Raw genomic sequence first — 55,219 nt, forward strand, 5'->3', positions numbered from 1 at the left:
TGACAAAAACCTGTCGATCCCGGGCAGGCGGCCCTCACCGGCGAGGTCGCGATCGGCCCTGCTGATGAACCGGCTGGGGCGACAGAAAACGATCCGTTTTCGGCAGTGCTCGCGGCTCATCCGGCACGATCCGGTGATGCACGATCAAGAAATTACGTCGCCGCCGGGCCGCCGAGCTTGGCGCGATACTGTCGCTCGCCCTGGTGTCGGCGCCGGCTACGGTGGGCGTCGTGGCGCGGATCGATCAGGGGCAGCAGCGAATGCGCGTCTTCGTCGATGGCGCGCCGGCCTATTCCTGGCCGGTCTCCACGGCGCGGAAGGGCTTCGTGACGCCCAGGGGCCGGTTCCGGGTCGGCCGGATGGCCCCCTCCCGGCGCTCGCGGAAGTATCAGGGCAGCCCGATGCCCCACGCGATGTTCTCCCGGGGCAGCTACGCGATCCCCGGCACCACCGCGACCCGCTCGCTCGGGCGGCGGACCAGCCACGGCTGCATGCGCCTCGCCACCGGCCATGCCGCCACGCTGTTCCGCCTCACCCTACTGGGGCGCCCCGGTGGTGATCGGAGACTGAAACGGAACGGCCCGGCGCCATTTCGGGCGCCGGGCCGTTTCCTGCGGGTTTCGACTGTGGCGTGACGGGGGCCTCAGCCCTGGTTCTGGGTCCGCCGGGGCCGGACGGTCCAGCGCTCGAAGACCGTGCCCGGATCCTGCTTCTCGGTCGGCTGGGCCGGGTTCTGATGGATCGCCGCGCCGAGGGCCGCGGACAGGCTCTCGATCACGTCGTCGATCCGGGCGTCGCCGTGCACCGCCTCGGCCGGGCTGCTGCCGGCGGGCTGCTCGGGTTCGGCAGCCTCGGCATGCCGGGTCTCGCCCTCGTGCTCGTGGTGGAACGCCTCGCTGTGCTCGGCCTCGGCCGGGGCCGGCTCGTCGAAGGTGATGGGAGCGGCGGCGGTGGCCATGGCCGCCGCGATCGGGGCGGGCTCGGAGGCCGGCTTCGGCGCTTCCGGCGCCGGGACGGACGGCGGCGCGGACAGCGCGGCGGCCAAGGGTGAGGTGGCGGGCGCTGCGGCCGGAGACGGGAGCGGCGGAGACGGGCGGCGCATGGCGCCGACGGAGCCCTCGCCGGCCTCGTTGGAGCGGCTGCCGGAGCCGTAGCGGCCGAAGCCGAAGCGCGGCTCGATCAGGTCGAGGAGGGATTCCAGGGCGGCGTTGCCGACGCTCATCTCTTCCGTGGCCGGCACGCCCTGGATGGCCAGCGCCGGGCGCTCGTAGATCGCCTCCCCGGTCACCTCCCGGCCGAACCACGACGGCGGCGCGAAGGCGCGGGCTTGGTCCTCGCCGTCGAAGGCGACGGTGACGAGGTCGAGCCCGCCGGGGGTCACGTACCGGTCGATGACGATCTCCCGGCCGGCGGCGGACAGGGTCGTGCGGTCGTAGGCAGCCTTGCCGGGGCAGACGTCGAGCAGCGCGTCGCCATGGGCGCGGGGAACATCCGTCCGCTCCTCGACGCCGTCGTTCACGAGGACGAGATGGCAGGTCTGGCCGTCCACGCGGACGTAGGAGGCGCGGCCTCCCTGCGGCGCGAAGTGGCCCTCGGTGATCCGGCTGCCGCCCCGCTCCTTTCGGATGAGGCGAACGAGGGCGGGGGCGATCAGGAACCTGCGACTGGTGCTCATGGGACCTTCTCACTCCTCCCGCCCGGCACGGTCAAAGGGCCGGGTGATCCGCCCAATGGCGAGCACTGTACCGAGTGGAGCACAAGTCGAGGAGGCGGCGGACGCTCGGGAGAAACTGTCACGCTGCCGGAAAGACCCTGACCTGATTACCTCCAATCGGCCGCTCACGATTGACGACGGCCTAAAGATAATACAGCGACTACGCATAATGACGACGAAATCAAGGCGGTAGCCGGATCGGCGGGGGTCGGGCACGCCGCCTTTCCCCAACATCCCCGCTGCTCGGCCCCTTCCCGTCCGTCGTCCGCGCGGTCAGGCCGGCTCGAAGGCGAGCGCCGCCCCGTTCATGCAGTAGCGCAGGCCGGTGGGCGCCGGGCCGTCCTCGAAGACGTGCCCGAGATGGCCCTTGCAACGGGAGCAATGAACCTCCGTGCGGACCATGCCGAAGCTGCGGTCCCGCGTGGTCTCCACCGCGCCCTCCAGCGGAGCGAAGAAGCTTGGCCAGCCGGTGCCGGATTCGTACTTGGTGCCCTGCTCGAAGAGGGGCTGGCCGCAGCCGGCGCAGGCGAATGTGCCGGCCCGCTTCTCCCCGAGGTGGCAGGAGGTGCCGGGGCGCTCGGTGCCGTGCTCGCGCAGCACCCGGTATTGCTCGGGGCTCAGGCGGGAGCGCCACTCGGCGTCGCTCGTGGCGTCCGGGGCGCTGCTGGTTTCGGTCGGGGTCGCGGACATGGGTCTCTCCTTGCGACCCCGTATATAGGGGCGATCCCCGCCGGATTCAGGCGGCCGCGCCCACGGTGTCGGCCATCCGCGCCTTCCGTGCGCCCATCGGACGCGGACGGCCCGTGGTGGTGTCGCGCCCGGTCTGGTGCTCGATCTCGGCGTTGATCTCGCCGCCGAGCAGGATGATCGTCGAGGTGATCCAGATCCAGGTCATGAAGCCGATCACGGCGCCGAGGGACCCGTAGGTCTCGTTGTAGGTGCCGAAGTTGGACACGTACCAGGAGAAGAGCAGCGAGGCCACGAGCCAGAGCAGGCCCGCGACGAGGCTCCCGGTTCCGACCCAGCGCCAGCGGGCGTGCTCGCGGCTCGGGCCGAACCGGTAGAGCACCGAGAGGGCGCCCAGGATCACGACGAGCAGGGCCGGCCAGCGCAGGGCCGCAATCAGCCACGCCCCGGAGCCGAGCCCGAGGAAGTTGAGCATCACCGGCACGACGACGATGGCGTTGAGGGCGATGACGATGAAGATCAGCGCGCCGACGGTGAAGGTGAGGGAGCGGAGGTTCAGCCAGAAGAAATTCCGCTTCTCCTCCTCCTCGTAGACCACGTTCAGCGCATCGAACATCGCCTTCATGGCGGCGTTCGCGCTCCAGATCGAGACGAGGAGGGTGGTGAAGAATGTCAGGCTCAGGGTCCCGCTCGGCTTGGCGGCGATGCGCTTCACCTGATCGCCGATGATCTCGACTGCGCCGGAGGGCAGCACGGAGTGGAGCTGGGCGAGGTGATCGTTGATGGCGGTCGCGTCGGCGAACAGGCCGTAGAGCGTCACCAGCGCGGCGATTCCGGGGAACAGGGCGAGCAGGGTGTAGAAGGTCACGCCCGCCGCGACGGCCAGCACCCGGTCCTTCAGGAATTCGAGGTAGACGCGGACGAGGATGTCCTTCCAGCCCGCCGCCGGGATCTGGGTCGGGTGCTGGGCGTCCCGCCCACGCTCGGGCTGCGTGGCGGCGATGAGGTGCGCGGCGCGGCCCTCGATCGAGCGCGCGCCGATCTCCGTGGTCTTCCTGGCCGACGTAGCCTCGGGCTCCGGCACGGCCGGCGCCGGCGCCGTTGCCGCCACGGCGCCGCGGGGGCGCGCCATGGTGAGCGCGACCAGGGCCGTGCCGAGCATCAGCACCCACAGGTGCGACGAGGTCTCGGAGGGGCCGCTCGGGCGCTGGGAAGGGGCAGACATCGGGGGGCAGGCCGGACCTGGGCGGGCGCCATTGCCACGCTCTCCTGCCGCAAACGCCGACTCCCGCCGGCTGTTCCGCCGGATCCCGGTCACGGGTCGGTGCGTGTGCGGGATGGCCCGCGGACCGCGTGGCGCGAAGCCCCGTGACGGAACGGCCTCTGGCGCGTTGTGCCGGAATGCCGAGCGCCGCCCTCCCCGTGTCGTCCCCTCCCCGCCTGGGTTTCTGCTGCACCTTCATCCTGGACGAGCCCCCCGGGACACATGCCACCCTCAAGGCGGCGAAGGAGGCGACGCGCGCCATGAACCTGACCACCGTGACCATGGCGCATCTGGCCAAGCTCGATCCGGCGGCCCGCCGGGCGAAGCTCGGCGATGTGGTGCGCCACAACCTCACGGTCCTCTCCCGGCAGATCGCCTGGGTCGGGGCGCGCCCCCCGCTGGAGCGCCTGCTGCGCATGGGCAGCAACATCCTGCCGGGCTACACCCACCTCGCCGTGCGTGCGCTCTACGCCGAGCCGGACCTGCGGGCGGAGGTGGATCGGGGCCTCGCCGAGGCCGGGGCGCTGGCGCGGTCGCTCGGCGTGCGGCTGAGCTTCCATCCGGGCCCCTTCTGCCTGCTCGCGAGCCGCAACCCGGCGGCCATCGAGAACGGTCTCTCCGAACTCGACTACCACGCGGAGGTCTTCGGCCTGATGGGCTACGGCGGCGGATGGCACCCGCACGGCGCCCACATCAACATCCATGTCGGGGCGGGCGACCCCGGCGTCGCGGGGTTCCGCGAGACCCTGCCGCGGGCGAGCCGCCTCGCCCGGGACCTCGTGACGGTGGAGAACGACGAGAACCTGTTCGGCCTCGACGAGGTGCTGCGTTTGGCCGACCTCGTGCCGGTGGTCCTCGACCTGCACCACCACTGGGTCGAGAGCGGCGGCGCCTACCTCGAACCCGACGATCCGCGGATCGCCAGGGTGATCGACTCGTGGCGCGGCGTGCGGCCGGTCGCCCATATCAGCGTCTCGCGGGAGATCGCCACGGCCGGGTGCGACCCCGCCCTCCTGCCGGATTTCGGCGCGCTGCGCGATGCCGGCCACTCAGTCCGTGACCTCGCGGCCCATTCGGACCTGATGTGGAACGCCGCCGTCAACGACCTCGTGGCGCGCCATCTCTCGTGGGCGGATTTCGAGATCGAGGCCAAGTCGAAGAACCTCGCCTCGATGCAGATCGCCGGCCACATCCTGGCCCGCCGGAAGGCGGCCGCCGCGTGAGGCGTCACGGGGCCGCCGCCTCGACGGCGGAGGCGTGGCGCGCTAGTCCTGATGGCGATGAAGACCGCCGATTGCGACATCCTGATCGTGCCCGGGCTCGGGGGCTCGGGCGAGGAACACTGGCAGACCCGATGGGCCGGGCGTCTCTCCACCGCCCGGGTGGTGACGCAGGACGCATGGCACGATCCCGAGCCGGAGGCGTGGTGCGGGCGCATCGCCGAGGCCGTGGCGCAGGCCACGCGCCCGGTGATCCTCATCGCCCACAGCCTCGGCGTCGTGGCCTGCGTGGAGGCGGTGCCGCGGTTTCCCGAAGGCGTGGTCCGCGGCGCGCTGTTCGTGGCCCTGCCCGACGTCGAGGATGCGCCGAACCTGCCGGATTCCGTGCGCGCCTTCGCCCCCGTGCCCCGCGACCCCCTGCCCTTCCCCTCCCTCGTGGTGGCGAGCCGCACCGATCCCCACTGTGCCTACGAGCGCGCGGACGATTTCGCCCATGCCTGGGGCGCGCTCACCGTGGATGCCGGCGAATCGGGCCATATCAACGTCGCGAGCGGGCACGGCCCCTGGCCGGAGGGCTTGATGCGGCTGGCGGGATTCATGAAGGGGTTGTGAGCGCAAGGCGCGGCACCGACGCGCCGTAACGGGCCGCCCCACGGAAAGTGAGCGGTCCCTCCTTGCGCTTTGCCGAGTGATTGCACATTTTGCTATCATGAACAGCCGTCACGCGAAGACGTTGCGCGCCGTCTTCGCCGATCCTGTCTCGCCGCAACTCGAGTGGCAGGCGATCGAAGCCCTTTTCATCGCCGTGGGATGCCGCGTGATCGAAGGATCAGGCTCTCGCGTGCGGTTCGAGCGCGACGGCGTCGTCGCTTCGTTCCATCGACCTCACCCCACGAAGGAGGCGAAGCGATATCAGGTGCGGGATGCGCGCGATTTCCTCAGCAAGATCGGGGTCGCCCCATGACGACGTTGAACCATAAAAACTTTCATGCCCGGGTCGAATTCGATCCGGAAGACGGGCTGTTTGTCGGCCGAATTGCCGGGATCAACGACGTCGTTGGATTTCACGGCGAAAGCGTCACCGAGCTCACGGCGGCGTTTCGTGAGGCCGTGGACGACTACATCGAAACCTGTCGCCACGTAGGAAAGGAGCCCGAGCGCACCTATTCCGGGAAGCTGATGCTGCGCGTTCCGCCTGACCTTCACGCCCAGGCTGCCCGCGCTGCCGAACTCTCGGGCAAGAGCCTCAATCAATGGGGTGAGGACGTGCTGCGGGCGGCGGTGCGCGCGTGATGCGGCGGTGATCGTCCCGTGAATTAACCACCCGTTAACTCACGGAGCGTCGAGTGGCGCCACGGGTCCCATGCTGTGGCTCCCGCCCCCGGAGAACCCCGTGACGCGCAAAGATCTCCTCGCCCGCCTCGATGCGGTCCAGGTCGCCCTCGGCGACCGGGCGCACAAGACCTTCAACTCGTCGCTGTTCAGCGACGCGGCCCTGCTCAAGCGGATCGAGGCGTTCGAGGCCCAGGTCGGCCAGCCGGAGAAGCCCAAGCCCGCCGAGTACACCGGCAACATGTTCTCGCGCATCGCCAACAAGCGCGCCGTCGCCGGCCGGTAAGGTACGGATTCCGAAGGACGAGTCCTTGGGCGGGAGCAGGGCTCGAGCCCTGCCATTCCAGGGGCTTCGCCCCCGGACCCTGAACCAAAGGGCGTGACGCCCTTTGGAAACCCCAGGTCTAGACTGCCTCGGTCTCGCCGCCGAGATCGCCCTCGCCGCCTTCGTCCTCTCCCTCGATGTGCTCCACCGAGACGACCTTCTCGGTCTTGTCGGTGTTGAACACCGTCACGCCCTGGGAGGCGCGGCCGACGATGCGGATATCGTCCACCGGCACCCGGATGAGCTGACCGCCGTTCGTGACCAGCATGATCTGGTCCGACGCTTCCACCGGAAAGGACGCCACGAGGTGGCCGTTGCGGGCGTTGACCCGCATGGCCGTGATGCCCTTCCCGCCCCGGCCCGAGGTCCGGTACTCGTAGGACGAGGATCGCTTGCCGAAGCCGCGCTCGGAGATGGTGAGCACGTATTGCTCGGCCGCACCCATCTCGGTGTAGCGCTCGGTCGAGATCGCCGCCGCCTCGGCGCCCTCCTCCGGCTCCTCGGCAGCCTCCTCGGTCTCGCCGGTCACGGCCCGTCGCATCTTGAGATAGCCCGCCCGCTCCTCGGCGGTGGCATCGAAGGCGTTCAGGATCGTCATCGAGATCACCCGGTCGCCTTGGGCGAGGTTGATCCCGCGCACGCCCGTCGAATCCCGGCCCTTGAACACGCGCACGTCCTCGACGGGGAAGCGGATGCACTGGCCGAGGGCCGTGGTGAGCAGCACGTTCTGGTCCGGGCGGCAGATCTCGACGTGGACGATGTGGTCGCCCTCATCGAGCTTCATGGCGATCTTGCCGTTGCGGTTCACCGTGGTGAAGTCCGACAGCTTGTTGCGCCGGACGGTGCCGCTCGCGGTCGCGAACATCACGTCCAGCGTCTCCCAGGAGGCTTCGTCCTCCGGCAGCGGCATGATCGTGGTGATGCGTTCCGAGGTGTCCTGCAATTGCAGGATGTTCACGAGCGCCTTGCCGCGGGCGTTCGGCGCGGCCATCGGCAGGCGCCACACCTTCTCCTTGTAGGCTTGGCCCTGGCTGGAGAAGAACAGCACCGGTGTGTGGGTGTTGGCCACGAACAGGCGGGTGACGAAATCCTCGTCGCGGGTTGCCATGCCGGAGCGGCCCTTGCCGCCGCGCCGCTGCGACCGGTAGGTCGAGAGCGGCACGCGCTTCACGTAGCCCGCATGGGACACGGTGACGACCATGTCCTCTTTCTGGATCAGGTCCTCGTCGTCCACGCTCGAGTCGTAATCGACGATCTCGGTGAGGCGCGGCGTCGCGAACAACGCACGGACCTCGGCCAGCTCGGTCTTGACGATCGTCTGGATCCGCTCCCGCGAGCGCAGGATATCGAGGTAGTCGGCGATCTCGTCGGCCAGCGTCTTCAACTCGTCCCCGACCTCATCGCGGCCCAGCGCGGTGAGGCGCTGCAGGCGCAGGTCGAGGATGGCGCGCGCCTGGGTCTCGGACAGGCGGTAGGTGCCGTCCTCGGCGACGCGGTGGCGGGGGTCGTCCACCAGGGCGATGAGCGGGGCGATGTCGTGGGCCGGCCAGTCGCGGCCCATCAGCGCCTCGCGGGCGGAGTTCGGATCCGGCGAGGTACGGATCAGGCGGATCACCTCGTCGATGTTGGCCACCGCGATGGCCAGCCCGCACAGGACGTGGGCGCGCTCGCGGGCCTTGCCGAGGAGATACTTGGTCCGGCGGGAGACGACTTCCTCGCGGAAGTCTACGAAGGCCTCGAGCAGGTCCTTCAGGTTCATCAGTTCGGGGCGGCCGCCGTTCAGCGCCACCATGTTGCAGCCGAAGGAGCTTTGCAGGGGCGTGAAGCGGTAAAGCTGGTTGAGCACCACCTCGGCCATGGCATCGCGCTTGATCTCGACCACGATGCGCATGCCGCTGCGGTCGGACTCGTCGCGCAGGTCCGAGATGCCCTCGACCCGCTTCTCCTTGACGAGCTCCGCGATCTTCTCGACCAGCGTCGCCTTGTTCACCTGATACGGGATCTCGGTGAAAATCAGCGCCTCACGCTCCTTGCGGAGTTCCTCGACATGGGACTTCGCGCGCATGATCACCGAGCCGCGGCCGGTGGTGTAGGCCTGCCGGGTGCCGGCCCGGCCGAGGATCATGCCGCCGGTGGGGAAGTCCGGCCCGGGGACGATCTCGTTCAGCTGCTCGATGGTGAGGCCGGGATCGTCGATCAGGGCGATGCAGGCGTCGATCAACTCGCCGAGGTTGTGCGGCGGGATGTTGGTGGCCATGCCCACCGCGATGCCGCCCGCGCCGTTGACGAGGAGGTTCGGGAAGCGTGCCGGGAGGACGGTCGGCTCCTCGCGGGATTCGTCGTAGTTCGGTCCGAAATCGACGGTGTTCTTGTCGATGTCGGAGAGCAGGTAGGTCGCGGGCTTGGCGAGCCTCGACTCGGTGTAGCGCATGGCCGCGGGCGGATCGCCGTCGACCGAGCCGAAATTGCCCTGCCCGTCGATGAGCATGAGGCGCATGGAGAAGTCCTGCGCCATCCGCACCAGGGCGTCGTAGATCGATTGGTCGCCGTGGGGGTGGTAGAGGCCGATCACGTCGCCGACGATGCGCGCCGACTTGACGTATTTGCGCTCCGGCAGGTGCCCGGATTCGAAGGCGGAGTAGAGGATACGGCGGTGCACCGGCTTCAGCCCGTCGCGGGCGTCCGGCAGGGCGCGGCTCACGATCACGCTCATCGCGTAATCGAGGTAGGAGCGGCGCATCTCGTCGGTGATGGAAACGGGGCGGATGTCGCTGGCGGGCGGCGGGGCACCCGTCGGATCGGTCTCGGCCAAGTGATGTGTCCGTCTGTATCCGGGCCTCAGGCAGGATGGTGCCGGGGCCTCGCGGCGCGCTTCGGAAGCGCAAAGATATCAGACGTTTGGTTAAGGGCTTTCGCGTGCGCGCGCAAGGCTCGCCCCGGCCCGGTGGCCGGGGCGCGACCCTGTCACTCAGTAGAAGTAGATCGGACGGCGGTAGCCGTAATGGTGACGGTGGCCCCAGTGGCGACGGTAGCCGTAATGGCGGTAGCCGTAGTGACGGCGGTAGCCGTAGTGGCGGCGCCAGCCGTAATGGCGGCGCCAATGGTGGCGGCGCCAGCCGTAATGCGCCTTGGTCACGGCCGCCTCGGGGGCGGTTGCGGCGGCGGCCATCGGCACGGGCAGCGGGGCGGCCTGGACGGGCGCGGCCGCCGGGGCGAGGAAGAAGGCGGCGAGCAGGATCAGGATCGGCCAGCGCGGCAGACGTAGGGAACGCATCGTGGTGTTGTCCTCCCGTTGACGGAGTGGCCCCATCGTGCCGAGCCACGCCCGAAGAACGGTGAAGGTGGCAAAACGGTTCGACGTTTCCACCCCAAGTCATGTTGCCGACTGCGCAGACGGTTCACCATCCATGAACCCGGCCGATCCGGGCACCGTGCCGCCCTTGCGGCGGGGGACTGAAATCCCATTATGCGGGCTGTCACAGTCGAGTTCGAGAAGCGATGCCGTCGTTGTCTGAGCGTCTCCGTGCCCTCCTGCCCCGCCGATTCCGCACCCGGCGGCCGCGGGTAGCGGTGGTGCGCCTGTCGGGGGTGATCGGGGCCACGTCTCCCCTGCGCCAGGGCCTCTCCATCGAGGGGGTGGCGGGGAGCCTGGAGCGGGCCTTCACCCTTCCGGGGGTGAAGGCGGTGGCGCTGGTGATCAACTCGCCGGGCGGGTCGCCCGCGCAGTCACACCTGATCTTCCGGCGCATCCGGGCGCTGGCGACGGAGAAGGAACTCCCGGTCGTCGCCTTCGTGGAGGATGTCGCGGCCTCCGGCGGCTACATGATCGCCTGCGCGGCCGACGAGATCGTCGCGGACCCGACCTCCATCGTCGGGTCGATCGGCGTCGTCTCGGCGGGCTTCGGCTTCCCCGGCCTGCTGGAGAAGCTCGGCATCGAGCGCCGGGTCCACACGATGGGCGAGGCCAAGGCCATGCTCGACCCGTTCCGCCCGGAGGATCCGGCGGACATCGAACGGCTCAAGCGCATCCAGGCCGACGTGCAGGGCGTGTTCACCGACCTCGTCACGTCCCGCCGCCCCGGCCTTCCAGCGGGGGAGAACCTGTTCACCGGCGCCGTCTGGACCGGGCGCCAAGCCCTGCCGCTCGGTCTCGTCGACGCCATCGGCGACCTGCGCACCACCATGCGCGCGCGCTTCGGCGAGAAGGTCGATCTCGTGCCGATCGCCGGGGCGAAGGGCGGTTTCCTCACCCGGCTCCTGCGCCGCAACGCACCCGGCCGCATCGGAGAAGCCGTCGCCGCCCTGCCCGGCGAGACGCTGGCGACGCTGGCCGAGCGCGCGGCCTACGCGCGGTTCGGGCTCTAGCGGCCCGCTCGAAAAGCCCCGCCGTCCTTGCGAGTGGGACGGGGCGTCACGTCCTGAATGTCCGGCCGGAACGTTCGTCGCCCTCCCCCGCTCACGCCCGCGAAGACGGGGAGGGCTTCCGGGCCGCAACGACCTGTCCGGCCAGACACCCAGGCGTCTCGCCGCCACGGATCGCTTCGCTCACCCGCGGCGAGACGATGCATCCACGCGGGGACGATGGCGGCTTCTCGAAGAGCGCTCGGGCCTCTGCAGCGGTGGCCCGCCGGATTCCTTCGGCGGAGCCCCCGCACTGGCGTCAGCCCCGGCGGCTGCGGCGCCGCGAGACTTCGGCGAGGGCGGCGAGGTCCTTCGCCCCGTCCCCGTGCGCGATGGCCTCGATGAGGTTGTCCCGCAGCACGCTCGCCACGGGCATGGGCACCCCCGCGCCCTCGGCCGCCTGGAGGGCGAGGCGCACGTCCTTGGCCCCGAGCGACAGGCCGAAGCCCGGCGGATCGTAGCGGGAGGCCGCGATGGCGCCGCCGTAGTTCTTGTAGATCGGCGCCGCGAAGATCGTGTTCATGACGAGATCAAGGAACTCGGCGCCGGGGACGCCGTGCGACTCTGACAGGGCGCAGGCTTCGCCCATGGCCTCGATGGCGGCAACGATCATGAAGTTGCCCGCGAGCTTCACCGCGTTCGCCCGCTTGGCATCCTCGCCGTAACGCCAGGTCTTCGCACCCATGGCGTCGAGGACGGGCGCCGCGCCGTCGATGGCCTCCGCCGGCCCGGCGGCGACGATGTTGAGCTTGCCCGCCTCGGCGACGTCGGGGCGGCCGAAGACCGGGGCGGAGACGTACGGGATACCCGCCCGCCCGTGGATCGCCGTGAGCCGTTCGGCCAGCGCCACCGAGACGGTGCTCATGCCGAGGTGGACGGACGGCCGCCCGCCACCGTCGAGGAGTCCGCCCTCGACCACCACCGCCTCGAGGGCGGCGTCGTCGGCCAGCATGGTGATGGCGGCGTCCCCGGCGAAGGCTTCTGCGGCCGTCGCCACGGGCGTCACCCCCGGAATGCCCTGCGCGCCCTCCGGCGAGCGGTTCCAGGCCCGCACCGTGTGGCCCGCCCGCGCGAGGCTCGCGGCCATGCCGCGACCCATCTTGCCCATCCCGATGATACCGACGTCCATCTTCGTCTCCCGGAGTTCCGGCCCGCAAGATGGGAAACATCCTGCGCACGGGAAGTGCTCCCGGGCGGGCGCCGATCGGGGTACGCTCGTTCCGCGGGGCCGCGGATCGTGGCAGGCTGCCGCGATGAGCGATTCCCGGCCCTCCGGCCTCCTCACCGACATCCCGGGCATCCGCGTCGGCCACGCGGCCGATCTGCGGGTGCGCAGCGGCGTCACCGCCATCCTGTTCGATGCGCCGGTGGTGGCCTCGGTCGACGTGCGCGGGGGAGGACCCGGCACCCGCGAGACGGACCTCCTCGACCCAGAGCGCACGGTGGAGACCATCGACGCCCTCGTCCTGTCGGGGGGCTCCGCCTTCGGTCTCGACGCCGCCGCCGGTGTGACGGCGTGGCTCGCCGGGCAGGGCAAGGGCTTCGCCGTCGGCGGGGTGCGGGTGCCGATCGTGCCCGCCGCGATCCTGTTCGACCTGCTCAACGGCGGCCACAAGCAGTGGGGCGACGATCCCCCCTACCGCGACCTCGGGCGACGGGCGGCCGAGGTGGCGGGCGGGGATTTCGCCCTCGGCTCCGTGGGGGCCGGGACGGGCGCCCGCACCGGGAACCTCAAGGGCGGGATCGGTTCGGCCTCCGCGCCCGTCGAGGGCACGCCCTTCCGGGTGGCGGCGCTCGCGGCGGTGAACGCCTTCGGCCGGGCGGTCGTGGGCGACGGCCCGCATTTCTGGGCGGCGCCCTTCGAGGTCGGCGGCGAGTTCGGGGGGCTCGGGCTCCCCTCCCCAGTGCCCGAGGCGGCCCATGCCTTCCCCGCTCGAATCCTTCCCGGCGCGGCCACCACCCTCGCGGTCGTCGCCACCGACGCGGCCCTCACCAAGGCGCAGTGCCGCCGCCTCGCGGTGGCCGCCCAGGATGGGCTGGCCCGCGCCCTGGTCCCCGCCCACACGCCGCTGGACGGCGACCTCGTCTTCTCCGTCGCGACGGGCGCCCAGCCGCTCGCCGACCCGGTGGGCGACGTGGCCCGCCTCGGCCATGCGGCGGCGCGGGTGCTCGCGCGGGCCATCGCGCGGGGGGTCTACGAGGCGACCGGCCTGCCAGGTGTCACGGCGGCGGCGCCTGGGGCGATGGAGGGGTTGCCGCCGGCGTGGCGGGACGTGTTCGGGGGGCGGTAAGCCGCGCTTGTCAGACCCAGTTTTCGGTCCGCAGGCCCGGTATGCGCTCGAACTCCCGCAGGTTGTTCGTGACGACGATCAAGCCCTCGCTGCGAGCATGTCCGCCGATCTGCATATCGTGCGGCCCACACACTCTCCCTGCCCGACTGAGTTCGGCGTGAACCTGCCCGTAATGTGCGGCGGCCTTCTCGCCGAATGGCAGAACTTCGAGGTGCGAGATAAACCGCTGGATGACCTCGAGATTCTTGGTTCGATGCTGAGATTTCTCCGCGCCGTAATGTAATTCACCGAGAGTGATGCTCGAGATACAGAGCTGATCGGCCAATAGATCGAAACGCTCGCGCAACTCTGGTGGTCGTGACTTGATAATGTATATGCAAATATTCGTATCCAGCATATAGGCGAGCATCAGAACGCCTCACGCTCCTCGGCGATAGGCTGATCACGCTCGACCATGAAGTCGTCGCTGACGCGTGGGCCGTTCGTGAAGAAGTCGTCCCACCGCTCCCCGCGGGGCACGATAACCCGGCTGCGGCCGACTTTCATGATGTCGACGTGATGCACATCCTCCGGGAACGCCACCGCCTTAGGGAGGCGAACGGCTTGGCTCCGGTTGCTGATGAAGACCGTCGAACTCGGCATCGTCGGGACCTCTGCATATCCCAATGGGATATACCGAGGCTCGGGTGGGTGGACAAGTGTCGGATACCAGGGGGAGACGGGGAGGGTTTCGAACCTTCGATGAGCGGAACTCGCAAAGTCGAAATTCGTCCGCCGCCCCTCGATTGTTTCACCTCGCTCGCGACGACGGCCTTGTCCTCACACCGCGTCCTTCGCCTCGGCCAGCAGGTCCGCGAGCCCCTTGTCCACTTCGGCGGCGAGCATGGCCCGCTCGGGCACCGTGAGGTCCCCCGCCCAGCCCTTGCCGCCCGCCTCCTTCTCGCCGAAGCCTTCGGTGCAGCGGGCGCGCTCCGAGGCGATGAAGGCTTCCACCTCCTCGGGGCGGGTCCGCATGGCGTGGACGAGGCCGAACCACGCGGCCCGTTCCACCACCGCGAGCCGCGCGCGCAGGCGGATCGCCACCGCCTTCTCGGGATCGACCGTCTCGCTCATCCGTCCTTCTCCGCCAGTTGTTCGATCAGGCCCTGCAACCGGCCGGGCACGGTGTCGGGGGTCGCACGGGCGTAGAGCACCCGCAATTGCCGGCCGATCTCGGCGAGGCTGAGCGAGCCCTTCGGGATCACCCGGTCCGCCGAGGCACCGAGGCTTGCCTTCTCGGCGGGGGTGATCTCCTTGGCGGTGAGTACCACCACGGGGACGTCGCCGTCCGGCCGGGAGCGCAGGGCGCGCAGGAAGCCGAACCCGTCCATCTCCGGCATCATCAGGTCGAGGAGGATCAGGTTGGGCCGCGCGAGGTCGAAATGCTCCAGGGCGACGCGGCCGTTGGCGGCCTCGTCGACGATCCATCCCTCGCGGGAGAGGGAGCGGCGCAGGCGCTCGCGGGCGTCGTCGTCGTCGTCCACCACGAGCACCCGTGCCTCGGCGGGGGCCTGGGGCCGGTAGCACTCCATCAGGGATTTCAGGCGATCCCAGTCGATGGGCTTCACGAAGTAATCGGTGGCGCCCAGCGCCTGGCCGAGGCCCTGCTCCGCCACCACGGAGGTCATGATGACGGGGGTGCCGGCGAGATCCGGGTCGCTGCGCACCGCGTGGAGCACGGCCCAGCCGTCCATGCGCGGCATCTCCACGTCGAGGAGGATCGCCCGGGGCTTGAGGGCGCGGGCCAGGGTCAGCCCCGCCCGGCCGTCGGCGGCGGTGCGGACATGGAAGCCCTCCCGTTCGAGGAAGCGCTGGAGCAATTCCCGCGCGGCCGGATCGTCGTCAACGAGGAGCACCGTGTCGTGGTGCAGGATGTCGTGCTGCGCCTCCAGCGCCGTCGCTTCGTCCGCCGGCTCCTCCTCGGGGATGAGCACCGAGGGGATCCGCATGGTGAACGTGGCGCCCTGCCCCGGCTCGCTTTCGACGCCGATGTCGCCGCCCATCGTGCGGCAGAAGGCGCGGGTGATGGCGAGCCCGAGGCCGGTGCCGCCGAACTGGCGGGTGGTCGAATCGTCGGCCTGCACGAACCGCTCGAACAGGCGGCCCATCTGCTCCCGCGTCAGGCCGATGCCGGTATCGGTCACCGCGAAGGACAGCCAGTCGGCCCCGTCCTCCCGGTGGCGGCGGGCGGTGAGGGTGATCGTGCCCTTCTCGGTGAACTTCGCGGCGTTGCCGACGAGGTTGAGCAGGCACTGGCGGATCTTGGTCTGATCCTGGTGCATCTGCCCGAGATCGCCCTCGGTATCGAGGACGAAGCGGTTGGCCTTCTTCTCGATCAGGGAGCCGGTGGCGTCCTGGACGTCACGCAGCAACTCGGCGATGGTGAAGGTCTCGGCCGAGGCGGTGACCCGGCCCGCCTCGATCTTGGAGATATCGAGCACGTCGTTGATGAGGGACAGGAGGTGCCGGGCCGCCGCCTCGATCTTGCGCAGGTCCGGCAGCAGGGCCGCCTGGCCGATATCCTCCAACTCCTCGCCCAGCATCTCGGAATAGCCGATCACCGCCGAGAGCGGCGTGCGCAACTCGTGGCTCATGTTGGCGATGAACTGGCTCTTGGCGCGGTTGGCGGCCTCGGCCGCCTGCCGGGCGCGCTCGGCCTCGGCCTCGGCCTCCTTGCGCACGGTGATGTCGACATGGGTGCCGACCCATTCGCGCAGGGTGCCGTCGGAGGCGAAGACCGGCACGCCCCGGGCCTCCATGTCCCGCCACACGCCGTCGTGGCGGCGCAGGCGGTGAGTGACGAAATAGGGCACGCGCTCCTCGACGGAGCGGGCCCAGGCCTCAGCGACCTCGCCCCGGTCCTCGGGATGGATCGCGTCCACCCAGCCCCAGCCCTGGTAGGCTTCCTCGGTCTGGCCGGTATAGGCGCCCCAGCGGGGCTGCGGCGGCAGCAGTTCGCCCTCCGCGTTGGTGTTCCAGATCACCGCCGCCGAGGCGTCGACCAGGGCGCGGAAGCGCTCCTCCGAATGGCGCAGGCGCTCCTCGGTGCCGCGGCGGCGGGTGATGTCGGTGTTGGTGCCGTACCAGCGCAGGATCGACCCGTCCGGCGCCCGGTGGGGCATGGCCTGCGACAGGAACCAGCGGTACTCGCCGTTGGCGCCGAGCAGCGGGAATGTGTCCTCCCACGGCACCCCCGCCTCCACGGCGAGGCGGTAGCGGACCTCGACGGCGGCGATGTGGTCCGGGTGGTGGAGCCTGCGCCAGCCCCAGCCCTGCATCTCCTCCAGGGTGGTGCCCGTGAAATCGTACCAGCGGGCATTGTACCAGATGATATGGCCGTCGGCCCGGGCGATCCAGGCGAGCTGCGGCAGGGCATCCGCGAGGTTGCGGAAGTCGTCGTCGGTGACGGCATCGCCGCCAACTGGTTCGCTCATGGCCCTGCCGGTTCTGAAGACAACCGGAAGGTAGGGCGCCCGCCCCGCCAAGTCATGGGATCGCCCACGCCCTCACGCCGTCCGCACGCCCGGGGCGGGCCGGCGGCTGCGCAGGGCGTCGATCGTGTAGAGGGCCAGCCCCGCCCAGATCAGCACGAACATCGCCACCCGGTGCGGTTCGAGCTGCTCGCCATAGGCCAGGACACTGAGGAGCAGCAGGCCGGTTGGCGCCACGTATTGCAGCAGGCCGAGGGTCGTCAGGCGCAGGCGCGCCGCCGCCGCCGCGAACCAGATGAGCGGGAAGGCCGTGGTCACGCCGGTGAGCATCAAGAGGAGGAGATCCCTCGGCGCCGCCGGCAGGAAGGGCTGCGGCGAGACGACGAGCCATCCCACCGCCAGGGGCAGGAGCACCAGCGTCTCGGCCAGGAAGCCGACGAGGCTATCCACGGCCACGACCTTCCGGATGAGGCTGTAGAGGGCGAAGGACACGGCCAGCGCCAGGGACACCAGGGGCAGGTCGCCCGCCCAGATCACCGCGATGCCCACGCCCACCGCCGCGATGGCGATCGCCACGCCCTGGACCGGCCGCAGCCTCTCGCCCAGCACGAGGCGCCCGAGCCCGACGTTGACGAGCGGGTTGATGTAGTAGCCGAGGCTCGCGTCGAGCATGTGCCCGCGGTCGATCGAGACGAGATAGAGCAGCCAGTTCAGGCCGATCAGCGCCGCCGAGACCGCCAGCAGCGCATGCCGCTTCGTGAGCGGATGGGGCAGGCGCAGCCGCTTGTGCCATGCAAGCGCCAGCAACCCCGCGAACAGGGCCGACCAGACGATCCGCTCGGCGAGGATGTGGCTCGGGCTGAACCCGCCGAGCAACCGGAAGTGGACCGGGACCACGAGGCCCCAGCTCAGATAGGCGGCGAGCGCGTAGACGAGGCCCACGGCGTTTCCTTCTTGTCTGCGTAATCGCGGACGTCGCGGGCTCTTTAACGGAGCCGGGCCGGGGTGGACAGGCGGCGCGGCGCAGGGCTGCCCGGTCCGGGCGACCGACCCGGCGCGCCCGCCGCCGTCATGCGCGCCCGGCGCCGCCAGGGCTTCGCGACGCTCGCGATGACGGTCAGGTCGGTGACGACGACGGGGCGGCGGCGGATGGCGGCGAGGGCGTGGGATCGCCGGCCTGCTCCTGCGCGAGGATCCACTCCCGGAACCGCAAGACCGCGGGCGCAGCGGCATCGCGCGTGCGCCAACAGAGGAAATGGAGATCGCGGCGGATGCCGATGTAGCGATCGCCGCCGAGGCGCACGAGGTCGCCCGCCTCCGTCGCCTCGCGGGCGAAGCGCAGGCTCTCCAGGGCTACGCCCAACCCCTGGACCGCCGCCGAGATGACGAGGGCGCCCCTGTCGAAGGCCGGGCCGCCGCGGGCCCGCGGCGGGCTCAGGCCGTTGAGGGCGAACCAGTCGGCCCAGCGCACCGGGCTGAAGGAGGATTCGAGCCAGGTGAGGCGGCCGACCGCTCCGGGAGACAGGTCGGTCTCCGCGAGGTCGGGGCGGCACAGGGCGGTGATCTCCTCGGGCCCCAGGGACTCGACGGAGAGGCCCTTGCCAGATGGCGGTCGCCCGTAGGCGATGGCCACGTCGATCTCGGGATGACGGGTCAGGTCGAGGGGCTCCGCCCCGGAGGACAGGCGGATCGCGATGCCGGGATTCTGCCCGACGAAACCCGGCAGACGCGGACCCAGCCACGTGGTGGCGAAGCTCGGCGTGCAGTGGACGCCGAGGGAGGACGAGACCTCGGGCATCAACTCGGCGCAGGCGGCCTCGATGGTGTCGAAGGCCCGCGACAGCCCGTCGAGGAGGCGCTCGCCGTCGCCGGTGAGCGTGGCGCGCCGGTTCTCCCGGCGGAACAGCGCCCGGCCGAGATGCCGTTCGAGGGCCCGGATCTGGTGGCTGACCGCCGAGGGCGTGAGGCAGAGCTCGTCGCTCGCCCGGGCGAAGCTGCCGAGCCGGGCGGCGGCCTCGAAGGCCCGCAGGGCCGGAAAGCTCGGGATCCGCCGCATCGCTCGATCCGTGAATTGAATTCACGTTTTTGGTGAAAAAACGTCGTTTGTCAAAGCACGGGCAGAGGTGGAGACTCCCGCCCACAAGCCGCCCGTCCGATGGCGGCACGCTCCCCAGGAGGAAACGCCATGCTCGACGACGAACACGTCCGTCACGACGAGGTCGCCCTCGACCTGCCGCCCGACGACCGGGGCCGCAAGCGCACCTCGATCTACCAGCCCGAGCAGTCCGGCCTGATTTTCCCGGAGATGCCGGAGTTCAACAACCACGCCGAGGAGCGGGAGTACCGCAAGAAGCACCTCGTCGCCGCCTGCCGCGCCTTCGCGATGCACGGCTTCGACTACGGCTTCGCCGGCCACCTGACGATCCGCGATCCCGAGCGTCCGGAGCTCTACTGGACGAACCCGATGTGCGTGCACTTCTCGCAGGTGTCCATGTCGAACCTCATCCTCGCCGACCACAAGGGCCGCGTGGTGGAGGGCCGCTACGCCATCAACCGGGCCGGATTCGTGCTGCACGGCGCCGTGCACGAGGAATACCCCGAGGTCATGGCGATGTGCCACGCGCACACGATGTACGGCACGGCGTGGTGCGCCACCGGCCGACCGCTGGACATGATCAGCCAGGACGCCGCCGCCTTCTACAAGAGCCATGCGGTGATCGGTGCCTCGGCGGGCGCGGTGGCGGTGGAGGCCAAGAGCGGCCTCTCGGTGGCCCAGCAGATCGGGCTCAACCGGGGCGTCCTGCACCAGAACCACGGCCTGCTCACCTGCTCGCGCCACAGCATCGACGACGCGGCCTTCTGGTTCATCGCCCTGGAGCGGGCGTGCCAGCAGCAGATCCTGGTGGAATCCACCGGCATCAAGCCGCAGACGCTGTCGGAGAAGACCGCCCAGTACAGCCGCGAGCATGTCGGCAGCGACTACATTGGTTGGTTGCACTTCCAGACGGTCTACGACCACATCGCGGCGACCCAGCCGGATATGTTCGACTGAGCTGAGGCGGCCCGGGGAAACCCGGGCCTTTCCTTTGACGCGACGTCTGTGCGAGCGGAGCGTCGCCACCCGGGGCGGTGCCACGTCCTGAGAGGCAGGCCGAAGAGCCCCTCCGTCCCCTCAAACCCCCTCATTCTGAGGTGCGGCGAAGCCGCCTCGAAGGAGGCCTCCAGAGGGCGCCGCGATCCCTGACGCTCTCCTTCGAGGCCGTCGTTGCGCTCCGGCACCCCAGGATGAGGTCGCGCAGGGAAAAGGGCTGATGTTCCGGCCAGACCCTGAGAGGCCCCGTTCCCCTGGATCGCGTTACTGCGTTCGCACTGGCGGAGGTGGAGTCAGTCCCTGGCCACGAAGAATCCCGCCCGGGGGAAGTGCAGGTGGAGCGCCCCGAGGTCGGCATCTTCCCGGCCGATGACGACGCGCTCCGCATCGATGGCCACGAGCGATCCCTGCACGGGCACGCGGGCGAAGTCGTCCGGCGTCACCGTCACCGCATCGCCCACCCGTGCCTCGATCAGGTCCTCGACGCCGTTGCCGCCCTGGACCAGGGTCGGCTCGGCCACCCGCGCCGCCGCGAGGGCATCCTCGGGGGAGACGGCCTGCCTGCGGCCGTGACCGATCTCCGCGATCCGGCCGTACCAGTCGAGCATCGGCGGCGTGAGGCCCAGCAGGGTATCGACCTGCCCGGCCTGGGGACCGTCGCGCATCAGCCAGAGCACGTGGAAAACCCCGAGGTCGGCGGTGCCGGGGGCGTCGCCGCCGAGGAACGGGCGCCCATCCGTCAAGGCCCGCCCGAACCGCGCGACCCAGGCCGCCACCCGCTGGGCGTTCCGGGGGAAGTCCGGCTCCATCGCCGCGTGACTCATGTCGATGTAGAGATAGTCCTCCTTGCGGTCGCGGAGGAACTCGGCCGGGGCGTCCCCAGCGAAATGCACCCGGACGCCGATGGCAGCGAGCCAGATGTCCCGCTCGAACCCGTAGCTCAGCGCCTCCGCGAGGCCCGGTGCCAGGCCGGGCGACAGGCTCGGCTCGGGATGCAAGCGGTCGAGGGCCGGCAGGATCGCGTGCGTATCGCAGTAGATGTCGGCACCGACCTGCATCACCGGGATCCGCCGGTAGCCGCCCGTCAGCGGAGCGAGGAGGGGGCGCGGCGGCACCGCCGAGGTCTCGACCGATCCCCACTCCACGTCCTTCAGGCCGAGGGCGAGGCGGACCTTCTCCGCGTAGGGCGACGACTCGTAGTGGTGGAGGAGGATGCGCGGGGTGGACATCGAGGCGTTTCCCGGAAGACGAGCCCCGGAGGTGGGCCGGCTCCCGGCCGCGGCAAGCGCGGCGCACCGTCATGGTCAGGACGCACCAGTGCCGCCGGGCCTGAGGCCTTGCCTCACGGCGCCAGCCACGCCCCTTGCCATCCGCCCTCCCCGCGCCGCCACGCGGCCCGGCGGTGGCCCCGCCGGTCGAGGTAGAGGAAGTCGAGGTGGTGGGCCTCGACCCGCACCGCGCAGAAGGACGGGCGGCCGGTGATCGCCGCCTCCGCCTCGCCGGGCAGGGTGTAGGCGTCGCCCGTCGGCAGGACGGTGCCGGGGCCGGGCTCGGTGCCGTAGCAGACCCGGCTCATCGCCCGCGAGTCCGCCCAGGCCGCATCCGCCACCGCGTCGTCCGTGTGGAGGCAGGCGACGCCCTCGACGCGGATCTGGATCTTGGTGGCGGCGTCGTAGGCGGTGAGGGCACAGGCGGGGTCGGCGGCGAGTTCGGCCGCCTTGTCCGACCGCCGGTCGCAATGGAAGCGCAGGGCCCCGGCCTCGCCCTCGGCTGCCCGCAGGACCACCGTGCGCAGGCGCGGGCGGCCCGCCGCCAGCGTCGCGAGGGAGACGAGATGGAAGCCGCTGCGGCCGTGGACGACGCCATCGGCCAGGAGCCGCCAGAGTTCGGCGAAGCTGGCGTCGAGGTCGTCGTAGAAGGCCGGCAGCGGCGTCATGTGGCGCTCCGCCTGCGCCGTTCCTTAAAGATCAGCGCGAGGTTGCGGACGTAGATGCCCGTCGAGAGCCCCTGCCCGATGATGATCACCGGCTCCTTGCGCACGAAACCGTAGACCAGCGTCATCAGCCCCCCGGCGATGGACAGGAACCAGAAGGAGAGCGGCATCACGCTCTTGCCCGCCCGCTCGCTCGCGATCCATTGCAGGATGAAGCGGGAGCCGAAAATCAGCTGCGCCGCGATGCCGAACACCAGCCAGAAATCGAACCGCGTGACGAACACGTCGTAGAAGTAGTCAGGCAGGTCGTGGGCGAGCTGGATCAGCATCCGACATCCTGGTCTTTCGCCGTAACGGGCACCGGCGACGCCTCGCCCACCGGTGCGCCGATTTCGGCGACGCGCGGCGTGGCGCGCTTGCGCCGGATCAGCCACCAGACCCCCGCGAGGTCGAGGAGGCCCACCCAGAGCCGGTCGAACAGCCCGTAATTCGAGGCGCCCGTGAGGCGCGGGCGGTCGATCACGTCCCGGTGGACCACGCCGAATCCCTCGCGGGCGATGAGGGCGGGCATGAACCGGTGCAGCGCGTCGAAATAGGGCAGCCGTAGGTACACATCCCGGCGGAACACCTTCAGGCCGCAGCCCGTGTCGCGGGTGGAGTCCTTGAGGATTCGGCCGCGCACGCCGTTGGCGATGCGCGATTGCATCATCTTGAACCGCCCGTCCTTGCGCCCGCGCCGCTGGCCCTGGGCGAGCCCCACCGCCGGGCCGCCCTCCTCCAGAGCCGCCAACAGGGCCGGGATGAAGGCCGGGTCGTTCTGCCCGTCGCCGTCGAGGGTGGCGACGACGCCGCCGCGGGCGGCGAGCACGCCGCTGCGCACCGCCGCCGACTGACCGGCGCTGGCGCCGTGCCGCAGCACCCGCAGCCAGGGCCGTCCGTCGCGGGCGGCCTCCAGGGCGGCGGGCGTGGCGTCGGTGGAGCCGTCGTCCACGTAGACCGCCTCGAAGGCGAGGCCCGCGCAGGCTCGCTCGATCTCGGCCACGAGGGGTGCGATGTTCCCGGCCTCGTTCTTCACCGGCACGACGACGCTGAGGTGGAGGGCGCCGGAAGCGGAATCGGAGGCAGTCATGGGGTCGCCCCGTAGGCCGTCATGAAGACGCGGCGGCCGGTGTTGAGGTTGAAGCCGTCCACCTCGCCCAGCGGTGCCGGGGCGGGGCGGCTCACGGGCCAGGCCATGTTGAAGGCCTCGCGCTCGCGGCCCTCCACGAACAGGAGGCGGCAGCCGCCACCCTGGAGGAAGGCCCTGGCCGCGTCCGCGTCGGGGAGGAGGTCGAGGGTGGTGCCCGTGAGGAAGACGAGGCTCGGCTCCCGGTAGCCGAGGGTGCCGACCAGCGGGTTGCGGCAGGGCAGCGCGTCCTTCAGGGCGGCGAGGCGCGGCGAGACCTTGAGGGCCGGCAACTGGCGCTGGGCCAGCCCGAGGATCCCGGGGCCGAGGCAGCAGGAGGCGGCCACGGCCAGCACGAGGGCGCGCTCGGCCCGGCCGCGGGCGAAGGCGAGCCAGCTCGCGGCGGCGGCGAGGCAGGCCAGGGCGAGCACCGGCAGGGCGATCCAGGGGATGCGGTGGTCGTCGAGCTTCCAGCCGACGGCGCAGAGGCCGAGGGTGAGGGCGACGGGGATGGCGGGCACCAGCAGGGCCGTCGCCCGCGAGCCCCGGCGTCCGGTATCGATCTCGCCCCGGCGCAGCGCCATCACGGTGAGGATCGCCAGCCACGGCATCAGCGGCAGGACGTAGTGGGGCAGCTTGGTCGGCACCGCCTCGAAGACCAGCCATGCCGGCAGCACGGCGGCGATCAGGAAGGCCATCGCGTCCGCGCGCCGCTCCCGCCACGCCAGCGGCAGGGCCATGGCGGTGAAGGCCGCCGCCGGCCAGAAGGTCGCGAAGAAGGCGATGGTGTAGGCGCCGGGCGGCCCCCAATGCCGCTCCGCCGCGCCCCCGACCTTGCCGAGCATGTCCTTGCCCACCGCCTCGGCGTAGAAGGCGCCGCCGCTCTTGAGGGTGATCGCCACGAACCACGGGGCGACGATCAGCACGGTGAGCGCCAGCCCCGCCCAGAGCCGCAGCGGCAGCAGCCACCGCGCCGAGCGCGCCTTCCACGAGAGGAACAGCGCCGGAAGGGCCACGAAGAGGGGTACCATCGGGCCCTTGACCAGGATGCCGAGGGCAAGGCCGAGCCAGAAGGCGAGGAAGACCCGCACCGTCACGCCGTCCTCACCGTCATTGCGAGCGGCAGCGAAGCAATCCAGGGCAGCACTGCGTTCGGAAATCTCCCGCATCCCTGGATTGCTTCGCTCCGCTCGCAATGACGACGGCAGGCGCCGCCCCAGCCACACCCGCGCCAGCGCCCCGAGGCTCGCCGTGGCGCAGGCTGCCAGCACGGCGTCGGTCTTGGCGAGGTGCGCCTCGGCGTTGAGCATCAGGCAGCCGCCGAACAGGGCGGCGGCCAGCAGCGCGTCCCGGCGGGAGAGGAAGGCGAGCGCCGCCCAGTAGGCGAGCAGCACGGAGGCTAGGGCGCCCAGCAGCGAGGGGATCCGGTAGAGGGCGATCCGCGTCCGCGCCTCGGGAACGCCCAGGGCCTCGCCGGCGGCGACGGCGGCGGCCTGCGCCCAGTAGATGCCCACGGGCTTCTTGTTGCGGGCCTCACCCTGGAAGCGGATCGCGACGAAATCGCCGGTCTCCAGCATCTGCTTCGTCGCCTGGGCGAAGCGCGGCTCGTCCCGGTCCATCGGCTGCAGGCTCGCCTGACCCGGGAGGAACAGGACGAGGCCGAGCGCCAGCAGCGCGAGGCAGGCCCGGACATGGCTCGCGGACAGGCGGTCGAGCAGGGCGGCGCTCCGATCCCCGGCGGCACCGGACATCCCATTCCCGGCGCGGAAAAGCGCCGTGGCAAGGGGGCGTTGGGTCATTGTCTCGCTATCATCGACTCGGGATCTTCGGGCTTCGACCGGTGCGCAGCCCGGCAACCCCGGCTGTTCAGCCGGGATCGGACGGGGATGTCAATTCGTTCCGGCGGCGGCGCGCAGGCGGGCGAAGCCGGCGTCGAGGTCGGCCTTCAGGTCGCCGAGATCCTCCAGGCCGATGTGGAAGCGCAAGGCGGGCCCCCCCGGCGCCCAGCGGGTCGCGGTGCGGAAGGGCGTGCAGTCGAAGGGGATGCACAGGCTCTCGAAGCCGCCCCAGGAGAAGCCCATCCCGAACAACTCCAGCCCGTCGAGCATGGCGGCCACCGCTGCCTCGGGGACCGGCTTGAGGATCACCCCGAACAGGCCGGAGGCGCCGCTGAAGTCGCGCTTCCAGATGGCGTGGCCGGGATCCTCCGGCAGGGCCGGGTGGAGCACGCGCAGCACCTCCGGCCGGGCCTGCAGCCAGCGGGCGATGTCGAGGGCCTGACGCTCGTGCTCGCGCAGGCGCAGGCCCATGGTGCGCATCCCCCGCATCGCGAGGAACATGTCCTCCGGCCCGGCGCAGACGGAGAACTGGTGGTACGTCCGGTTGAGGACCGGCCAGTATTCCGCGTTGGCCGAGGTGAGGCCGAGCAGCAGGTCCGAGCCGCCGCTCAGGTACTTGGTCCCGGCCTCGATCGCGATGTCGACCCCGCGTTCGTGCGGCGGAAACAGGAGCGGCGTCGCCCAGGTGTTGTCCATGACGACGCAGGCGCCCCGTGCATGGGCCACCCCGGCGATGGCCGGCACGTCCTGCATCTCGAAGGTCAGCGAGCCCGGCGCCTCGACGAGGACGGCCTTGGTGTTCTCGCGCATGACCGCGCCGATCCCGGCGCCGATCAGCGGATCGTAGTAGGTGGTCTCCACGCCGAAGCGCTTCAGCACCTCGTCGCAGAAGATCCGCGTCGGCCGGTAGGCCGAGTCGCTGACGAGGAGGTGGTCCCCGGCCGAGACGGCGCTCATCAGGCCGATGGAGAGGGCGGCGAGCCCCGAGGGCGTGGCGACGGTCCCGGCGGCGCCCGCGATCTCGCTCCAGGCGTCGCAGAGGGCGTCCGACGTGGGCGTGCCGTGGGTGCCGTAGGTGTAGCGTCCGCGCCGGTGCTTGAGGTCGTCGTAGGTCGGGAACAGCACCGTCGAGCCGCGGTAGATCGGCGTGTTCACGAAGCCATGCTGACCGGACGGGTCACGCCCGGCATGGACGAGGCGGGTCGCGGGGGCGAACTTGGCCCTGGATTCGGGCTTCGGCGTCAGGGACATCGGGACTCGGTGCTGCGCGGCGGCTGTTGCGCCGCACGAAGCCCCCGGCCCGGCGATCCGTCAAGGTCGTACGTCCCGGGCCGGGTTCAGGCGAAGGCGATGCCGAGTTCGCCGACCCGCCGCCAGACTACCCGGCAGGCCCAGCGGTCGCCGCCGGGCTCGAGGGTAAGGGTGAAGGCTTCGGGCAGGCCACCCGCCTCCGGTACGAGAAGGCGCGCGCCGGTCGCCGAGATGTCGTGGACGATGCAGGCATGGTTCCCGCCCCCGGCCTCGATCCGCCCGGCCCGTTCCAGGGCGACCCGCCGTCCTTGCCGTTCGACCATGCACGCCGCTCCGTCGGAGGCGGCCCAGCACGGCCGCGTTCGCCGGGACACGATAGGGCGAGGCTTCCTTAAGCCCGTGCCTCCGGGACGGATACGATCCACAGGCCGGTGGAGCGGAGCAAGTCCTCGTTTCGTCTTGCGCTTAACCCGAACCTAATCCGATGCGCCAAATTCCTCCCAATGCTCGGTCTTCGCGGGCGCAGCGAAGCAATCCGAGGAGACGCCCCATCCTGAGTGTTTGGCCGGGACCTCATTTCTATGTCCCACCGCGCCCTCCTCCTTCGAGGCGGCTTCGCCGCACCTCAGGATGAGGAGGTGGGATGGGACCGAGCTATTTTCCGGCCAGACACCGAGGTGCGGCAAAGCCCCTTTGAGGGAGACGTCCAGGCATCGCGGGGCACTCTGGAGGCCTCCTTCGAGGCCTCCGCTGCGTTGCGGCGCCTCAGTGTCTGGCCGGGAGGGTCGTCGCCCAATCCGTCATTGCGAGCGCAGCGAAGCAATCCAGGGATGCGCTACGCTCGGAGACGGCCCGCTGCCCTGGATTGCTTCGCTGCGCTCGCAATGACGCGGCGGCCTTCATGGGCTGCCGAGCCCTTTCCGGCCAGACTTTCAGGGCGCCGTCTGAGTGTGATCTTAGCGCACGGCCTTGGGCGGATCGGATTGCTGCGCCTCGTCGTAGGCTTCCATCCAGGCTTGGCGGTCCTCGGAGCCTTCCGGGTAGGGGCACTCGGCCTTCGGCTTGCCGTAGAGCCGGGCGTTGCGGCCCTGGATGAAGGGGCTGTCGCTGGCGGTCGCCTGCACGTTGGTCATCGAAACCTCTCATGCGTTGGGAGCTTCGTTAACGGCCCCGCCCCTATTCTGTTGCCGTTCACTCCCCTCGATTCCGAGCTCCGCGGCGTGCGTATCCTGCGTCTCCTTCTCGGCGTTGCCGTCGTCACGATCTCGACGGTGATCGTGATCTTCGTCGTCGCCGACCGGATCGCCCACCTCACTCCCCCGGCCACCGTCGCGCGGACGGCCGCCAGGGCCGTGACGGCCGAGCCGTCGGCCACGGGCTCGATCCCCGCGCCCGTCGCCGCGCCAGCACCCGCGCTCAAGAAAGCCGCGCCCGCGATCCCCAACGGGTTCGACACCGAGCGCCTGCGCGACCTGATGCGCGCCGACCCGCTGATGCGGGGCCGCTGAGGCGCCTTCCGGTCAACTCGGATCGCTCCGCTCGCGAGGACGGAGCAAAGTTCGACGAATTTCGGTCCCGGAGCCTGCGGTTCAGGCCCCTTCCTCCTCCGGCAGGCGGACCGTCGCTGCCGCCTGGGCGGCCAAGCCCTCTGCGCGGCCGACGAAGCCGAGCTTCTCGGTGGTGGTCGCCTTGATCGACACCGCCGAGAGCGGCACCCCCGCGATGGACGCGATCCGGGCGCGGATCTCCTCCCGGTGCTTGCCGATGCGCGGCGCCTCGGCCAGCACGGTGATGTCGAGGTGGTCGATCTTGCCGCCGCGCGCCCGCACCAGCTCGCAGGCATGGGCCAGGAACTGGTCGGAGGCGGCGCCGCGCCACTTCTCGTCGGAGGGCGGGAAATGGGTGCCGATGTCGCCGTCCGCGATGGCGCCGAGCAGGGCGTCGGTCAGGGCATGGAGGGCCACGTCGCCGTCCGAATGGGCGAGTACGCCCCGGTCGGCCGGGATGCGGACCCCGCCGAGCCACACATGGTCGCCCTCGGTGAAGGCATGGACGTCGAAGCCCGTGCCGAGGCGGGTCACGTAGGCGGTCATGGCGGGGGCTCCGGCAGAGGGGTCGGGATGGGATGAGAAGGCCCGGTCCGCCTCGATGAGGTCGGAGGCCCGGGTGATCTTGCGGTTGTCGCCGTCGCCCTCGAACACCACCACGGTTAGGTTCGCCCACTCGGCCAGCGCTCCGTCGTCGGTGAAGCCGTGGAGGTCCTGCCCTGCGGCGGCGCGGTGGGCCTTGAGCAGAGGACCGAAGGCGAAGGCCTGCGGCGTCTGTACCGCGCGTAGGGACTCGCGGGCGGGTGTCTCGGTCACGCGGCCGATGCCGGGGGCGATCTCGTCGACGCGCTTGACGGTGTCCGTCACCGGCACGCCGGGCACGGCGGCGCCATGATCGCGGCCCGCTTCGATCGCCCGCTGGATCAGGTCCGGCCGGATGAAGGGACGCGCCGCGTCGTGGACGAGGACGATTCCCGGCGCCTCGGCCGCCAGGGCTTCCAGCCCGGCGCGGACCGACATCTGGCGGGTGGCGCCGCCCTCGACCGGCGTCGCGATCCGGGCGCGAATCGCCGGATCGAGATCGGCGAGGCATTCCTGGAAGAAGTCGGCCGCGTCGGCGGCGATGACCGGCTGGATGCGCGCGATGGCCGCATGGGCGGCGAGCGCCGCCAGGGTGCGGGTCAGGACGGCCTGTCCGGCCACGCGGCGGTATTGCTTCGGCACGCCGCCTCCGACGCGGATGCCGCGCCCGGCCGCCACGACGATGGCGGCGACGGTCTCGTTGGTCTCGACGGCGGACATGAGGGGCGACTGTCCCGAAGCGGCGGCGGCAGACCTGCCGCGCGGCTGGCGCCATACCTGTGAAACGTGCCCTGCGTTTAAGCGCGGCAGGGGGCGAAATCAACGCGACGCCCCCGCTTGCGTCCGGCCCCGCTTTGCCTCATTGTTGTGCAGAATGAAGACTGACCATTATTTAGGCGTCCTTAGGAACGGGCGACAGGCCGCGGAAGCGCCGATCTGCCTGCTCGCTCCGCTTTCGGGCGTCACCGACCTGCATATGCGCCGGATCGCCCGGCGCTGCGGCGCCGACGCCGTGGTGTCCGAGATGGTGGCTGCCCGGGAGTTCGCCCGGGGCTCGGCCGAGGCCAGCCTCCGCGCCGAGGGGGCGGGCGTCACCCCGCACATCGTCCAGCTCGCCGGCTGCGAGACGGCACCCATGGCCGAGGCCGCCCGGCTGGCCGAGGCCAACGGGGCCGACGCCATCGACGTGAACATGGGCTGCCCCGCCAAGGTGGTGACGGGCGGCGCCTCGGGCTCGGCCCTGATGCGCGACCTCGACCATGCCGAACGCCTGCTCGCGGCGGTGCGCGGCGCCGTGGACATCCCCGTCACCGTGAAGATGCGCCTCGGCTGGGACGATGCGAGCCGCAACGCGCCCGACCTCGCCCTCCGCGCCGAGCGGCTCGGCCTCAACGCGGTGACGGTCCACGGCCGCACGCGGCAGCAGTTCTACAAAGGCTCGGCCGACTGGGCGGCGATCCGCGCCGTGGTCGAGGCCGTGTCGCTTCCGGTGATCGCCAACGGCGACATCCTGGACGTTGACGAGGCCCGCGCCTGCCTCGCCGCCTCGGGCGCGACGGGCGTGATGATCGGCCGGGCGGCCACCGGGCGCCCGTGGCTCGTGGGTGAGGTGGCGGCCGCCCTCGCCGGGGGCGTGGCGAAGGGCCCCTCCCGCGCGGAGCAGGCGGCCTTCGCGGCCGAGCATTACACCGGCCTCCTCGCCCTCTACGGCCGGGCCATGGGCGTCCGCCATGCCCGCAAGCACCTCGCCGCCTATGCCGAGACCGGCGGCGGGCTCGCCGCGGCCGAGCGGACGGCCCTGCTGACGACGACCGACCCGGACACGGCCCTCGCGCTCCTGGCCCGGGCCTTCGCCGGGACGCCGGACGGCCTCAAGGTGGCGGCATGAGCGACGAGTCTCCCATCGCCGGACTCGGCGGCCTCAAGCTCGCGGGCAGTGAGGCGGTGCTGAACGCCCTGCCCCTGCCGGTCCTCACCATCGGCGGGGACGAGCGCATCCTCCAGTGCAACCACGCGGCGGAGGCGTTCTTCGAATACTCCGCGCGCCTGATGCAGCGGCGGCTCCTGCGCGACATCATCCCCTTCGGCTCGCCGATCATCGCCCTGGTGAACGAGGTGCGCCGCCGCCGGGCGAGCGTCAGCGAGTACCGGGTGGAGCTGACCCAGCCGCGCCTCGGCATCGAGCGGAGCGTCGACGTCTTCGCCACGCCGCTGGACGACGGCGACGCGGTGGTGATGATGCTGCAGGAGCGCACCATCGCCGACAAGATGAACCGTCAGCTGACCCATCGCGGCGCGGCGCGCTCGATGGTGGCGCTCGGCGCCATGCTCGCCCACGAGATCAAGAACCCCCTCGCCGGCATCCGCGGCGCGGCACAGCTCCTGGAGAGCACCGGCGGCGAGGAGGACCGGCTCCTCACACGACTGATCTGCGACGAATCGGACCGGATCGTGCGCATCGTCGAGCGGATGGAGCTGTTCGGGGACGAGCGCCCCGCCGAGCGCGGGCCCGTGAACGTCCACGGCGTGCTCGATCAGGTGAAGCGCTCCGCCCAGTCGGGCTTCGCCCGCCACATCCGCTTCATCGAGACCTACGATCCGTCGCTGCCGCCGGTGCTCGGCAACCGCGACCAGCTGGTGCAGGTGGTGCTCAACCTCGTGAAGAACGCCGCCGAGGCCATCGGGCCCGATGCGGTCGAGGGCGAGATCACCCTGGCCACCGCCTTCCGCACCGGCCTGCGGCTGCAGATCCCCGGCTCCCGCGAGCGGGTCAGCCTGCCCATCGAGGTGGCGATCCGCGACAACGGCCCCGGCATCTCCGCCGAGATGCTGACGGACATGTTCGATCCGTTCGTGACGACGAAGGCACAGGGTTCCGGCCTCGGTCTTGCTTTGGTCGCCAAGATCGTCGGTGACCATGGAGGGATCGTCGAGTGCGATCCCGCCCCACGCCGAACCACGTTCCGCATTCTCCTTCCGATGTCGAGCGCGCGCGACGGGCGCGAGCCGACACTCGCCACCTGATCCGGAAGCCCGCCGGAGGCCCCGAGTAACTGTCATGCCGAACGGCCACATCATCGTCGCAGACGACGACGCCGCCATCCGCACGGTGCTGAACCAAGCGTTGTCACGGGCGGGCTACGAGGTCCGCTCCACGGGCAATTGCGCCACGCTCTGGCGGTGGGTCGCCCAGGGCGAGGGCGACCTCGTCATCACCGACGTGGTGATGCCCGACGAGAACGTGTTCGACCTCCTGCCCCGCATCAAGCGGGTGCGGCCGGAACTGCCGATCATCGTGATGAGCGCGCAGAACACCTTCATGACCGCCATCCGCGCCTCGGAGCGCGGGGCCTACGAGTACCTGCCCAAGCCCTTCGACCTGAAGGAGCTGATCGCCATCGTCGGCCGCGCTTTGTCCCGGCCGCGCGGCGCCCCGGCCCAGGGGGCGGGCCCCGAGAACGAGGACATCCCGCTGGTCGGCCGCTCGCCCGCCATGCAGGAGATCTACCGGGCGCTCGCCCGGCTGATGCCCACCGACCTCACCGTGATGATCACCGGCGAATCGGGCACCGGAAAGGAACTGGTGGCGCGGGCGCTGCACGATTACGGCCGCCGCCGCACCGGCCCCTTCGTGCCCGTGAACATGGCCGCGATCCCGCGCGACCTCATCGAATCGGAGCTGTTCGGCCACGAGAAGGGCGCCTTCACCGGGGCGCTCCAGCGCTCGGCGGGGCGGTTCGAGCAGGCCGAGGGCGGCACCCTGTTCCTCGACGAGATCGGCGACATGCCGATGGAGGCGCAGACCCGCCTCCTCCGGGTGCTCCAGCAGGGCGAGTACACCACCGTCGGCGGCCGGGTCCCGATCCGCACCAATGTGCGCATCATCGCCGCCACCAACAAGGACCTGCGGGTCTCGATCCAGCAGGGCATCTTTCGCGAGGACCTGTTCTTCCGGCTCAACGTCGTGCCGCTGCGGCTCCCGGCGCTGCGGGAACGCTCGGAGGACGTGCCGGACCTCGTCCGCCACTTCTTCGTGCTGGTCGAGCGCGAGGGCCTGACCCGCAAGACCCTCGACGGCGACGCGATGGAGAAGCTCAAGCGCTACCGCTGGCCGGGCAACGTCCGCGAACTCGAAAACCTCGTGCGTCGCCTCGCGGCCCTCTACCCGCAGGAGACGATCACCGGGCCGGTGATCGAGGCCGAGCTCGACACCCTGCCCCTGACGCAATCTCCCCCGCCCGGCGGAGCCAACGGCGCGGCGCGCAAGACCTCCGGCGAGTCCGAGAGCCTGTCGAGCGCGGTGGAGCGGCACCTGTCGGACTACTTCTCCGGCTACCGCGACACCCTCCCGCCCCCCGGCCTGTATCATCGCATCCTGCGGGAGATCGAAGGCCCGCTGATCGGCGCGGCGCTGGCCGCCACCCGGGGCAACCAGATCCGGGCGGCGGAACTGCTCGGCGTGAACCGCAACACCCTGCGCAAGAAGGTCCGCGACCTCGATCTGCAGGTCTTTCGCAGCGCGCGGTGATGGGCTCCGCCCACGAGGGCGATGAGCCGTCGCGGTAAGGCCTGGCGGCGACGCCCCGCCTCACACTAACAGCATCACCGCCGCGACCACGATGGTGCCGAAGGTGAGGACCATGCCCCCGCCGCGGCAGGCGAACTGGCGGGGGGAGTTGGCCGGCGCGAACATACCGACGGGATGCAGCAGGCGGCCGACCAGCAGGGCGACGAGCAGGGCCTGGATCGTGCCGTGACCCGTACCCCGCCCTTCGAGCAGGCCGATCAGGATGAGCGCGATCGGAACGTACTCGACGAAATTCGCTTGGCTGCGGATGCGCTTCTGCAGGTCGGCGTCGCCGCCGTCACCGTGGAGGACGTTGCCCGCGAGGCGCCCCGCCATCACCCAGCCGGACAGTCCGACGAGGACGAGGGCCAGCACCCCGGCATAGAAGGCGGTCGTTGCGGGGAAGATCATGGCGTCGCATTGTCCTTGTCTGTGCCGCCCGGTGACGCGGCGTCGAACCGGTGCGATCACGAGATAGGGCGCACTCGCCCAGCGGGAGTCCTGTCACGATGATCGACGATCCGGAATTGCTCGCCAGGGCGGAGCGCCTCGTCGCGGCCTATGCCGCCGCCGGGCGCACGCTCGCCACCGCCGAATCCTGCACCGGGGGGCTGGTGGCGGCGCTGCTCACGGCCGTCCCCGGCTCGTCGGCGGCCGTGGAGCGGGGCTACGTCACCTACTCGAACGCGGCGAAAGCCGAGGCGATCGGCGTCGATCCGCGCCTGATTGAGGCCCACGGCGCGGTGAGCGAGCCCGTCGCAAAGGCCATGGCCGAGGGGGCGCGGACCGCCTCCCGCGCCGACGTGGCCGTGGCGATCACCGGCATCGCTGGGCCGGGGGGCGGCAGCGCGGACAAGCCCGTGGGCCTCGTCCACCTCGCCGTGGCCTCGCCCGGGGGCACGCACCATCTGGAGCGCCGCTACGGCGACCTCGGCCGGGCCGGCATCCGCCGGGCGGCTGTGGAGGACGCGTTGGGTTTGCTGGAAGGGGCGCTTTAGCGCGCTTTCGGGAAAGCCCGGATCGTACGCCGGCCCCGTCTTTGCGAAGCGATTGACCGCGGATCGAAAGCGCCCACGATCAGGGATCCCGAAGGACCCGGTCCTTCGGTGGGGTCCAGGGGCGAAGCCCCTGGGCTCACGCCGCGCCGTAGATCCGCGCGGCGCGGCCCTCGAAGGCGTCGGTGAACTTGCGGAAGGCGCGGTCGAACATGGTGCCCATGAGCAGGCCCAGCGTCCGGCTCTTGAACTCGTAGGTGATGAAGAAGTCGATGTCGCAGGTCCCGCCCTCGGCGTCCTTGAACGACCAGCGGTTCTCGAGGTGCCGGAACGGGCCGTCGATGTACTCGGCAACGATCTTCTTCGCCGCGGGGTCGAGGGAGACGCGGGTGGTGAACCGCTCGCGGATCGCCTTGTAGCCGACGCCCATCTCCGCGATCAGCACCTGCCCGCCCTCCGGCCTGTCCTGGCGGCGCACCACGCGCAGGGACTCGCAGAGCGGCAGGAATTCCGGATAGCGTTCGACATCCGCCACGAGGTCGTACATCTGCTGGGCAGTGTGCCGCACCCGGCGCGTGACCCGGAAGGATGGCATTCCGAACGGACTTTCTCAGGCCGAGAGCGCAGGGGAGAGCTTGGCGTTGCGGGCCGCCTGCAACCGGGCGAAATCTTCGCCGGCGTGGTGCGATGAGCGGGTCAGCGGCGTCGCCGAGACGAGAAGGAAACCCTTGGCGTAGGCCGTGGTTTCGTACCCCTTGAACTCGTCGGGCGGGACAAAACGCATCACCGCATGGTGCTTCTTCGACGGCTGGAGGTACTGGCCGATGGTCAGGAAATCCACGTCCGCCGAGCGCAGGTCGTCCATCAGTTGCAGCACCTCGTTCCGCTCCTCGCCGAGGCCGACCATGATGCCGGACTTGGTGAAGATCGCCGGATCGAGCTCCTTCACCCGCTGCAACAGCCGCACCGAGTGGAAGTAGCGGGCGCCGGGGCGGACCGTCAGGTACTTCGAAGGGACCGTTTCCAGGTTGTGGTTGAACACGTCGGGCTTGGCCGCGACGACGGCCTCCAGCGCGCCGTCCTTGCGCAGAAAATCGGGCGTGAGGATCTCGACCGTGGTGCCGGGGCTCGCCCGGCGGATCGCCGCGATGGTGCGGGCGAAATGCTCCGCGCCGCCATCCTTCAGGTCGTCCCGGTCCACGGAGGTGATGACCACGTGGTGCAGGCCGAGCTTGGCCACCGAGTCGCCGATCTTGTCCGGCTCACCCGCGTCGAGGCCGTCCGGCAGGCCGGTGCGCACGTTGCAGAAGGCGCAGGCCCGGGTGCAGGTGTCGCCCATGATCATGAAGGTGGCGTGCCGCTTCTCCCAGCACTCGCCGATATTGGGGCAGCCCGCCTCCTCGCAGACGGTGACGAGGCCGTGCTCGCGTACGATGGCGCGGGTCTCGCCCCAGGCCTTGGAGCCCGGCGCCTTCACGCGGATCCAGTCCGGCTTCTTGAGGGCCACCGCCTGATCGGGCCGGTGCGCCTTCTCCGGGTGGCGCGGCGGGCGCGGATCGTTCTTCAGGATGTCGAGGACGACGGCCATGTCACACCTGGGCGCGCGAGCGCGCGGGACGGGATGGCCCTGACTTAGGCGGTTCGGGCCGTCGCCGCAAATGGGTGTGGCGCTCCGGCGCAACGGCCGCGAAACAATGTCGTCGGCCCGCCGGGCCGTCGCCGTGCGACAGAGGCCGCCCCTCGGCGGCCGCCACGCGGCGCGGATTTTCGCTATCGCAAAGTGTATTACGAAGTATTTTATAGTTTACAGTTGTATTGCCGATGTCGATTGACGAAGATAGCTCTATATTAACGGCCGTTGGCCGTATTGCTAGCGCGCGACACGAGCCGACACGCCTCATCCTCTCCATGACCGGGAACGACGACACGACCCTGGATGCCGCCCTCCGGGCGATCGCGGCGGGCGCCTTCGAGGATGCCGAAGCCATCGCCGAGACAGCCCTCACGGCCGGAGAGGACGGGCCGGCTCTCCGCCTCGCCTACGCGACGGCGCTGGCCAAGCAACTGTGCTTCGGCCGCGCCATCGAGGCCAGCCTGCATGTCCTGCACCGGGCCGATTGCGGGGTGGGAGAGAGGCTGGGCGCGCTCCGGGTGATGGCCTGCTGCGGGACGCAGGTGGGCGATCCCGATCTCGTCCGCCCTCACCTCGCGGCCGCCGGCCTGGAGCGGGCGGCCCACCCGGTGGAGCGGTGCTGGCACCCGCGGATCCTCGCGCGGATCGGCGCCACCGACGAGGCCCGGGACGCCCTCGCCGCGCTGCACGCGGAGGTCCCAGACGATCCCCTCGTCACCGGCATCCTCGGCCAGACCATGCAGGAGATGGGCGACGCGGTGGGCCTGCGCCTCGAGATGGCGCTGATGGGCCGGGCCTTCTTCCGCACCTTCCACGCCCCGGTCCACCCGCCGGAGCGGATCTGGGAGGGGGAGCCGCTCGCGGGCCGATCCATCGTCCTCGTCCCCCACGGCGGCTTCGGCGACATGTTCGACTGCATCCGCTACGCCGCCCGCCTGAAGGGGCTCGGCGCCCGGAGGGTTACGGCGGTGATCGGCGCGAAGGGCCGCCACCTCGTCGCCGGCGCGGGCGTGGACGAGGTGATCGATTTCTCCGAAGCCGCCGCGGTGATCGGCCGGAGCGACTTCTGGGTGCCGGTGCCCGGCCTCAAGCGCGTCGCGGTCCTGTCGGGGGAGGTCACCGGGCGAGGCGGCTACCTCATGGCGCCACCCAGCGCCGTCGCCGCGCCCCTCGCGCGGGCGATGCGGGAGCGGGCGGCGGGGCGCCCCTGCGTCGGGCTCTACTGGCACAGCGATCGCGATCTCGGCGAGCACAAGAGCGTGCCGCTTCCCGCCCTGTGGCCGCTCTTCGCCCGGCGGGACGTCCACTGGGTGATCCTGCAGCGCGGCTTCGGCCTCCGGCGGCTCCATGCGTGCGGGCTTGGCGCGGAGGCCACCGTGCTCGGGGACGATCTGTCCTTCGACGACACCGCCGCCGTCATGGCGCAGCTCGACGGCGTCGCCTCGATCTGCGCCTGGGCCTTCCACCTTGCCGGAGCGCTGGGCGTGCGCGCGTGGCTGCTGGCCGGCCGGGTGATGGATTGCCGCCACCTCGACCGCGAACGCGACTCCGTCCTTTACGCGGACTGCGCCAGCCTCGTCCGGCAGCCGCGGATCGGCAATTGGCCGGGCGCCATCGCGCGCCTCAAGGACGAACTCGACGCCTTCGTGCCGACGCGCCGGACGGGCGCGCCCGAACAGGACATGGCCCAGCGATGAGCGAGATGCCGACCGATCCCGTGGCGTTGATCAAGAAGGGTGAGTTCGAGGCGGCGGAGGCCATCCTGGAGCCGGCGCTGCGGGCGGACCCCAATGCCCGTGCCCTCCGGATCGCCTACGCGGAAAGCCTCGCGATGCAGTTGCAGTTCGATCGCGCGATCGAGCAGTGCCTGCGCCTCCTGCGCAACCCGGCGCTGAGCCTCTTCGAGCGCATCACGATCCTCGAACAACTCGCGAGTTGCGCGACCCAGGTGAACGATCCGGCGATCGTCCGGCCCTTTCTCACCCTGCTCGACGAACTGACGCGCTCCCCCTACGCCTCCGACCGGTGCTGGCCGCCGCGAATCCTGCGGCAGGCCGGATACCTCGACGAGGCGCGCGCGGCCTTCGCGGCAATCCTGCGCGAGTTTCCCGGCGATCCCTTCGCCAGCTTTATCCTCGGGGAGGTCATGATGGAGCTGGGCGATCCGGCGGGCCTGCCCCTCAGCCTGTCCTATTCCAGCCGGGCCTTGGCGCGGGCACACCAGCCCGGCGTGCAGCCGATCGAGAAGCTGTGGGAAGACGAGCCCCTGGACGGCAAGGCCGTCGCCGTCCTGTCCTGGGGAGGCCACGGGGACTTCTTCCAGTTGGCAGGCCATGTGGCGCAACTGAAACGCCTCGGCGCGCGGCACCTGACCGCCGTGGCGATGGCGCGCTACGGCAAGCTCCTGATGAGCGCCGGGTTCGACGAGGTGGTGCCCGCGGTGGAGATCGACGCCATCATCGCGCGCAGCGATCATTGGACCACCACCTTCGGCCTGATGCGGGCGGACTTCAACGGCGGTGGCGCGCGCAAGCCGAGCGGCTACATGAGCCCGCCGCCGAGCGCCATCGCCGACGGCCTCACCGCCCGGATGCGGGCCAAGGCGGCGGGGCGACCCTGCCTCGGCCTGTACTGGCACAGCGACCAGCACCAGGGCCAGATGAAGAGCGTGCCGTTGGCGCGCCTCGTCCCCCTCCTCGCCCGGCGGGACGTCCACTGGGTGATCCTGCAACGGGGCTTCGGCCTGCGGCGGCTGATCGAAGCCGGGCTCGACGGGGACGTCACCATCGCCGACGACGACCTGCCCTTCGACGATGCGGGGGCGCTGGTGGCCCGGCTCGACGGGATGGTGAGCATCTGCGCGTGGCCCTTCCACCTTGCCGGGGCTCTGGGGACGCGCGCGTGGCTCCTGGCCGGCAGGGCCCTGGCCGCCCGCCACCTGAACAGCGACGGCCACTCCCACCTCTATCCCGATTGCGCCACCGTGGTCCGCCAGCCCACCATGGGCGACTGGCCGGGGGTCGTCGCGCGGATGAACCGCGAACTCGATGCCTTCGTCGCCGGGTTCGCGCCTCCCAACTCCGACACGGGAGACGGCTGATCCGGCCTGCCCGCGGGGCGGCCCTGCGATCCCGGATCGCCTCCTCCGCGCGCCGTGACGACCGGGCGCGGTGATCCCAGCAGGATCGGGTTCAGGGCGGCGCGGTGCCGAGGGCGGGCGCCGGGCGCTCCCCCTCCGCCACGAGCGCCATGTTCAGCCGGGGGTCGTTGTACATCTTGAACTGGCGGTAGAGACCGAAGCGGGCCGTGCCCTCGCGGCACTCGGCGAGCAGCGCGTCGAGACAGCCCGCCAGCACCGAGCGTTGCAGGCTCATGCGCCGCTGTCTCGCCCCGCAGGCCTCGCGGTGGGCGTCGTCCACGTCCGCGCGCAGGGTCTGCCAGCCGAGGTGGTAGATCTTCAGGCTGGCGATGGAGAGCCTGTCGATGATCGAACCGGGTGTCTCGCTGTTCTGGCGGGCGCCGGGCCGTGCCCTGTCGCCCAGGGCGGCGGCGAACAGGTCGTCCATCCGCTCGACGGCGTCGTTGCGGGCTTGGTTGTAGCGGTCGATGGCGCGCTTGTTGGCGGCGATGGCCGCATCCGGCACGTGACGGCGGCGGGAGAGATCCTCCTCGCGCCAGAGCAGCATGTTGTGGCGGTGGTTGTCGGCCAGCGCGCGCCAGAGGGCGTCGACCCCGCCCGGCAGGTCCCAGCCCGCCCCGAAGAAGGCCGCCACGGCCTCATCGTGGAACGCAGCGACCTCGACGCTGAGGATCGCGGAGTGGTCCGGGCCGGTCACGGGCGTTTCGCGGCCATCGTGAGGCCGGCCAGGGTTGGTGGAACTGCGGTGATCATGCCGGATCGCCCCCGTGGCAATCCGGCCTATCTCATCGATTTCGATCTTCGGTACTACTGTTCGAGGATTGAGAATAATTGACGCAAACAATCTTCGATTGTGTTTCTGCCCTCGAACATCGACTGGCGCCCGATCAGAGGCTCAGCATCCGCACGAACAGCCCCGCCAGGACCGCACCCACGACAGGTCCGGCCACGGGGATCAGGGCGTAACCCCAATCGGAGGAGCCCTTGCCCGCGATGGGAAGCACGGCGTGGGCGATGCGGGGCCCGAGGTCGCGGGCGGGGTTGATGGCGTAGCCGGTGGTGCCGCCGAGGGACAGACCGATGCCCCAGACCAGCATGGCCACGAGGTAGGGCGCCACGCCCCGCGGGAAGGCGCCCGCGCTCCCCGACGTGGCCGTGACCAGGGCGGCGATGGTGAAGACGAGGAAGAAGGTGCCCACGATCTCCGAGATCATGTTGGCGGGGGCGCTGCGGATCGCCGGGCCGGTGCAGAACACGGCAAGCTTCAGATCCTGCTCCGGCGTTTCAGCCCAATGCGGCAGGTAATGCAGCCACACGATCACCGCGCCCAGGAAGGCGCCGAGGAACTGCGCCGGCAGGTAGACCGCGATCTTCGCGTAATCGCCGGTGCTGATCGCGCCGCCGATCGTCACCGCCGGATTGATATGCGCGTCGGGGCTGCCGGTGGCATTCGCCACGAACACCCCGGCGAGCACCGCGAAGGCCCAGCCGGCGGTGATGCCGATCCAGCCCATGGCCTCGCCCTTGGAGCGCTTCAGCAGCGCGCCCGCCACCACCCCGTCGCCGAGCACGATGAGCGTCATCGTGCCCAGCATCTCGCCCAGGAACGGCGATGCCATGACGTGTCCTCCCTTGGTTTCTTCGTTGAGTGTCTTGTCGTCATCGCGAGCGCAGCGAAGCGATCCAGGGTGGCGGGTCCTTTCAGGAGGTGGCGCGTCCCTCAATTGCTCCGGCTTCGCTCGCAAAGACGATGGGACGGCCGATCAATCCTCGTCGGCCTTCCAGTCGAAGGAGCGTTCCACCGCCCGGCTCCACATCGCCGCGGTGGTCTCCCGGCGGCCGGCATCCATCTGAGGGGTCCAGCGCTTGTCGACGCCCCAGTTGCGCTTGAGGTCGTCGAGGCCCTTCCAGTAGCCGACCGCGAGGCCGGCGACGTAGGCGGCGCCCAGCGCCGTCGTCTCGGAGACCTTCGGGCGGACCACCGGCACGTCGAGGATGTCGGCCTGGAACTGCATCAGCGTCCCGTTGGCGACCATGCCTCCGTCGGCCCGCAACTCCTTCACGGGAATGCCGGAATCCTTCGCCATGGCGGCCAGCACCTCGCGGGTCTGGAAGGCGGTCGCCTCCAGCACGGAGCGGGCGATGTGGCCGCGGTTGGCGTAGCGGGTCAGGCCGATGATCAGGCCGCGCGCGCCCTCGTTCCAGTGCGGCGCGTAGAGGCCGGAGAAGGCGGGCACGAAGTAGACGCCGCCATTGTCCTCGACCGTGGCGGCGAGGCTCTCGACCTCGGCCGAGTCCTTGATCATGTGCAGGTTGTCGCGCAGCCACTGCACCAGGGCGCCGGTGATGGCGATGGAGCCTTCGAGCGCATAGACCGGCTTCTGCCCGTCGAGGCGGTAGCCGAGGGTGGTCACGAGACCGGCCTTCGAGGGCACCGCCTCCTCGCCGGTGTTCATCAGCGCGAAGCAGCCGGTGCCGTAGGTGTTCTTGGCCTCGCCGGGGGTAAAGCAGGTCTGGCCGAACAGGGCCGCCTGCTGGTCGCCGAGGATGCCCGCGATGGGCACGCCCGCGAAATCGCCTGTCGCCTCGCCGTAGACCTCGCTGGAGGAGACGATTCTGGGCAGCATCGCCCGGGGGATGCCGAATTCCCTGAGCATCCCCTCGTCCCACTCAAGGGTCTTCAGGGACATCAGCTGCGTGCGGCTGGCATTGGTGACGTCGGTGGCGTGGAGGCCGCCGTCGGGGCCGCCGGTGAGGTTCCACAGGAGCCACGTGTCGACGTTTCCGAACAGCACGTCGCCCGCCTCCGCCTTGGCCAGCGCGCCCTCCACATGGTCGAGGAGCCAGCGCAGCTTGAGGCCGGAGAAGTAGCTCGCCAGCGGCAGGCCGGTGAGGTCGCGGAACCGGTCGCGCCCGCCCTGGTGGGCGAATTCCGACACGAGACGGTCGTTGCGGGTATCCTGCCAGACCAGGGCGTTGTGCAGGGGCTTGCCGGTCTTGGCGTCCCAGATGACTGTGGTCTCGCGCTGGTTGGTGATGCCGATGGCCGCGAGGTCCTTCGGGTTCAGGTTCCCCTTGGCCAGCGCGTCGCGCATCACCTTCTGCGTCTTCGCCCAGATCTCGGCGGCGTCGTGCTCGACATGGCCGGGGGCGGGGTAGATCTGCGCGTGTTCTTCCTGCGCGAGCGTGATCACCGTGCCTTCACGGTCGAACACCATGAAGCGGGTGCTGGTGGTGCCCTGGTCGATGGCCCCGACGTAACGGCTCATCGTCTCCTCCTTCGTAACGTTTCTTATGCCTCCCCCTCGTTGCGAGGGGAGATCTCAGTCGAACCCGATCGTCTCGGCGTCTCTGCGCGCGCCAGCGAAGCAATCCGGGGAGACGCCTCGCCTTCGGAAAGTCCCGTTGCCCGGGTTTGCTTCGCTGCGCTCGCAAGGACGGTGTGGTCGGTGGCGCGTCACGCCGCCTCGGCGCGCCGCGCGAGATACGCTTCGAGCCGGGCGGCGCTCTCCTGGCCCGTGCGGAGCCCGAGCTTGGAGCGCCGCCACAGGATGTCCTCGGCGGTCACCGCCCACTCGTTGCGGCGCAGGTAATCCACCTCCGCCGCCGTCAGGCCGCCGTCGAAGGCTTCGCCGAGGTCGGCGAGGGAGGTCGCGCTGCCGAGAAGGTCGTCCACGCGGGTCCCGTAGGCGCGGGCAAGCCGCCGGGCGAGTTCCTCCGGCAGGAAGGGGCGACGGCGGCGCAGGTCGGCGAGGAAGGTGTCGAAGTCGGCATCCTTCATGTCGCCGCCGGGCAGGATCCCCTCTCCGGTCCAGGCGGGCTTGAGATGCGGGAAGTACGGCGCCAGTTTCTCCAGCGCGTGCTCGGCGAGGCGCCGGTAGGTCGTGATCTTGCCGCCGAAGACCGAGAGCACCGGCAGGCGACCGCCCGCATCCTCCACGTCGAGGACGTAGTCGCGGGTGACGGCGGAAGCGTTCGCGGCTGCGTCGTCGTAGAGCGGGCGCACGCCGGAATAGCTCCACACCACGTCCGCCGGGCCGATCTTTGTGGCGAAGGACCGGTTGATGCAGGAGCAGAGGTAGTCGGTCTCTTCGGGGGAGATCGTCACCGGGCCGGGCTCGCCCTCGTACGGCACGTCGGTGGTGCCGATGAGCGTGAAGTCGTGCTCATAGGGAATGGCGAAGATGATGCGCTTGTCGGGCTGCTGCAGGATGTAGGCTTGGTCGCCCTCGAAGAGCTTGGGCACCACGATGTGGCTGCCCTTGATGAGGCGCACGGCGGCCCGGGAATTGACCCCCAGCGTGCCGCCGAGCGTCTTGCTCACCCACGGACCGGCGGCGTTGACGACCGCCCGGGCGCGCACGGTGCGCTCCCCGCCCGTGCGCTCGTCGCGCAGGTGGGCCACCCAGAGGTCGCCCTCGCGCCGGGCCGAGACGACGCCCGTCCGGGTCAGCACCTCGGCGCCGTGCCGGGTGGCGTCCATGGCGTTCAGCACCACGAGGCGGCTGTCCTCGACCCAGCAATCCGAATAGAGGAAGCCCTTGGTCAGCCGGTCCTGGAGCGGGCGGCCCACCGGAGACCGGCGGAGGTTGACCGATTCCGAACCCGGCAACGTGCGCAGGCGCGCCAAGTGGTCGTAAAGGAAAAGCCCGAGGCGCAGCAGCCACGCCGGGCGCAGACCCTCGTCGTGCGGCAGGACGAAGCGCAGGGGCCAGATGACGTGGGGGGCGAGGCGGAGCAGGCGCTCGCGCTCGGCCAGGGCCTCGCGGACGAGACGGAACTCGTAATACTCGAGGTAGCGCAGGCCGCCGTGGATCAGCTTCGTCGACGATGACGACGTGAAGCCGGCGAGGTCGCCGCGCTCCGCGAGCAGGACGGAGAGGCCGCGACCGGCGGCGTCCCGGGCGATGCCGGTGCCGTTGATCCCGCCGCCGACGACGAGAAGATCGTACGCGTCGGGCTCTCCGCGCGGGGGCGAGGCGGTCGCCATGGCTTCCTCCGTTTATCCGTTGGCCGTGATCCTACCCCCGATTCGTATTTTCGCAAGCGAAAGTTGAATGTTCGTTATGAGTCATCGGCCACGGCCAGGGCTACTCCCTCCCGTTCGAGCAGGGTGACGATGGCGGCTGGCGGCGGCCGGTCGGTGAAGAAGGTGTCGATCTGCGAGAGATGGCCCGCCTGCACCAGCGGGCGGCGGGTGAACTTGGTGTGGTCGGCCACGAGGAAGGTCCGCTTGGCATGGGCGAGGATCGCCTGCGTCGCCCGCACCTCCTCGTAGTCGTAGTCGAGGAGCGCGCCGTCGGCGTCGATGCCGCTGATGCCGATCACCGCCACGTCGACGCGGAACTGGCCGAGGGTGTCGCAGGTGAGTTGTCCGAGGACAGCGCCGTCCCGGTTGCGCACGGTGCCGCCCGCCACGACGATGCGGAAGGCCGTGATGTCCGCGAGCGACAGGGCGACGTGCAGGTTATTGGTGACGACGCTCAGGTCGTCGTGCCGGATCAGCTCCCGCGCCACCGCCTCGGGCGTCGTGCCGATGTTGATGAACACCGAGCAGTGCGAGGGGATGCGGCTCGCGGCCAGCCGCCCGATGCGGGTCTTCTCCGCCAGCAGCGTGACCTGCCGGTCGGCGTAGTCGATGTTCTCGACGCTGGAGGGCAGGCCGCCGCCGCCCCGGTAGCGCTCCAGCCGCCCCTCGGCGCTGAGCTCGTTGAGGTCCCGCCGGATCGTCTGGACTGTCACGCCGAACTGGAGCGCCAGGGCCTCGATGGTCATGAAGCCGCGCTGGCGCACGGCGACCACGATCGCGTCCCGCCGCGCCTCGACGTTTCCCGCCTCGACCCGGCCCTCGTTCGGTTGGACCACGCGCCCTCCCCTTCGTTTTCGCTTCGCAACATGTCCGCCTGCGATCCTGCGGAATCGCCGCGGGGGGAGCAACGGCCCGGCCGTGTCGCCCCCACGAAAAAGGCCCGCCGGATCGGCGGGCCTGCGACGTTCTGCGATGCGGCGGCCGGGGGACGACCTCCGGCCGGCCGGCCTCACATGCCGTGACGCATCGAGCGGCGGTGATGCATCTTGCGATGGTGGTGGTGCATCCGCTTGTGCATGGTGCGCTTGCGCATCATCGGGCGGGCCATCGGCGCGCCGGGAGCCTCCATCGCGGCGCCCTGAGCGGCCCGCTCCATCCCGCCGCGCGGACCACCGGCCTGGGAGCCCGACATGTTGTAGGGCGAGCCGCCCTGGGCGAAGGCCGAGCCGGCGATCAGGCTGAGCGCCGCGGCGCCGATCAGAAGAATCCTCATGTGCATTGTCCTTCGTTGACAACAGCGCGTCGCGAACGGGAAGCGTCGCCGCCGTTGCCTCGTGAAACCCGCTGGGAGGAATTGGTTCCGCTCGCGTTGCCTTTGCCCACAGGATCGGCGGCGGAGATTGGCGATTGCGCCGGAGCGATCTATCACGCTGTCTCAACGAACGTCTCATCCGGCCAGGGAGGGCTCGGTGTCGGCCCCACGCGCGGCGTCCCAGGCGAGCGCCTACCTGCTCCTCGACATCGCCGGCACGGAATGCGCCCTGCCCCGCTCGGCGGCGGCCGAGGTGCTGCCCCTGCCCGCCCTGAGCCGCCCTCCGGCCGACGGCGGCTGGCTCCTCGGCTTCGCCAACCTCGGCGGCCGGGCGCTGCCGGTCCTCGACCTCGCCCGCTTCCTCGGGTTGCGGGAGGGCGAAGCCGCCGCCGGGCTCTACGCCCACCTCGTCCTCGCGGGCGACCGGTCCCTCGCGTGGCTCGTCGACCGGGTCGTGGACCTCGTGAGCGTCCCTGAGGAGGCCCACCGCGCGGCGGAGCGGGAGGCGAGCCTGAACGGGTGCGTCGCCGGCGCGGTCGCCCTCGGCGACCGCCTCGTCCCCGTCCTCGATCCCGCGCGTCTGCTCACCGCCGCCGAGGCCGCCCGCATCGCGGCGCAGACCCGCGCCGCCGAGGCCCGCCTCGCCGCCGTTCCCGAGATCCTTGCCGACTCCTCTCCCGATCCATCTCCCCTTGGCCCGCCGGGCTGACGCGCATGAGCCGCCAGGGCCGCCAGGGCCGCGATCTCCACGCCGATCCGGCCTTCCCCGCGCTGAAAACGCGCCTGATCGCGCGCACGGGCCACGCCTACTACGCCGACAAGGACGACCTGCTCCTCGACCGTCTCCACCGGCGCCTCCGGGCGACGGGCCTCGCCGACCTCGCCACCTACGCCGCCCTCCTGTCCGACCTCGCCCGGGGCGAGGAGGAATGGAGGAAACTGGAGGCCGAGATCACCATCGGCGAGACCTTCTTCTTCCGCTACAGCGAGCAGTTCACGGCGCTGAGGACGACGATCCTGCCGGGTCTCGTCGAGGCGCGGGCCCGGGAGAAGGTCCTCAGGATCTGGAGCGCGGGCTGCTCCACCGGGGCGGAGCCGTATTCGCTCGCGATTCTCGTGCGGGAGCTTCTGGGCGAGGCCCTGCCCGACTGGCGGGTGAGCATCCTCGGCACGGATATCAGCATCGAGGCGTTGGCGACGGCGCGGGCGGCGGAATACGGCCGGTGGGCGCTGCGGACGATGCCGCCGGAAGAGCGCCTGCGCTATTTCAGTCATCTCCCCGCCCGGCCGGGCGTCCGCCGCGAGGGAGGCTTCGCCCTGCGGCCGGAGTTCCGGGAGATGGTGCGCTTCGCCCGGGGCAACCTCCTCGCCCTGGCCCAGCCCGGTGCCGTCGAGGGTGAGCCGTACGACCTGATCCTCTGCCGCAACGTCCTCATCTATTTCGACGCCGCGACGGTGCTGCGGGTGGTGCGCGGCCTCGGCCAGCGGCTGCGGCCCGACGGATGGCTGCTGCTCGGCCATGCCGAGCCGAACCCTGCCTTCTCGGCCTTCCTCGATCCGCTGAGCCTGCCCGGCACCGTCGCCTACCGGCCCGGCGGCCTCGGCGCCCCGCCCGTCCTGGCGCCCGACTGTCCCGCCGCGTTCGCGCCCCCGCCGTTCATCCCGGCCGATCCGCCGGAGGTCCACGCCGCACTGTCCGCCGTCTTGCCTCTGCCGGCCCCCTTGCCCGCGCCGACCGGAGTGACCGGGGAGGCCGGGCCGTCGGGTGATGGTCTGCCCGAGGTCCTCGAACCGGAGGAGGCGATCGCCCGCGTCCGCGCCCTGGCCGACGCGGGGGAGAGCGGAGCGGCGTGGCGGGCCCTGCGGGAGGCCATCGTCACGGAGCCGATGAATCCGCGCCTGCGCTTCTACGAGGGCCTCGTGGCCGGGAGCCTCGGGCGGGAGGCGGAGGCGGAACGCGCGCTGCGGGCGGCGCTCTACCTCGACCGCGACTTCGTGATGGCGCACTACCATCTCGGGATGATGCTCCTCGCTCAGGAGCGGTGGAGCGAAGCCCGGCGCACCCTCGACAACGCCCGCGCCCTGAGCCAAGCCCTCCCGCCCGATGCGCCCCTGCCCGAGGGGGACGGGGCGCTGGCCGCGGACGTGGCCGGCGGCGTAGCGCTCGCCCTGGCGACGGTGGCGTCGAGCCGGGCCGGGGATCGTGAGACGATGCGGGGTCCGGCGTGACGAGAGTGGATCCGACCGAGGCCGGCGCGCAGAGCCGGGGAGCCGCCCGCAGCCGCGACCTCATCGCGGCGCGCACCCTGGCGCTGGCCCGGCGCCGGGAGGGCGATGAGACCCGCGAGACGCCTACGACGCCCTTCCTCGTCTGCGCCTGCGGCGAGGACCGGTTCGGGATTCCCCTGGCGCGGGTGGCGCGGGTGATGGCCGGGCGGCCCTGCACGCCCGTGCCCGGCGCCGACCCGGCCGTGTCCGGCCTCGTCGCCCTGTCCGGCCGGATCGTCGGCGTCGTGGGCCTCGGCCGCGCCCTCGGCCGCCCCGCCCCGGACGACCCGGAGGAGGGCCATCTCGTGGTGCTGAGGGGCGAGCCGCCCGTCGCCCTCGCCGTCGGCCGCGCGCTCGGCATCGTCCAGGCCGCCGCCGGGCCGGAGGCGCCCGCCGGCACCACCCCCCTGGGAAACGGCCACGCACCGGGCTATGTCCCGGCGGCCGCCGGCCAGCCCGATTTCGTCATCGTCGATCCTTCGCCGCTGCTCCGGAGATTGCTGCCCTGATGCCAGAGACCCGGACCACGACCCTGACCCTGTCCATCGGACGACGCATCCTCCTCGGCTTCTTCGCCATCACGGCGGTGCTCGTGGCGCTCGGGCTCTACGCCATCGGGCAGGTCGGCGCCGTGCGCGAGACGACCGACCGCATCGTCGCCCGCGACCTGATGATGATGCGCCAGCTCGACGAGCTCGGGAACGAGACCCGGGACCTCGGCGTCCAGCGGCGCAACGCGGTGATCCACGCCCTCATGAAGGCGCTGGGCCACACCACCCGCGACGTCGACCTCGTGACGCCCTGGCGCAGGACGGCGGAGAAGACGGACAAGATCTTCGCGGATTTGATCTCCGAGGCGAACCGGTTCCGGTCCTCGTCGGTCTCCGCCGAGCGGGCCTCCACCTACGAACGGCTGTACGCCTCCCTGAACCAGGCGCTCGAGATCTACCGGCCCTACCGGGCGGCGAGCGAGACGCAGATCGTCCAGGCGTCCAAGGGCGACGTGCAGGGGATCGAGACCAGCAACGACGACATCGGGCGGCAGTACGTCGCCACGACCGGTGCCGTCGAGAAGGCGAGGGCCGCCCTCGACGAGAGCGTCGCCGTGGGCCAGAAGGCCGCCACCGAGATCTACGACAAGTCGTGGCTGTCGATCCTGCTGACGCTGTCGGCGGCGGTCGCGCTGGCGATGCTCGTGACCTACCTCGTCAGCCGCTCGGTGGTGCGGCCCCTCACCCGGGTGATGACCTTCGTCGGCACGGTGGGCGACGGCGACCTGACCGGGCGCCTGCGCCTGACCGGCAGCGACGAGATCGGCCGCCTGGGCCGGACCCTCGACGGCATGGTCGAGAGCCTGTCCGACCTCGCCCGCACCAACCGCTCCGCGACGGCCGACCTGAATGCCGCCGCCGCCGAGATCCGCGCCTCGGCGCAGGAGCAGGCCGCCTCGGTGGAGGAGCAGTTCGCCGCCGTGCAGGAGACGGCCGCCACCGTGGACGAGATCACCCATTCGGGCGCCCAGATCTCCAAGCGGGCGAGCGAGGTGATCGCCACGGCGCAGGCCACCGCCAAGACCTCGCGCCAGGGCCTGCGCGCGGTCTCGGACACCGCCCAGGCCATGGACGCGATCCGCGAGCAGGCCGAGGCGGTGGCGGGCAACATCGTCGCCGTGTCGGAGAAGACCCAGGCCATCGGCGAGATCATCGAGAGCGTCAACGACATCTCGGAGCGGACGCACCTTCTCGCCCTGAACGCGGCCATCGAGGCGGCGGCGGCGGGGGAGAGCGGGCGCAGCTTCGCGGTGGTGGCTTCGGAGATGAAGCTGCTGGCCGACCAGGCGAAGGCGGCCACCGGGCAGGTGCGCGCGATCCTCGGCGAGATCCAGCGGGGCATCAACACCTCGGTGATGCTGACCGAGGAGGCAGTGAAGCGCTCGGCCACCGGCAAGGCGCGCTCCGACACGACGCAACGCACGATCGAGGAGATCACGGCGCGAGTGGAGGAGAACGTGCAGACGTTCCAGCAGATCGTGGCCTCGACCAACCAGCAGCAACTCGGCATCGAGCAGGTCATGGGCGCGCTCCAGAACATCCGACAGGCGAGCCAGCAGACGGCCGCCGGCACCCGCGAGGTGGAGGCCGCCTCCGCCAACATGACCGAACTCGCCCAGGCCCTCATGGCCCTGGCGGAACGCTACCGCACCTGAGCCGCGGGCCCCGTGGCGACCGATATCCGACAGCTTCTCCTCGCGGCCTTCGACGTCGAGCACCGGGAGCACGTCGCCGCGATCCGCCTCGCCCTGCGCGCGAGCGATCCGGACTGGAACGACGTCTTCCGCCGGGCCCACAGCCTGAAGGGCGCCTCGCGGGCGGTGGATCTGCCCGCCGTGGAGGCGGTGTCCCACCGGCTGGAGAGCCTGTTCGAGCGGGTTCGCACCGGGGCCCTCGCCCTCGACCGGGACAAGGCCTCCGCCGTGGATCTCGCCCTCGACCGGATCGAGGCGTATGTGGCCGGCTTCGACGGCGGCGCGGGCCCGGAGATGCCCGGCGACGCGATCGCCGCCCTCGACCGGTGCCTCGGTGCCGGGCCATCGGACGAGGCCGAGCCTGCCCCGGTGGCCCCCGGATCGGTGGACCCTGCTCCGGCAGCCCCTCCGCCGCCGCAGCCTCCCGCCATCGGCCCCGGAGCGCCGCCCCCCGAGCCGCCGCCCTCCCCGGCGCAGGACAAGTCGGGGGACGCGCCGGAGCCCGCCGCCGCCTTCCTCCGCGTGCCCGCCGAGACGGTGTCCGCCCTGCTGCGGGCCAGCGCCGACCTCGGCACCTCCCTCGCCGCCAAGGCCAGCGCCGCCGAGGGCACCGCCCGCGTGGCGGCGGCGATTCGCGACCTTCGCCTCAGGGCCGAGGCCCTGGCCGGCGCCCAGGCCGATCCGGCTTTGCGGGCCCTGGCCGCGGGCCTCGCGACCCTGGCGCGGGAGGCCACCGAGTCGTCGAGACGGCAGGCGGCGGCCCTGAACGCCGTGGAGGGCGCGGCGTCGCGGGTCCGGGTCGAGACCGAGCGGCTCGCCCTCGTCCCCGCCGAGACCGTGCTCGGCCCCCTCGCCCGGTCCATCCGGGAAACCGCCAGGGAGGCGGGCCGCGACCTCGACGTCGCCGTGAGCGGCCTCGATCTGCCGGTGGAGCGCGCGACGCTCCAGGCCCTGAAGGACCCGCTGCTCCATGCGCTCCGCAACGCCCTGAGCCATGCGTGGCAGCCGGCGGCGATCCGCGCCGCGCAGGGCAAGCCCGAGGCCCTCGCCCTCCACCTGGAGGTGGCGGTGCGCGGGGGACGCCTGCGCGTGGCGGTCCACGACGACGGCCCCGGCCCCGACCTCGCCCGCATCGCCGCCACCGCCCGGGACAGGGGCCTCCTTGCGGAGGAAGGGCCGGCCGATCCCGAGACGCTGCTGCGGCTCGTCTTCGAACCGGGCTTCTCCACGGCGGAGGCGGTCGATTCCCTCTCGGGACGCGGCTATGGCCTCTCGGTGGCCGCCGATGCCGCCCGCGCCCTGCAGGGCACCGTCCGGCTGGAGCCGCGCTCGCCCGCCGGGACGACCCTGGCCTTCAGCCTGCCCCTCTCGGCCGCGCGGCGCAGCCTGCTCCTCGTCCAGGCGGGGAGGCATGCCTGCGCCCTGCCCTCCTCCGCCGTCGCGAGGCTGGTGCGCCTGCCCCGCGGGGGCCTGCCCCAGGCGATGGGCCGGACGATGCTGCCGGGGGTGGCGGCGGCAACCGGCCCCGGCGACGCCACGGATTCCGGTGCCCTGCCCCTGTCCGATCTCGCCGGGCTCCTCGGCGTTGCGACCGGCGGCGAGGGCGCGAACCCCGTCGCCGTGGTGCTGCGCACCGCCCACGGCCCCCTGGCGCTGGCCGTCGATCGCCTCGACGACGTGCGCTCGCTCCTCGTGCTCCCGGTGCCGGAGGTCGGCGCGGATCCCGGCCTGATCGCCGGGACCGCGATCCTCCAGGGTGACGTGCCGGTGCTGGTCCTCGACCCGGACGGCCTCGCCGCGCGGGCCTCCTCCGCCGGAACCCCGGGCCGGGCGCCACGTTCGGATCTCGAGTCGGCATCCGCGCCGCGCGGACGCGCCACCCGGGCGACGATCCTCGTGGTGGACGACTCGATCACAACACGCACCTTGGAGAAGGGCATCTTGGAGGCGGCAGGTTACCGCGTCGTGGTCTGCGTCGACGGTCAGGACGCCCTGGACCGCCTCCGGGCGGAGGTCGAGCCGGTGGATCTGGTCCTGGCCGACGTGGAGATGCCGCGCCTCGACGGGTTCGGCCTGATCGCGGCCCTGCGCGCCGACGAGCGCTTTGCCCGCCTGCCCGCCGTGCTGATGACCTCGCGCGGTGACGCGGAGGACGTCGCCCGCGGCCTCGACCTCGGCGCCGACGCCTATCTGACGAAGCAGACCTTCGACCAGCGCAAGCTCCTCGACACGATCGGTCAACTCCTGTGATCGACGCGGCTTTGGGCATGGGCGCGTCCCGCGCCGTCTTGTCGCCGCCAAACCGGATCGGGGCGATGCGTCCCCGGCCGATGCGGCCCGCTCCGCGGCTCCGCCGGGACCGGGTGTCCGGCGGGGATGATTTCGACGGCGCGACGAATCCTCGGTGTCGTTGCGCGCGACAGCTTAGCCATCCCTACACGCGCTTTATCGGTGGGCGTGTCGCTGCCCTGGCAACGACGGAGGGGCACGCGATCCCTCCGGTCAGACTTCTGGGAGTAAATCCGTGAGCCCTGTCCGGGTGATGATCGTCGAGGACAGCCTCGTGGTCCGCGAGCTTCTCCGCTACATCGTCTCGAAGGATCCCCGCCTCGAACTCGTCGCGGCGGTGGCCTCCGGCGAGGAGGCGCTCGCCGCCATCGCGGGGGCGCGGCCCGACGTCATCTCCATGGACATCCGCCTGCCGGGCATTGACGGGCTCGAGACCACGCGGCGGATCATGGCCGAGCGGCCGACCCCCATCGTCGTGGTGGCGGGGGCGGTGGAGGATGCCGGGCTCCACATCTCGATGAACGCGCTCCGCGCCGGGGCCCTCTCCGTGGTGGAGAAGCCCGTGGCGACGACGCATGCGGGCTACGAGGTCGTCGCCAACGAGATCTGCACCCAGCTCCGCATCATGGCCCAGGTCCCGGTGATCCGCCGCCGGTCGATCGGCTCCGAGTGGAACGCCCGTAACGGCCTGGCGGCGCCCGCCTCTGTGCCCGTCCCGGCCTCGGCCCTCGGCCAGCAGCCGGCCATGCTCGGCATCGCCGCCTCGACCGGCGGTCCTCCGGCGCTGGCCCGGGTGATCGGCGCCCTGCCGAAGGACTTCCCGCTGCCCATTCTCCTCGTGCAGCACATGGGGCCGGCCTTCATGGACGGGTTCGCCGGCTGGCTCGACAGCGTCGTGCCCCTCCCCGTCGCGATCGCCCGCGACGGCGAGCGCGCCGAGGCGGGCCGCGTCTACGTCGCCCCCGGCGACCGCCACCTCGAACTCGGCTCCAACTGCATCCTCCGGCTGATCGACTCGGCACCGGTCTCGGGCCAGCGCCCGGCGGCGACGGTGCTGTTCCGCTCCATGGCCCGGCAGCTCGGCGCTTCGGGGCTCGGCGTCCTCCTCACCGGCATGGGCGAGGACGGGGCACTGGGCCTCGCCGACATGCACGCCGCCGGTGCGCAGACCGTCGCGGAGGACGAGTCCACCGCCGTGGTCTATGGGATGCCCGCGGCGGCAGTGCGCCTCGGCGCGGCGCGGGCGGTGCTGCCCCTCGACCGGGTGGCCCCCCACCTCCTCCGCCTCGCCATGCCGGGGGGCGCAACGGGAGGCGCGCCGTGACGGCCGCGGGCGGGAACGAGCCGGCCCGCATCCTCCTCGTGGAGGATTCCGAGACGCAGGCCCTCGAACTGCGCCTGTTCCTCGAAGCCAACGGCTTCTCCGTCACCCGTTGCGCCACCGCCGAGACCGCCCTCGACGCCCTGAATGAGGCGCAGCCGGACCTCGTCGTCGCGGACTACCATCTGCCGGGCATGAACGGCGACGAGCTGATCCGGCAGATGCGCCTGTCCCTGCGCACCCGCGCCCTGCCCGTGCTGATGCTGACCGGGGGCAGCGGCGGCGAGCGCCAGGGCCTCGAGAGCGGCGCCGACGCCTACCTCCCGAAATCCGCCGACCGGGACCTGATGGTCCTGCGCATCCGCGCCCTGCTGCGCGAGCGGCGGGCGGGGAGCGACGAGGCCAGCCCCGCCTCGGCCGCCTTCCGGCGGGGGCGGATCCTCGTCGTGGATTCGAGCGCCACGTACCGCACCTTCCTCGCCGGGCTGCTCGGGCAGAACGGACACCGTGTCACCGTCGCGGAGGGTCCGGAATCGGCCCTCAAGGCCCTCGACGACCCGGACGGCGCCTTCGACTGCGTGACCATCGACCTCCTGGGCCACGCCTATGACGGCCTCGCCCTCTGCCGGGAGATCGCGCTGCGCCGCGAGGGGGCGGTCGGGGCCGGGTTCCACCTCGTGGCCATCTCCGGCAGCGATCCGGCCAAGGACTTCCTGGTCGAGGCCTTCGCCGCCGGGGCGGACGACGTGGTGGCCAAGACCGACGCCGAGGTGCTGGCCCTGCGGGTGCGCAGCTTCGTCCGCCGCCGCCTGCTGGAGGAGGACGACCGCCGCATCGCCGGGGAGTTCGGCGACCGTGAGCGGGAAGTGGAGCGCGCCCGCGCGGAGGCCGACGCCGCCGAGGCGCGGGCCGGCCTCGCCGACGCGCTGGAGCGCGCGAACCGGGACCTCGCCGACGCCAACCGCCGCCTCACCGAGGCCCAGGCCAAGCTCGTCCAGGCCGCCAAGATGGCGAGCCTCGGCGAGCTGGTGGCGGGCATCGCCCACGAGATCAACAATCCCCTGGCCTTCATCCTCGCCCACCAGGGCACCGTCGAGCGCCTGCTCGCCGGCCTGCGGGAGGCCGACCGCGAGGCGGCGGAACGGGCCATCGACAAGGCGACGAGCCGGGTCGGCGCCATGCGCCTCGGCCTCACCCGCATCCAGGACCTCGTCCTGAACCTGCGCAAATTCTCCCGCCTCGACGAGGGCGAACGCGCGCTGGTCAACGTGCCGGAGTCGATCGAGACCGTCCTCGCCCTGCTCCAGCACAAGCTCGGCGACCGGATCGCCGTCGACAGGACCTTCGCCGGGCGGCCGGAGATCCACTGCACGCCTGCGCTGCTCAACCAGGTGGTGATGAATATCCTCGGGAACGCCGCCGACGCGATGCCGGAGGGTGGAACGATCGGCATCGAGACCCGTTCGACCGACACGCTCGATGAGATCCGCATCAGCGACACGGGGCCCGGCATCCCACAGGACCTGCGCGAGAAGATCTTCGAACCTTTCTTCACCACGAAGCCGGTCGGCGCCGGGACCGGCCTCGGATTGGCGATTGCCTACAGTGTCGTTCAAGCCCATAGCGGCTCCCTCGGCGTCGAGACCGCCCCCGGTGGAGGAGCCTGCTTCGTGATCGGTATTCCGCGGCAGGCGGCATAGGTATGAGCGAGAACGCGGCACACGGCGGGATGCGGGGAACGATCCTGGCCGTCGATGACGAGCCGGACATCCTGATCGCCCTCGAGGATCTCTTCGAGGACCGCTACCGTGTGCTCACCACCTCCAAGCCGGCGGAGGCCCTGGAGATCCTCCGGGCCGAGCCCGACATCGCCGTCATCGTCTCCGACCAGCGGATGCCGGGGCTCACCGGCGACGCCCTGCTGGCCGAAGCCCGCGCCTTCCATGACGCGCAGGCGATCCTCCTCACGGGCTATGCCGACATCACCGCCGTGATCGCCGCCCTCAACCGGGGCGGCATCGTCGGCTACGTCACCAAGCCCTGGGATCCCGGCATCCTGCGCGGCACCGTCGCCCAGGCCTACGAGCGCCACCGGCTCGGCCGGAACCTCGCCACCGAGCGAGCACTGCTGCGCGGCCTCCTCGACCATTCCGCCGACGCCATCAGCTTCAAGGACGCGCAGGCGCGCTTCGTGCGCCTGAACGCCAGGAAGGCCGCCCTCCTCGGCCGGGAGGTCGGCGATTGCCTCGGCCGCAGCGAGGCCGACCTCTCTGGGCCGCCCGGGGGGACGCGGGCCGACGACGACGCGAT

Annotated in this window: 54 protein-coding genes (1 of these 54 running past the window's edge); 24 read left to right on the forward strand and 30 right to left on the reverse strand. The window is 71.2% G+C overall.

Annotated elements, in window-relative coordinates:
- Nucleotides 1-203: 203 nt before the first annotated feature.
- Nucleotides 204-635, forward strand: a complete 432-nt coding sequence (locus MFF06_RS18085; protein WP_238206513.1) for a L,D-transpeptidase — start codon at nt 204-206, stop codon at nt 633-635.
- Between the two features lie 8 nt (nt 636-643).
- Here the strand turns inward: MFF06_RS18085 and MFF06_RS18090 are convergent, their stop codons facing one another.
- From MFF06_RS18090 to MFF06_RS18100, 3 genes are all read right to left on the reverse strand, one after another.
- A complete protein-coding gene (locus MFF06_RS18090) occupies nt 644-1,675 on the reverse strand; it encodes a CYTH domain-containing protein (protein WP_238206514.1) in 1,032 nt (343 codons plus the stop codon).
- Nucleotides 1,676-1,987: 312 nt separating this feature from the next.
- Entirely contained in the window at nt 1,988-2,404 is a 417-nt protein-coding gene (msrB, locus tag MFF06_RS18095) for a peptide-methionine (R)-S-oxide reductase MsrB (RefSeq protein WP_238206516.1), read from the reverse strand.
- A gap of 46 nt (nt 2,405-2,450) precedes the next feature.
- Nucleotides 2,451-3,626 (reverse strand): YihY/virulence factor BrkB family protein, encoded by a 1,176-nt coding sequence (locus MFF06_RS18100; RefSeq protein WP_238206531.1) that lies wholly within the window; start codon nt 3,624-3,626, stop codon nt 2,451-2,453.
- Nucleotides 3,627-3,802: 176 nt separating this feature from the next.
- On the opposite strand from MFF06_RS18100, the gene MFF06_RS18105 reads away from it, so the two are divergent.
- From MFF06_RS18105 to MFF06_RS18125, 5 genes are all read left to right on the forward strand, one after another.
- Nucleotides 3,803-4,888: an apurinic/apyrimidinic endonuclease family protein gene (locus tag MFF06_RS18105; RefSeq protein WP_238206533.1), complete on the forward strand. Its 1,086-nt coding sequence runs from the start codon at nt 3,803-3,805 to the stop codon at nt 4,886-4,888.
- Between the two features lie 57 nt (nt 4,889-4,945).
- Nucleotides 4,946-5,497 carry an RBBP9/YdeN family alpha/beta hydrolase gene (locus MFF06_RS18110; protein WP_238206663.1) on the forward strand — a complete coding sequence of 184 codons (552 nt, stop codon included), beginning with the start codon at nt 4,946-4,948 and terminating at the stop codon, nt 5,495-5,497.
- Between the two features lie 97 nt (nt 5,498-5,594).
- The gene (locus tag MFF06_RS18115) at nt 5,595-5,849 is read left to right on the forward strand and encodes a type II toxin-antitoxin system HicA family toxin (RefSeq protein ID WP_238206535.1); all 255 of its coding nucleotides are present in this window, start codon (nt 5,595-5,597) and stop codon (nt 5,847-5,849) included.
- The gene (locus tag MFF06_RS18120) at nt 5,846-6,178 is read left to right on the forward strand and encodes a type II toxin-antitoxin system HicB family antitoxin (protein ID WP_238206537.1); all 333 of its coding nucleotides are present in this window, start codon (nt 5,846-5,848) and stop codon (nt 6,176-6,178) included. Before MFF06_RS18115 ends, MFF06_RS18120 begins: the two co-directional genes overlap by 4 nt.
- A 100-nt stretch (nt 6,179-6,278) precedes the next feature.
- Nucleotides 6,279-6,503, forward strand: coding sequence for a hypothetical protein (locus MFF06_RS18125; RefSeq protein ID WP_238206545.1), 225 nt, complete (start codon nt 6,279-6,281; stop codon nt 6,501-6,503).
- Between the two features lie 118 nt (nt 6,504-6,621).
- On the opposite strand, the gene gyrA is transcribed toward MFF06_RS18125, so the two are convergent.
- Together gyrA and MFF06_RS18135 are read right to left on the reverse strand one after the other, a co-directional pair.
- On the reverse strand, nt 6,622-9,354 hold the full coding sequence (gyrA, locus tag MFF06_RS18130; protein ID WP_238206547.1) for a DNA gyrase subunit A: 2,733 nt from the start codon (nt 9,352-9,354) through the stop codon (nt 6,622-6,624).
- Between the two features lie 156 nt (nt 9,355-9,510).
- A complete protein-coding gene (locus tag MFF06_RS18135; RefSeq protein WP_238206548.1) occupies nt 9,511-9,816 on the reverse strand; it encodes a hypothetical protein in 306 nt (101 codons plus the stop codon).
- A 224-nt stretch (nt 9,817-10,040) separates the two neighbouring features.
- On the opposite strand from MFF06_RS18135, the gene MFF06_RS18140 reads away from it, so the two are divergent.
- Nucleotides 10,041-10,907 (forward strand): S49 family peptidase, encoded by an 867-nt coding sequence (locus MFF06_RS18140; protein ID WP_238206550.1) that lies wholly within the window; start codon nt 10,041-10,043, stop codon nt 10,905-10,907.
- 295 nt (nt 10,908-11,202) lie between these two features.
- Here MFF06_RS18140 and MFF06_RS18145 read toward each other — a convergent pair whose 3' ends face one another.
- Complete coding sequence (locus MFF06_RS18145) at nt 11,203-12,294, reverse strand: NAD(P)-dependent oxidoreductase (RefSeq protein WP_373323131.1); 1,092 nt, start codon at nt 12,292-12,294, stop codon at nt 11,203-11,205.
- On the opposite strand from MFF06_RS18145, the gene MFF06_RS18150 reads away from it, so the two are divergent.
- The gene (locus MFF06_RS18150; RefSeq protein WP_238206554.1) at nt 12,197-13,234 is read left to right on the forward strand and encodes a P1 family peptidase; all 1,038 of its coding nucleotides are present in this window, start codon (nt 12,197-12,199) and stop codon (nt 13,232-13,234) included. The genes MFF06_RS18145 and MFF06_RS18150 overlap by 98 nt on opposite strands.
- Before the next feature lie 10 nt (nt 13,235-13,244).
- On the opposite strand, the gene vapC is transcribed toward MFF06_RS18150, so the two are convergent.
- The 6 genes from vapC to MFF06_RS18180 all read right to left on the reverse strand — a co-directional run bounded on the left by vapC (nt 13,245) and on the right by MFF06_RS18180 (nt 18,760).
- Nucleotides 13,245-13,643, reverse strand: a complete 399-nt coding sequence (gene vapC / locus MFF06_RS18155; protein WP_238206556.1) for a type II toxin-antitoxin system tRNA(fMet)-specific endonuclease VapC — start codon at nt 13,641-13,643, stop codon at nt 13,245-13,247.
- Complete coding sequence (vapB, locus tag MFF06_RS18160; protein WP_238206558.1) at nt 13,643-13,876, reverse strand: type II toxin-antitoxin system VapB family antitoxin; 234 nt, start codon at nt 13,874-13,876, stop codon at nt 13,643-13,645. Before vapB ends, vapC begins: the two co-directional genes overlap by 1 nt.
- A 177-nt stretch (nt 13,877-14,053) precedes the next feature.
- Nucleotides 14,054-14,347 (reverse strand): hypothetical protein, encoded by a 294-nt coding sequence (locus MFF06_RS18165; RefSeq protein WP_238206560.1) that lies wholly within the window; start codon nt 14,345-14,347, stop codon nt 14,054-14,056.
- Nucleotides 14,344-16,707, reverse strand: coding sequence for a response regulator (locus MFF06_RS18170; protein ID WP_238206562.1), 2,364 nt, complete (start codon nt 16,705-16,707; stop codon nt 14,344-14,346). The genes MFF06_RS18165 and MFF06_RS18170 overlap by 4 nt, the downstream gene beginning before the upstream one ends.
- 72 nt (nt 16,708-16,779) lie before the next feature.
- Entirely contained in the window at nt 16,780-17,646 is an 867-nt protein-coding gene (gene rarD, locus MFF06_RS18175) for an EamA family transporter RarD (protein WP_238206564.1), read from the reverse strand.
- A 175-nt stretch (nt 17,647-17,821) separates the two neighbouring features.
- Nucleotides 17,822-18,760 carry a LysR substrate-binding domain-containing protein gene (locus MFF06_RS18180; protein WP_238206566.1) on the reverse strand — a complete coding sequence of 313 codons (939 nt, stop codon included), beginning with the start codon at nt 18,758-18,760 and terminating at the stop codon, nt 17,822-17,824.
- Nucleotides 18,761-18,889: 129 nt separating this feature from the next.
- Between MFF06_RS18180 and MFF06_RS18185 the strand changes: the two genes are divergently transcribed.
- Complete coding sequence (locus tag MFF06_RS18185; RefSeq protein WP_238206568.1) at nt 18,890-19,756, forward strand: class II aldolase/adducin family protein; 867 nt, start codon at nt 18,890-18,892, stop codon at nt 19,754-19,756.
- A gap of 332 nt (nt 19,757-20,088) precedes the next feature.
- Here MFF06_RS18185 and MFF06_RS18190 read toward each other — a convergent pair whose 3' ends face one another.
- From MFF06_RS18190 to MFF06_RS18225, 8 genes are all read right to left on the reverse strand, one after another.
- Nucleotides 20,089-21,024, reverse strand: a complete 936-nt coding sequence (locus MFF06_RS18190) for a glutathione S-transferase family protein (RefSeq protein ID WP_238206570.1) — start codon at nt 21,022-21,024, stop codon at nt 20,089-20,091.
- 113 nt (nt 21,025-21,137) lie between these two features.
- Nucleotides 21,138-21,731: a pyridoxamine 5'-phosphate oxidase family protein gene (locus MFF06_RS18195; RefSeq protein WP_238206572.1), complete on the reverse strand. Its 594-nt coding sequence runs from the start codon at nt 21,729-21,731 to the stop codon at nt 21,138-21,140.
- Nucleotides 21,728-22,057: a lipid-A-disaccharide synthase N-terminal domain-containing protein gene (locus MFF06_RS18200; RefSeq protein ID WP_238206574.1), complete on the reverse strand. Its 330-nt coding sequence runs from the start codon at nt 22,055-22,057 to the stop codon at nt 21,728-21,730. Before MFF06_RS18200 ends, MFF06_RS18195 begins: the two co-directional genes overlap by 4 nt.
- Nucleotides 22,051-22,857 carry a glycosyltransferase gene (locus MFF06_RS18205; protein ID WP_238206576.1) on the reverse strand — a complete coding sequence of 269 codons (807 nt, stop codon included), beginning with the start codon at nt 22,855-22,857 and terminating at the stop codon, nt 22,051-22,053. The genes MFF06_RS18200 and MFF06_RS18205 overlap by 7 nt, the downstream gene beginning before the upstream one ends.
- On the reverse strand, nt 22,854-24,644 hold the full coding sequence (locus MFF06_RS18210; protein WP_238206585.1) for an ArnT family glycosyltransferase: 1,791 nt from the start codon (nt 24,642-24,644) through the stop codon (nt 22,854-22,856). Before MFF06_RS18210 ends, MFF06_RS18205 begins: the two co-directional genes overlap by 4 nt.
- Before the next feature lie 138 nt (nt 24,645-24,782).
- Nucleotides 24,783-25,982 (reverse strand): cystathionine beta-lyase, encoded by a 1,200-nt coding sequence (metC, locus tag MFF06_RS18215; RefSeq protein ID WP_238206587.1) that lies wholly within the window; start codon nt 25,980-25,982, stop codon nt 24,783-24,785.
- A gap of 86 nt (nt 25,983-26,068) precedes the next feature.
- Nucleotides 26,069-26,305: a PilZ domain-containing protein gene (locus MFF06_RS18220; protein ID WP_238206589.1), complete on the reverse strand. Its 237-nt coding sequence runs from the start codon at nt 26,303-26,305 to the stop codon at nt 26,069-26,071.
- A gap of 633 nt (nt 26,306-26,938) precedes the next feature.
- Complete coding sequence (locus MFF06_RS18225; RefSeq protein WP_238206590.1) at nt 26,939-27,115, reverse strand: ribosome modulation factor; 177 nt, start codon at nt 27,113-27,115, stop codon at nt 26,939-26,941.
- Between the two features lie 87 nt (nt 27,116-27,202).
- Here MFF06_RS18225 and MFF06_RS18230 point away from each other — a divergent pair, with 87 nt between their 5' ends.
- The gene (locus MFF06_RS18230; protein ID WP_238206592.1) at nt 27,203-27,490 is read left to right on the forward strand and encodes a hypothetical protein; all 288 of its coding nucleotides are present in this window, start codon (nt 27,203-27,205) and stop codon (nt 27,488-27,490) included.
- An 81-nt stretch (nt 27,491-27,571) separates the two neighbouring features.
- On the opposite strand, the gene MFF06_RS18235 is transcribed toward MFF06_RS18230, so the two are convergent.
- On the reverse strand, nt 27,572-28,831 hold the full coding sequence (locus tag MFF06_RS18235; protein ID WP_238206594.1) for a bifunctional 2-C-methyl-D-erythritol 4-phosphate cytidylyltransferase/2-C-methyl-D-erythritol 2,4-cyclodiphosphate synthase: 1,260 nt from the start codon (nt 28,829-28,831) through the stop codon (nt 27,572-27,574).
- Nucleotides 28,832-28,985: 154 nt separating this feature from the next.
- Here MFF06_RS18235 and dusB point away from each other — a divergent pair, with 154 nt between their 5' ends.
- Genes dusB through ntrC form a run of 3 tightly spaced genes read left to right on the forward strand, consistent with a single transcriptional unit; the run spans nt 28,986 to nt 32,639 of the window.
- The gene (dusB, locus tag MFF06_RS18240) at nt 28,986-29,999 is read left to right on the forward strand and encodes a tRNA dihydrouridine synthase DusB (protein ID WP_238206596.1); all 1,014 of its coding nucleotides are present in this window, start codon (nt 28,986-28,988) and stop codon (nt 29,997-29,999) included.
- On the forward strand, nt 29,996-31,135 hold the full coding sequence (locus tag MFF06_RS18245; RefSeq protein ID WP_238206599.1) for a two-component system sensor histidine kinase NtrB: 1,140 nt from the start codon (nt 29,996-29,998) through the stop codon (nt 31,133-31,135). The genes dusB and MFF06_RS18245 overlap by 4 nt, the downstream gene beginning before the upstream one ends.
- Before the next feature lie 34 nt (nt 31,136-31,169).
- Entirely contained in the window at nt 31,170-32,639 is a 1,470-nt protein-coding gene (ntrC, locus tag MFF06_RS18250; RefSeq protein ID WP_238206600.1) for a nitrogen regulation protein NR(I), read from the forward strand.
- 60 nt (nt 32,640-32,699) lie between these two features.
- Here ntrC and MFF06_RS18255 read toward each other — a convergent pair whose 3' ends face one another.
- Nucleotides 32,700-33,089: an MAPEG family protein gene (locus MFF06_RS18255; protein WP_238206603.1), complete on the reverse strand. Its 390-nt coding sequence runs from the start codon at nt 33,087-33,089 to the stop codon at nt 32,700-32,702.
- Between the two features lie 98 nt (nt 33,090-33,187).
- Here MFF06_RS18255 and MFF06_RS18260 point away from each other — a divergent pair, with 98 nt between their 5' ends.
- Nucleotides 33,188-33,676: a CinA family protein gene (locus MFF06_RS18260; protein WP_238206605.1), complete on the forward strand. Its 489-nt coding sequence runs from the start codon at nt 33,188-33,190 to the stop codon at nt 33,674-33,676.
- Nucleotides 33,677-33,812: 136 nt separating this feature from the next.
- Here the strand turns inward: MFF06_RS18260 and MFF06_RS18265 are convergent, their stop codons facing one another.
- Nucleotides 33,813-34,268: a type II toxin-antitoxin system RatA family toxin gene (locus MFF06_RS18265; RefSeq protein ID WP_238206607.1), complete on the reverse strand. Its 456-nt coding sequence runs from the start codon at nt 34,266-34,268 to the stop codon at nt 33,813-33,815.
- A 15-nt stretch (nt 34,269-34,283) separates the two neighbouring features.
- Nucleotides 34,284-35,261: a lipoyl synthase gene (gene lipA, locus MFF06_RS18270; protein WP_238206609.1), complete on the reverse strand. Its 978-nt coding sequence runs from the start codon at nt 35,259-35,261 to the stop codon at nt 34,284-34,286.
- A gap of 320 nt (nt 35,262-35,581) precedes the next feature.
- Here lipA and MFF06_RS18275 point away from each other — a divergent pair, with 320 nt between their 5' ends.
- Both MFF06_RS18275 and MFF06_RS18280 read left to right on the forward strand, forming a co-directional pair.
- Nucleotides 35,582-37,003, forward strand: coding sequence for a hypothetical protein (locus MFF06_RS18275; RefSeq protein ID WP_238206611.1), 1,422 nt, complete (start codon nt 35,582-35,584; stop codon nt 37,001-37,003).
- On the forward strand, nt 37,000-38,406 hold the full coding sequence (locus MFF06_RS18280; RefSeq protein ID WP_238206612.1) for a tetratricopeptide repeat protein: 1,407 nt from the start codon (nt 37,000-37,002) through the stop codon (nt 38,404-38,406). The genes MFF06_RS18275 and MFF06_RS18280 overlap by 4 nt, the downstream gene beginning before the upstream one ends.
- Nucleotides 38,407-38,497: 91 nt before the next feature.
- Here MFF06_RS18280 and MFF06_RS18285 read toward each other — a convergent pair whose 3' ends face one another.
- From MFF06_RS18285 to MFF06_RS18310, 6 genes are all read right to left on the reverse strand, one after another.
- Nucleotides 38,498-39,142 (reverse strand): DUF4254 domain-containing protein, encoded by a 645-nt coding sequence (locus MFF06_RS18285; protein ID WP_238206613.1) that lies wholly within the window; start codon nt 39,140-39,142, stop codon nt 38,498-38,500.
- A 190-nt stretch (nt 39,143-39,332) separates the two neighbouring features.
- Nucleotides 39,333-40,064, reverse strand: a complete 732-nt coding sequence (locus MFF06_RS18290) for an MIP/aquaporin family protein (RefSeq protein WP_238206614.1) — start codon at nt 40,062-40,064, stop codon at nt 39,333-39,335.
- A 144-nt stretch (nt 40,065-40,208) separates the two neighbouring features.
- The gene (gene glpK, locus MFF06_RS18295) at nt 40,209-41,714 is read right to left on the reverse strand and encodes a glycerol kinase GlpK (RefSeq protein ID WP_238206615.1); all 1,506 of its coding nucleotides are present in this window, start codon (nt 41,712-41,714) and stop codon (nt 40,209-40,211) included.
- Nucleotides 41,715-41,902: 188 nt separating this feature from the next.
- A complete protein-coding gene (glpD, locus tag MFF06_RS18300) occupies nt 41,903-43,435 on the reverse strand; it encodes a glycerol-3-phosphate dehydrogenase (RefSeq protein WP_238206616.1) in 1,533 nt (510 codons plus the stop codon).
- Between the two features lie 74 nt (nt 43,436-43,509).
- Nucleotides 43,510-44,310 carry a DeoR/GlpR family DNA-binding transcription regulator gene (locus MFF06_RS18305; protein WP_238206617.1) on the reverse strand — a complete coding sequence of 267 codons (801 nt, stop codon included), beginning with the start codon at nt 44,308-44,310 and terminating at the stop codon, nt 43,510-43,512.
- A 173-nt stretch (nt 44,311-44,483) separates the two neighbouring features.
- Nucleotides 44,484-44,747 carry a hypothetical protein gene (locus tag MFF06_RS18310; RefSeq protein WP_238206618.1) on the reverse strand — a complete coding sequence of 88 codons (264 nt, stop codon included), beginning with the start codon at nt 44,745-44,747 and terminating at the stop codon, nt 44,484-44,486.
- A 196-nt stretch (nt 44,748-44,943) separates the two neighbouring features.
- Here MFF06_RS18310 and MFF06_RS18315 point away from each other — a divergent pair, with 196 nt between their 5' ends.
- The 8 genes from MFF06_RS18315 to MFF06_RS18350 form a co-directional block, all read left to right on the forward strand.
- Nucleotides 44,944-45,495, forward strand: coding sequence for a chemotaxis protein CheW (locus MFF06_RS18315; RefSeq protein ID WP_238206620.1), 552 nt, complete (start codon nt 44,944-44,946; stop codon nt 45,493-45,495).
- Nucleotides 45,496-45,500: 5 nt separating this feature from the next.
- Nucleotides 45,501-47,015, forward strand: coding sequence for a CheR family methyltransferase (locus MFF06_RS18320; protein WP_238206622.1), 1,515 nt, complete (start codon nt 45,501-45,503; stop codon nt 47,013-47,015).
- A gap of 5 nt (nt 47,016-47,020) precedes the next feature.
- Entirely contained in the window at nt 47,021-47,563 is a 543-nt protein-coding gene (locus tag MFF06_RS18325; RefSeq protein WP_238206624.1) for a chemotaxis protein CheW, read from the forward strand.
- Nucleotides 47,563-49,260 (forward strand): methyl-accepting chemotaxis protein, encoded by a 1,698-nt coding sequence (locus tag MFF06_RS18330; protein WP_238206626.1) that lies wholly within the window; start codon nt 47,563-47,565, stop codon nt 49,258-49,260. The genes MFF06_RS18325 and MFF06_RS18330 overlap by 1 nt, the downstream gene beginning before the upstream one ends.
- Before the next feature lie 12 nt (nt 49,261-49,272).
- Nucleotides 49,273-51,549: a hybrid sensor histidine kinase/response regulator gene (locus tag MFF06_RS18335; RefSeq protein WP_238206628.1), complete on the forward strand. Its 2,277-nt coding sequence runs from the start codon at nt 49,273-49,275 to the stop codon at nt 51,547-51,549.
- Between the two features lie 292 nt (nt 51,550-51,841).
- On the forward strand, nt 51,842-52,912 hold the full coding sequence (gene cheB, locus MFF06_RS18340) for a chemotaxis-specific protein-glutamate methyltransferase CheB (RefSeq protein ID WP_238206665.1): 1,071 nt from the start codon (nt 51,842-51,844) through the stop codon (nt 52,910-52,912).
- Nucleotides 52,909-54,609, forward strand: coding sequence for a response regulator (locus tag MFF06_RS18345; protein WP_238206629.1), 1,701 nt, complete (start codon nt 52,909-52,911; stop codon nt 54,607-54,609). The genes cheB and MFF06_RS18345 overlap by 4 nt, the downstream gene beginning before the upstream one ends.
- A gap of 2 nt (nt 54,610-54,611) precedes the next feature.
- Nucleotides 54,612-55,219, forward strand: partial view of a response regulator gene (locus MFF06_RS18350; protein ID WP_238206630.1) — the 5' portion only. It continues 1,276 nt past the right edge of the window; only the first 608 of its 1,884 coding nucleotides appear in the window; the start codon lies at nt 54,612-54,614; its stop codon lies beyond the right edge, outside the window.

Origin of the sequence: Methylobacterium aerolatum (genome assembly GCF_022179085.1) — a bacterium.
GTDB classification, from domain to species: domain Bacteria; phylum Pseudomonadota; class Alphaproteobacteria; order Rhizobiales; family Beijerinckiaceae; genus Methylobacterium; species Methylobacterium aerolatum.

Excerpts from the sequence above, each read along its gene's own strand:
- MFF06_RS18090 (WP_238206514.1), bottom strand. The coding sequence starts at position 1,675 with ATGAGCACCAGTCGCAGGTTCCTGATCGCCCCCGCCCTCGTTCGCCTC.
- msrB (WP_238206516.1), bottom strand. The coding sequence starts at position 2,404 with ATGTCCGCGACCCCGACCGAAACCAGCAGCGCCCCGGACGCCACGAGC.
- MFF06_RS18100 (WP_238206531.1), bottom strand. The coding sequence starts at position 3,626 with ATGTCTGCCCCTTCCCAGCGCCCGAGCGGCCCCTCCGAGACCTCGTCG.
- MFF06_RS18105 (WP_238206533.1), top strand. The coding sequence starts at position 3,803 with ATGCCGAGCGCCGCCCTCCCCGTGTCGTCCCCTCCCCGCCTGGGTTTC.
- MFF06_RS18110 (WP_238206663.1), top strand. The coding sequence starts at position 4,946 with ATGAAGACCGCCGATTGCGACATCCTGATCGTGCCCGGGCTCGGGGGC.
- MFF06_RS18115 (WP_238206535.1), top strand. The coding sequence starts at position 5,595 with ATGAACAGCCGTCACGCGAAGACGTTGCGCGCCGTCTTCGCCGATCCT.
- MFF06_RS18120 (WP_238206537.1), top strand. The coding sequence starts at position 5,846 with ATGACGACGTTGAACCATAAAAACTTTCATGCCCGGGTCGAATTCGAT.
- MFF06_RS18135 (WP_238206548.1), bottom strand. The coding sequence starts at position 9,816 with ATGCGTTCCCTACGTCTGCCGCGCTGGCCGATCCTGATCCTGCTCGCC.
- MFF06_RS18140 (WP_238206550.1), top strand. The coding sequence starts at position 10,041 with ATGCCGTCGTTGTCTGAGCGTCTCCGTGCCCTCCTGCCCCGCCGATTC.
- MFF06_RS18150 (WP_238206554.1), top strand. The coding sequence starts at position 12,197 with ATGAGCGATTCCCGGCCCTCCGGCCTCCTCACCGACATCCCGGGCATC.
- MFF06_RS18145 (WP_373323131.1), bottom strand. The coding sequence starts at position 12,294 with ATGGCGGTGACGCCGCTGCGCACCCGCAGATCGGCCGCGTGGCCGACG.
- vapC (WP_238206556.1), bottom strand. The coding sequence starts at position 13,643 with ATGCTCGCCTATATGCTGGATACGAATATTTGCATATACATTATCAAG.
- vapB (WP_238206558.1), bottom strand. The coding sequence starts at position 13,876 with ATGCCGAGTTCGACGGTCTTCATCAGCAACCGGAGCCAAGCCGTTCGC.
- MFF06_RS18165 (WP_238206560.1), bottom strand. The coding sequence starts at position 14,347 with ATGAGCGAGACGGTCGATCCCGAGAAGGCGGTGGCGATCCGCCTGCGC.
- MFF06_RS18170 (WP_238206562.1), bottom strand. The coding sequence starts at position 16,707 with ATGAGCGAACCAGTTGGCGGCGATGCCGTCACCGACGACGACTTCCGC.
- MFF06_RS18180 (WP_238206566.1), bottom strand. The coding sequence starts at position 18,760 with ATGCGGCGGATCCCGAGCTTTCCGGCCCTGCGGGCCTTCGAGGCCGCC.
- MFF06_RS18185 (WP_238206568.1), top strand. The coding sequence starts at position 18,890 with ATGCTCGACGACGAACACGTCCGTCACGACGAGGTCGCCCTCGACCTG.
- MFF06_RS18190 (WP_238206570.1), bottom strand. The coding sequence starts at position 21,024 with ATGTCCACCCCGCGCATCCTCCTCCACCACTACGAGTCGTCGCCCTAC.
- MFF06_RS18195 (WP_238206572.1), bottom strand. The coding sequence starts at position 21,731 with ATGACGCCGCTGCCGGCCTTCTACGACGACCTCGACGCCAGCTTCGCC.
- MFF06_RS18200 (WP_238206574.1), bottom strand. The coding sequence starts at position 22,057 with ATGCTGATCCAGCTCGCCCACGACCTGCCTGACTACTTCTACGACGTG.
- MFF06_RS18205 (WP_238206576.1), bottom strand. The coding sequence starts at position 22,857 with ATGACTGCCTCCGATTCCGCTTCCGGCGCCCTCCACCTCAGCGTCGTC.
- MFF06_RS18210 (WP_238206585.1), bottom strand. The coding sequence starts at position 24,644 with ATGTCCGGTGCCGCCGGGGATCGGAGCGCCGCCCTGCTCGACCGCCTG.
- metC (WP_238206587.1), bottom strand. The coding sequence starts at position 25,982 with ATGTCCCTGACGCCGAAGCCCGAATCCAGGGCCAAGTTCGCCCCCGCG.
- MFF06_RS18220 (WP_238206589.1), bottom strand. The coding sequence starts at position 26,305 with ATGGTCGAACGGCAAGGACGGCGGGTCGCCCTGGAACGGGCCGGGCGG.
- MFF06_RS18225 (WP_238206590.1), bottom strand. The coding sequence starts at position 27,115 with ATGACCAACGTGCAGGCGACCGCCAGCGACAGCCCCTTCATCCAGGGC.
- MFF06_RS18235 (WP_238206594.1), bottom strand. The coding sequence starts at position 28,831 with ATGTCCGCCGTCGAGACCAACGAGACCGTCGCCGCCATCGTCGTGGCG.
- dusB (WP_238206596.1), top strand. The coding sequence starts at position 28,986 with ATGAAGACTGACCATTATTTAGGCGTCCTTAGGAACGGGCGACAGGCC.
- MFF06_RS18245 (WP_238206599.1), top strand. The coding sequence starts at position 29,996 with ATGAGCGACGAGTCTCCCATCGCCGGACTCGGCGGCCTCAAGCTCGCG.
- ntrC (WP_238206600.1), top strand. The coding sequence starts at position 31,170 with ATGCCGAACGGCCACATCATCGTCGCAGACGACGACGCCGCCATCCGC.
- MFF06_RS18255 (WP_238206603.1), bottom strand. The coding sequence starts at position 33,089 with ATGATCTTCCCCGCAACGACCGCCTTCTATGCCGGGGTGCTGGCCCTC.
- MFF06_RS18260 (WP_238206605.1), top strand. The coding sequence starts at position 33,188 with ATGATCGACGATCCGGAATTGCTCGCCAGGGCGGAGCGCCTCGTCGCG.
- MFF06_RS18265 (WP_238206607.1), bottom strand. The coding sequence starts at position 34,268 with ATGCCATCCTTCCGGGTCACGCGCCGGGTGCGGCACACTGCCCAGCAG.
- lipA (WP_238206609.1), bottom strand. The coding sequence starts at position 35,261 with ATGGCCGTCGTCCTCGACATCCTGAAGAACGATCCGCGCCCGCCGCGC.
- MFF06_RS18275 (WP_238206611.1), top strand. The coding sequence starts at position 35,582 with ATGACCGGGAACGACGACACGACCCTGGATGCCGCCCTCCGGGCGATC.
- MFF06_RS18280 (WP_238206612.1), top strand. The coding sequence starts at position 37,000 with ATGAGCGAGATGCCGACCGATCCCGTGGCGTTGATCAAGAAGGGTGAG.
- MFF06_RS18290 (WP_238206614.1), bottom strand. The coding sequence starts at position 40,064 with ATGGCATCGCCGTTCCTGGGCGAGATGCTGGGCACGATGACGCTCATC.
- glpK (WP_238206615.1), bottom strand. The coding sequence starts at position 41,714 with ATGAGCCGTTACGTCGGGGCCATCGACCAGGGCACCACCAGCACCCGC.
- glpD (WP_238206616.1), bottom strand. The coding sequence starts at position 43,435 with ATGGCGACCGCCTCGCCCCCGCGCGGAGAGCCCGACGCGTACGATCTT.
- MFF06_RS18310 (WP_238206618.1), bottom strand. The coding sequence starts at position 44,747 with ATGAGGATTCTTCTGATCGGCGCCGCGGCGCTCAGCCTGATCGCCGGC.
- MFF06_RS18320 (WP_238206622.1), top strand. The coding sequence starts at position 45,501 with ATGAGCCGCCAGGGCCGCCAGGGCCGCGATCTCCACGCCGATCCGGCC.
- MFF06_RS18330 (WP_238206626.1), top strand. The coding sequence starts at position 47,563 with ATGCCAGAGACCCGGACCACGACCCTGACCCTGTCCATCGGACGACGC.
- cheB (WP_238206665.1), top strand. The coding sequence starts at position 51,842 with ATGATCGTCGAGGACAGCCTCGTGGTCCGCGAGCTTCTCCGCTACATC.